General features: G+C 72.3%; 42 protein-coding genes, 2 tRNA genes and 1 riboswitch. Of the genes, 26 read left to right on the top strand and 18 right to left on the bottom strand.

Annotated elements, in window-relative coordinates:
- Positions 1-151: 151 nt before the first annotated feature.
- The 3 genes from AB0K09_RS03040 to AB0K09_RS03030 all read left to right on the top strand — a co-directional run bounded on the left by AB0K09_RS03040 (position 152) and on the right by AB0K09_RS03030 (position 2,075).
- Positions 152-607, top strand: coding sequence for a molybdenum cofactor biosynthesis protein MoaE (locus AB0K09_RS03040; RefSeq protein WP_366063479.1), 456 nt, complete (start codon positions 152-154; stop codon positions 605-607).
- A 136-nt stretch (positions 608-743) separates the two neighbouring features.
- Positions 744-917: a hypothetical protein gene (locus tag AB0K09_RS03035; RefSeq protein ID WP_366063478.1), complete on the top strand. Its 174-nt coding sequence runs from the start codon at positions 744-746 to the stop codon at positions 915-917.
- Between the two features lie 66 nt (positions 918-983).
- On the top strand, positions 984-2,075 hold the full coding sequence (locus AB0K09_RS03030) for a PDZ domain-containing protein (protein WP_366063477.1): 1,092 nt from the start codon (positions 984-986) through the stop codon (positions 2,073-2,075).
- 50 nt (positions 2,076-2,125) lie between these two features.
- Here AB0K09_RS03030 and AB0K09_RS03025 read toward each other — a convergent pair whose 3' ends face one another.
- Positions 2,126-2,704 carry a PPA1309 family protein gene (locus AB0K09_RS03025; protein ID WP_366063476.1) on the bottom strand — a complete coding sequence of 193 codons (579 nt, stop codon included), beginning with the start codon at positions 2,702-2,704 and terminating at the stop codon, positions 2,126-2,128.
- Between the two features lie 143 nt (positions 2,705-2,847).
- Between AB0K09_RS03025 and AB0K09_RS03020 the strand changes: the two genes are divergently transcribed.
- The 4 genes from AB0K09_RS03020 to AB0K09_RS03005 all read left to right on the top strand — a co-directional run bounded on the left by AB0K09_RS03020 (position 2,848) and on the right by AB0K09_RS03005 (position 8,250).
- Positions 2,848-5,733 (top strand): UPF0182 family protein, encoded by a 2,886-nt coding sequence (locus tag AB0K09_RS03020; protein ID WP_366063481.1) that lies wholly within the window; start codon positions 2,848-2,850, stop codon positions 5,731-5,733.
- A 47-nt stretch (positions 5,734-5,780) separates the two neighbouring features.
- Positions 5,781-5,854 (top strand) — tRNA-Met (locus AB0K09_RS03015).
- 218 nt (positions 5,855-6,072) lie between these two features.
- Complete coding sequence (locus tag AB0K09_RS03010; protein ID WP_366063475.1) at positions 6,073-8,085, top strand: tetratricopeptide repeat protein; 2,013 nt, start codon at positions 6,073-6,075, stop codon at positions 8,083-8,085.
- 91 nt (positions 8,086-8,176) lie between these two features.
- Positions 8,177-8,250 (top strand) — tRNA-Met (locus AB0K09_RS03005).
- Positions 8,251-8,366: 116 nt separating this feature from the next.
- Here AB0K09_RS03005 and AB0K09_RS03000 read toward each other — a convergent pair.
- Positions 8,367-8,783: a Fur family transcriptional regulator gene (locus AB0K09_RS03000; RefSeq protein WP_366063474.1), complete on the bottom strand. Its 417-nt coding sequence runs from the start codon at positions 8,781-8,783 to the stop codon at positions 8,367-8,369.
- A 142-nt stretch (positions 8,784-8,925) separates the two neighbouring features.
- On the opposite strand from AB0K09_RS03000, the gene AB0K09_RS02995 reads away from it, so the two are divergent.
- On the top strand, positions 8,926-10,413 hold the full coding sequence (locus AB0K09_RS02995; RefSeq protein ID WP_366063473.1) for a catalase: 1,488 nt from the start codon (positions 8,926-8,928) through the stop codon (positions 10,411-10,413).
- A gap of 90 nt (positions 10,414-10,503) precedes the next feature.
- Here the strand turns inward: AB0K09_RS02995 and AB0K09_RS02990 are convergent, their stop codons facing one another.
- Entirely contained in the window at positions 10,504-10,905 is a 402-nt protein-coding gene (locus AB0K09_RS02990; protein ID WP_366063472.1) for a CBS domain-containing protein, read from the bottom strand.
- Positions 10,906-11,073: 168 nt separating this feature from the next.
- Positions 11,074-11,883, bottom strand: coding sequence for a histidinol-phosphatase (gene hisN, locus AB0K09_RS02985; protein WP_366063471.1), 810 nt, complete (start codon positions 11,881-11,883; stop codon positions 11,074-11,076).
- 126 nt (positions 11,884-12,009) lie between these two features.
- On the opposite strand from hisN, the gene AB0K09_RS02980 reads away from it, so the two are divergent.
- Positions 12,010-12,663, top strand: a complete 654-nt coding sequence (locus AB0K09_RS02980) for a TetR/AcrR family transcriptional regulator (RefSeq protein WP_366063470.1) — start codon at positions 12,010-12,012, stop codon at positions 12,661-12,663.
- On the opposite strand, the gene AB0K09_RS02975 is transcribed toward AB0K09_RS02980, so the two are convergent.
- The 4 genes from AB0K09_RS02975 to AB0K09_RS02960 form a co-directional block, all read right to left on the bottom strand.
- On the bottom strand, positions 12,629-12,952 hold the full coding sequence (locus tag AB0K09_RS02975; RefSeq protein WP_366063469.1) for a multidrug efflux SMR transporter: 324 nt from the start codon (positions 12,950-12,952) through the stop codon (positions 12,629-12,631). The genes AB0K09_RS02980 and AB0K09_RS02975 overlap by 35 nt on opposite strands.
- Before the next feature lie 125 nt (positions 12,953-13,077).
- A complete protein-coding gene (gene rsgA, locus AB0K09_RS02970; protein WP_366063468.1) occupies positions 13,078-14,085 on the bottom strand; it encodes a ribosome small subunit-dependent GTPase A in 1,008 nt (335 codons plus the stop codon).
- 17 nt (positions 14,086-14,102) lie between these two features.
- Positions 14,103-15,446: a 3-phosphoshikimate 1-carboxyvinyltransferase gene (gene aroA / locus AB0K09_RS02965; RefSeq protein WP_366063467.1), complete on the bottom strand. Its 1,344-nt coding sequence runs from the start codon at positions 15,444-15,446 to the stop codon at positions 14,103-14,105.
- Between the two features lie 27 nt (positions 15,447-15,473).
- The gene (locus AB0K09_RS02960; protein WP_366063466.1) at positions 15,474-16,190 is read right to left on the bottom strand and encodes a M50 family metallopeptidase; all 717 of its coding nucleotides are present in this window, start codon (positions 16,188-16,190) and stop codon (positions 15,474-15,476) included.
- 42 nt (positions 16,191-16,232) lie between these two features.
- Here AB0K09_RS02960 and AB0K09_RS02955 point away from each other — a divergent pair, with 42 nt between their 5' ends.
- The 8 genes from AB0K09_RS02955 to def all read left to right on the top strand — a co-directional run bounded on the left by AB0K09_RS02955 (position 16,233) and on the right by def (position 23,990).
- Positions 16,233-17,072, top strand: a complete 840-nt coding sequence (locus AB0K09_RS02955; protein WP_366063465.1) for an SOS response-associated peptidase — start codon at positions 16,233-16,235, stop codon at positions 17,070-17,072.
- Positions 17,073-17,148: 76 nt separating this feature from the next.
- Positions 17,149-17,763: an alpha/beta family hydrolase gene (locus AB0K09_RS02950; protein ID WP_366063464.1), complete on the top strand. Its 615-nt coding sequence runs from the start codon at positions 17,149-17,151 to the stop codon at positions 17,761-17,763.
- Between the two features lie 285 nt (positions 17,764-18,048).
- Positions 18,049-18,735, top strand: coding sequence for a sigma-70 family RNA polymerase sigma factor (locus AB0K09_RS02945; RefSeq protein WP_366063463.1), 687 nt, complete (start codon positions 18,049-18,051; stop codon positions 18,733-18,735).
- Complete coding sequence (rsrA, locus tag AB0K09_RS02940) at positions 18,732-19,115, top strand: mycothiol system anti-sigma-R factor (RefSeq protein WP_366063462.1); 384 nt, start codon at positions 18,732-18,734, stop codon at positions 19,113-19,115. The genes AB0K09_RS02945 and rsrA overlap by 4 nt, the downstream gene beginning before the upstream one ends.
- 143 nt (positions 19,116-19,258) lie before the next feature.
- Positions 19,259-20,563, top strand: a complete 1,305-nt coding sequence (locus AB0K09_RS02935; RefSeq protein WP_366063461.1) for an HD-GYP domain-containing protein — start codon at positions 19,259-19,261, stop codon at positions 20,561-20,563.
- Positions 20,564-20,784: 221 nt separating this feature from the next.
- Complete coding sequence (locus AB0K09_RS02930) at positions 20,785-21,993, top strand: HD domain-containing protein (protein WP_366063480.1); 1,209 nt, start codon at positions 20,785-20,787, stop codon at positions 21,991-21,993.
- Between the two features lie 288 nt (positions 21,994-22,281).
- Positions 22,282-23,268, top strand: coding sequence for a hypothetical protein (locus tag AB0K09_RS02925; protein ID WP_366063460.1), 987 nt, complete (start codon positions 22,282-22,284; stop codon positions 23,266-23,268).
- A 71-nt stretch (positions 23,269-23,339) separates the two neighbouring features.
- Positions 23,340-23,990: a peptide deformylase gene (gene def, locus AB0K09_RS02920; RefSeq protein ID WP_366063459.1), complete on the top strand. Its 651-nt coding sequence runs from the start codon at positions 23,340-23,342 to the stop codon at positions 23,988-23,990.
- A 29-nt stretch (positions 23,991-24,019) separates the two neighbouring features.
- On the opposite strand, the gene AB0K09_RS02915 is transcribed toward def, so the two are convergent.
- From AB0K09_RS02915 to AB0K09_RS02895, 5 genes are all read right to left on the bottom strand, one after another.
- Complete coding sequence (locus AB0K09_RS02915; RefSeq protein WP_366063458.1) at positions 24,020-24,448, bottom strand: YciI family protein; 429 nt, start codon at positions 24,446-24,448, stop codon at positions 24,020-24,022.
- Between the two features lie 93 nt (positions 24,449-24,541).
- Positions 24,542-25,558 carry a ribonucleotide-diphosphate reductase subunit beta gene (locus tag AB0K09_RS02910; RefSeq protein ID WP_366063457.1) on the bottom strand — a complete coding sequence of 339 codons (1,017 nt, stop codon included), beginning with the start codon at positions 25,556-25,558 and terminating at the stop codon, positions 24,542-24,544.
- A complete protein-coding gene (locus AB0K09_RS02905) occupies positions 25,558-27,948 on the bottom strand; it encodes a ribonucleoside-diphosphate reductase subunit alpha (protein ID WP_366063455.1) in 2,391 nt (796 codons plus the stop codon). The genes AB0K09_RS02910 and AB0K09_RS02905 overlap by 1 nt, the downstream gene beginning before the upstream one ends.
- 153 nt (positions 27,949-28,101) lie before the next feature.
- Positions 28,102-28,237, bottom strand: a riboswitch (cobalamin riboswitch).
- Between the two features lie 169 nt (positions 28,238-28,406).
- Positions 28,407-30,038 (bottom strand): monocarboxylate uptake permease MctP, encoded by a 1,632-nt coding sequence (mctP, locus tag AB0K09_RS02900; RefSeq protein WP_366063454.1) that lies wholly within the window; start codon positions 30,036-30,038, stop codon positions 28,407-28,409.
- Positions 30,035-30,307, bottom strand: a complete 273-nt coding sequence (locus AB0K09_RS02895) for a DUF3311 domain-containing protein (RefSeq protein WP_366063453.1) — start codon at positions 30,305-30,307, stop codon at positions 30,035-30,037. The genes mctP and AB0K09_RS02895 overlap by 4 nt, the downstream gene beginning before the upstream one ends.
- A gap of 246 nt (positions 30,308-30,553) precedes the next feature.
- Between AB0K09_RS02895 and AB0K09_RS02890 the strand changes: the two genes are divergently transcribed.
- On the top strand, positions 30,554-32,977 hold the full coding sequence (locus AB0K09_RS02890) for an MMPL family transporter (protein ID WP_366063452.1): 2,424 nt from the start codon (positions 30,554-30,556) through the stop codon (positions 32,975-32,977).
- Positions 32,978-33,032: 55 nt separating this feature from the next.
- Positions 33,033-33,581 (top strand): GNAT family protein, encoded by a 549-nt coding sequence (locus AB0K09_RS02885; protein ID WP_366063451.1) that lies wholly within the window; start codon positions 33,033-33,035, stop codon positions 33,579-33,581.
- Positions 33,582-33,649: 68 nt separating this feature from the next.
- Here AB0K09_RS02885 and AB0K09_RS02880 read toward each other — a convergent pair whose 3' ends face one another.
- The 3 genes from AB0K09_RS02880 to AB0K09_RS02870 form a co-directional block, all read right to left on the bottom strand.
- Positions 33,650-35,134 (bottom strand): alpha/beta hydrolase, encoded by a 1,485-nt coding sequence (locus tag AB0K09_RS02880; RefSeq protein WP_366063450.1) that lies wholly within the window; start codon positions 35,132-35,134, stop codon positions 33,650-33,652.
- Between the two features lie 127 nt (positions 35,135-35,261).
- Positions 35,262-35,762: a hypothetical protein gene (locus AB0K09_RS02875; RefSeq protein WP_366063449.1), complete on the bottom strand. Its 501-nt coding sequence runs from the start codon at positions 35,760-35,762 to the stop codon at positions 35,262-35,264.
- A gap of 16 nt (positions 35,763-35,778) precedes the next feature.
- Complete coding sequence (locus tag AB0K09_RS02870; protein ID WP_366063448.1) at positions 35,779-36,054, bottom strand: hypothetical protein; 276 nt, start codon at positions 36,052-36,054, stop codon at positions 35,779-35,781.
- Between the two features lie 134 nt (positions 36,055-36,188).
- On the opposite strand from AB0K09_RS02870, the gene AB0K09_RS02865 reads away from it, so the two are divergent.
- The 3 genes from AB0K09_RS02865 (at position 36,189) to AB0K09_RS02855 (ending at position 39,036) form a co-directional block, all read left to right on the top strand.
- The gene (locus AB0K09_RS02865) at positions 36,189-37,460 is read left to right on the top strand and encodes an MFS transporter (RefSeq protein ID WP_366063447.1); all 1,272 of its coding nucleotides are present in this window, start codon (positions 36,189-36,191) and stop codon (positions 37,458-37,460) included.
- Positions 37,461-37,534: 74 nt separating this feature from the next.
- Positions 37,535-38,539: an AsnC family transcriptional regulator gene (locus AB0K09_RS02860; protein ID WP_366063446.1), complete on the top strand. Its 1,005-nt coding sequence runs from the start codon at positions 37,535-37,537 to the stop codon at positions 38,537-38,539.
- Positions 38,536-39,036, top strand: coding sequence for a hypothetical protein (locus AB0K09_RS02855; protein WP_366063445.1), 501 nt, complete (start codon positions 38,536-38,538; stop codon positions 39,034-39,036). Before AB0K09_RS02860 ends, AB0K09_RS02855 begins: the two co-directional genes overlap by 4 nt.
- Positions 39,037-39,056: 20 nt before the next feature.
- Here AB0K09_RS02855 and AB0K09_RS02850 read toward each other — a convergent pair whose 3' ends face one another.
- Together AB0K09_RS02850 and AB0K09_RS02845 are read right to left on the bottom strand one after the other, a co-directional pair.
- Positions 39,057-40,058: an SPASM domain-containing protein gene (locus tag AB0K09_RS02850; protein ID WP_366063444.1), complete on the bottom strand. Its 1,002-nt coding sequence runs from the start codon at positions 40,056-40,058 to the stop codon at positions 39,057-39,059.
- 115 nt (positions 40,059-40,173) lie between these two features.
- Positions 40,174-40,941, bottom strand: coding sequence for a GntR family transcriptional regulator (locus AB0K09_RS02845; RefSeq protein WP_366063443.1), 768 nt, complete (start codon positions 40,939-40,941; stop codon positions 40,174-40,176).
- A gap of 243 nt (positions 40,942-41,184) precedes the next feature.
- On the opposite strand from AB0K09_RS02845, the gene AB0K09_RS02840 reads away from it, so the two are divergent.
- From AB0K09_RS02840 to AB0K09_RS02825, 4 genes are all read left to right on the top strand, one after another.
- Positions 41,185-42,459 (top strand): extracellular solute-binding protein, encoded by a 1,275-nt coding sequence (locus AB0K09_RS02840; RefSeq protein ID WP_366063442.1) that lies wholly within the window; start codon positions 41,185-41,187, stop codon positions 42,457-42,459.
- 130 nt (positions 42,460-42,589) lie between these two features.
- Positions 42,590-43,570, top strand: a complete 981-nt coding sequence (locus tag AB0K09_RS02835) for a sugar ABC transporter permease (RefSeq protein WP_366063441.1) — start codon at positions 42,590-42,592, stop codon at positions 43,568-43,570.
- Positions 43,567-44,397 carry a carbohydrate ABC transporter permease gene (locus tag AB0K09_RS02830; protein ID WP_366063440.1) on the top strand — a complete coding sequence of 277 codons (831 nt, stop codon included), beginning with the start codon at positions 43,567-43,569 and terminating at the stop codon, positions 44,395-44,397. Before AB0K09_RS02835 ends, AB0K09_RS02830 begins: the two co-directional genes overlap by 4 nt.
- Before the next feature lie 9 nt (positions 44,398-44,406).
- On the top strand, positions 44,407-45,893 hold a 1,487-nt coding region (locus AB0K09_RS02825; RefSeq protein WP_366063439.1), incomplete at its 3' end, for a glycoside hydrolase family 3 N-terminal domain-containing protein.

The raw sequence follows: 45,893 nt of genomic DNA, 5'->3' as shown, positions 1-45,893 counted from the left end.
GCCTGAACCCGGCCGCCCGGCTGGTGCTGAACTCCGTCTTCCTCGACGAGTGCGTCAAGGCCGGCCTGGACTCGGCCATCGTGCACGCCAGCAAGTGCCGGGGCCGGACCGCCCATACCCATCGTCCGCCGGGTGCGGCACGATGGGTGCCATGGCCCGTACCCCGCATCCCGGTGAGCTCGCAGCCCCGGATCCCGTCCGTCTGCTCGCGATCCGCGACACCCCGCTCTCCGTCGACGAGGTCCTCGCGGCCGTCGGGGACGACGCCGCCGGCGGCACGGCCTTCTTCGTGGGCACCGTGCGCGATCACGACGGGGGCGAGGACGTCGCCCGGCTCGCCTACTCGGCGCACCCTTCCGCCGAGGCCGAGCTGCGCCGGGTCGCGGAGAAGGTCGCGGCGGACTTCCCGGTCCGGGCCATGGCGGCCGTCCACCGCGTGGGGGAGCTGGCCGTCGGCGACCTGGCCGTCGTGGTCGCGGTCGCCTGCCCGCACCGGGCGGAGGCCTTCGAGGCGTGCCGCCGCCTGATCGACGACCTCAAGCGGGAGGTGCCGATCTGGAAGCAGCAGAGATTCACCGACGGCCGGGACGAATGGGTCGGCGCATAGGGCCTGACGGGTCAATTCCGACCGCAGACGGTCCACTCCGGTTGCGTAACCGGCCCCCTGACGTAAGCGTTGAGACCGAAGACTACTAATCTGCTCATCAGTCAGTTGAGGATCGTGCAAGGGGTCGGAGGCCGGCATGGCGGCGCTCGCATGGTTGCTGATTCCCGTTGCCGCGGCCGTCGCGGCGGCCCTGTGGGGAAGCTGGGCGGCGCGTAACCGCAAGACCGGTGATGTCGCGGAACTGGCCGGTTACGCGCGTTTCCGTGAGGCGATGGAACGTTCCGAATCCGGTTCGGGTCCGGCTTCCTAGCGGGTTTCACCCCCGTACGGACCGCCCCGGGAGTGGACTGTCGGACCGGTCCCGTACTGTCGTTCCATGCCCCGCCGCACCGCGACGATGCTCGCCTCCCTCCTGATGCTGATCGCGCTGCTCTGCGCCGGCGTCCTGATCCCCGTGCCCTACGCGGAGATGTCGCCGGGCCCGACGGTCAACACCCTGGGAGAGCACGGCGGGGAGCCGGTCCTGCAGATCTCCGGGCACCAGACGTATCCGGCCGAGGGCCATCTGAACATGACGACGGTCCGGGTCACCGGCTCGCAGTACCGGATGAACCTGTTCGAGGCGGTCTACGGCTGGCTGGCGCACGACGACCTGGTGGTCCCGCACAGCACGCTCTACCCCGACGACAAGTCGCCGGACGAGCTGAACCAGGAGACGGCGGAGGAGTTCAGCCAGTCCCAGGAGAGCGCCAAGGTGGCGGCGCTCAAGCAGCTCGGCATACCGGTCGGCACCCGTGTCGTGGTGGCGTCCGTGGTCAAGGGCAGCCCCGCCGAGGGCCGGCTGCACGCCGGTGACGTGATCAAGGCGGTGGACGGCGCCGGGGTCACCCAGCCGGGCGATGTCGCCAAGCTGGTCACCAAGCACCAGCCGGGCCAGAAGGTCACCTTCCGGGTCGTTCCGGCCAAGGAGGCGGCCGCCGCCGAGAAGGAGAAGCGCCAGCCCAAGGTGGAGGACGAGGTCGCGCTGGTCACCGCCAAGGCCCCGGAGGACGCCCAGCGCGCCATCGTCGGCATCCAGGCGGGGACGGCCCACACCTTCCCCTTCACGATCAACATCAAGCTCGCCGACGTCGGCGGACCGAGCGCCGGGCTGATGTTCGCCCTCGGGATAGTCGACAAGCTGACCCCGGGCGATCTGACCGGCGGCAAGTTCGTGGCCGGCACGGGCACGATCGACGACAACGGCAAGGTCGGCCCGATCGGCGGCGTCGAGATGAAGACTGTCGGGGCCCGCTCGAAGGGCGCCCGCTTCTTCCTGACGCCCAAGGAGAACTGCGCGGCCGCCGCCAAGGACAGGCCCTCGGGCCTGACCCTCGTGAAGGTCGAGACGATAGCGGACGCGATGACGTCCCTCCAGAAGATCAGCAAGGGGGACACGGCCGGCCTGCCGCAGTGCGCGGCAGGCTGACCGGGGCCCCCTTCCCGAACCCGGAGCGCTCCGGGCCGTCAGGCGCGCGCTCAGTCCTCGAAGGTCGCCGCGAGGGCCTCGGCCAGGCCGGGGACCAGGTCCGGCCCGGTGAGCACCTCGGTCGGGGAGTCCTTCTCCCGCAGCCGGATGGCGGACTCGCGGGCGCCGTCGCGCAGCACGGCCACCGTCATCCGGACCTCCTGCCGCTCCGGGTGCCGGGCGACCCAGGCGGCCAGCTGCTTGTCGTTCATGCCGTGGGGCACGGAACCCTCGGCGGACGGCGGCAGCATCTGCCGCTCCACGGTCAGGGCGCAGCCCGTCACGGCGTCCGGCCAGGCGATCCGGCCGAGGAACTCGTCCAGGGGAGTGCCGGGCGGCAGCTCGTCCTGCTCGATGGGGGTGTACGAGGTGCTGCCCGAGGCTGCCTCGGCCAGCCCGAGCTGGTCGGCCAGGCCGGGCTCCTGGGCCCGCAGCTTGGCCGTGTCGACCAGGGCGAAGAGCCGGGCGGGCTGGTCCCAGCCCAGGCCGGAGGCGTATTCGTCGATCTCGAGGACGGCCCGGGTCAGCGGACCGGCGGCCATGGGGGTGCCGGATTCGGGGGGTGTGGGGGAGTCACTGTTGCTGGACATGGTCAATATCGTGCCCTGACAGGGGCCGAAATCGGGAACCGAGTAAAGCCTCGGTAAGTTGCCACACTGGGTCCTACTATCGCTGGGCCTGATCGACAGCTCCATCGACAGCGAACTTCGAGGTGCCTACCTTGGCTTTCCAGATGCCGGACCGCGGCGGAGGCCCGACAGGGCCACGGATCAGAGTCGGCCGACCGTCGCGGCGGATCCGGACCCTCCTCATGACCCTGGGCGTGCTGGCCGTCCTGGCCATGCTCTTCGTCATGTTCGCCGGGTTCTGGACGGACTGGCTCTGGTACCGCTCGGTCCACTACTCCTCGGTGTTCACCACCACCCTCGGCACCAAGATCGGCCTGTTCGCCGTCTTCGGCCTGCTGATGGCCCTGGCGGTGGGGGCCAACATCTGGCTCGCGCACCGGCTGCGGCCGCCGCTGAGCGCGATGTCGATGGAGCAGCAGAGCCTCGACCGCTACCGGATGAGCATCGCCCCCTACAAGAAGTGGGTGCTGCTGGCCGTGGCGGCCCTGGTCGGGCTGGTCGCGGGCGCCTCGGCGGCCGGCCAGTGGCGGACCTGGCTGCAGTGGGTCAACGGCGTGCCCTTCGGGCAGACCGACCCGCAGTTCCACAAGGACATCGCGTTCTACACGTTCGACCTGCCCTGGTACCGCTTCCTGCTGAGCTTCGGCTTCGCCGCGACCGTGCTGTCGCTGATCGCCGCCGCCCTGGTGCACTACCTCTACGGCGGGCTCCGGCTGACCAGCCCCGGCGAGCGGGCCACCGCCGCGGCCACCAGCCATCTGTCCGTGCTGCTGGGCCTCTTCGTGACGCTCAAGGCCGTCGCGTACTGGCTCGACCGGTACGGGCTGGCCGTGAAGTCGAGCGGGCTGAAGTCGACCGACGGCTGGACGGGGCTGCGCTACGTCGACGCCAACGCCTATCTGCCGGCCAAGACGATCCTCTTCATCATCGCGCTGATCTGCGCCGTGCTCTTCTTCGCCACGCTCTGGCGGCGCACCTGGCAGCTGCCGGTGATCGGCTTCGGCCTGATGGTGCTCTCGGCGGTGCTGATCGGCGGGCTGTACCCGGCGATCGTGCAGAAGTTCCAGGTCCAGCCGAACGAGCAGGCCAAGGAGGCGCCGTACATCAAGAAGAACATCACGGCCACCCGCCAGGCCTACGGGATCGACGGCACCGACGTGAAGGACTACCCCGGCACCAGCGACCTCAACGGCAAGAACAAGGACACCCTGCGGTCCGCCGCCAACTCCACGGCCAGCCTGCGGATGCTGGACCCGAACATCGTCTCCCCCGCCTTCCAGCAGGAGCAGCAGGTCCGGGGCTTCTACCAGTTCCCGTCCATGCTGGACGTCGACCGCTACAAGGTGGACGGCAAGGAGCAGGACACGGTCATCGGTCTGCGCGAGCTCAACATCAAGGGCATCCCCGAGCACAACTGGATCAACGACCACTTCAAGTACACCCACGGCTACGGCGCGATCACCGCGCGGGGCACCTCCACCGACACGGCCGGCGCCCCGGACTTCACCGAGAAGAAGCTGCCGACCGAGGGTGTCCTCGGCTCGTACGAGCAGCGGGTGTACTACGGCGAGAAGACCACCCAGTACTCGATCGTCGGCGGCCCGCAGAAGGAGCTGGACCACCCCAGCGACCAGGGCGAGGAGAGCTACCGCTACCAGGGCAAGAGCGGTGTGAGCCTCTCCAACCCGGTCAACCGCGCGGCCTACGCCGTGGCCTTCGGGGAGCCGCAGATCCTCTACTCCGGCGCCATCGGCGAGGGCTCGCGGATCCTGTACAACCGCACGCCCAAGGAGCGCGTCGAGGCGGTCGCCCCCTGGCTGACCATCGACGGCGACGCCTACCCGGCGGTGGTGGACCATCGCATCCAGTGGATCGTGGACGCCTACACCACCACCAACGGCTATCCGTACGCCTCCCGCACCACGCTCGGTGACACCACCGCCGACTCGTTGACGACCGGTCAGCGGGCGGTGGTCGCGCAGCAGAACCAGGTCAACTACATCCGCAACTCCGTCAAGGCCACCGTGGACGCCTACGACGGCACGGTCACGCTGTACCAGTGGGACACCAAGGACCCGGTGCTCAAGACCTGGATGAAGGCCTTCCCGGGCACGGTGAAGCCGAAGAGCGCGATCGGCTCGGACCTGATGGACCATCTGCGCTACCCGCAGGACCTGTTCAAGGTCCAGCGCGAGCTGCTCACCCGCTACCACGTCACCGACCCCGGCACGTTCTACACCGGCAGCGAGCGCTGGCAGGTCCCCGACGACCCGACCAACAAGAAGGGTGACGCGGTCCCGCCGTACTACCTGAGCATGAAGATGCCGGACCAGCAGAAGCAGACCTTCTCGCTGACCACGACCTTCACGCCCAAGAACCGGCCCAACCTCGGCGCCTTCATGGCCGTCGACGCCGACGCCAAGAGCTCCGGCTACGGCAGCATCAGAATCCTGAAGCTGCCCTCGGAGACCACGGTCTGGGGCCCCGAGCAGGCGCAGAGCAAGTTCAACGGCCACACGCCCGTCGCCGACCAGATCAACATCTGGAAGAAGGGCGACTCCGAGGTCGACTACGGCAACCTGCTGACCGTGCCGCTGGAGGGCGGGCTGCTGTACGTGGAGCCGGTCTACATGCGCGGTACGGGCTCGAACTACCCGCTCCTGAAGAAGGTCCTCGTCAACTACGGCGAGAAGATCGCCTTCAGGGACACCCTCGACGAGGCGCTCGACGAGGTGTTCGGCGACCGGCCCCCCGGCACCGGCACCCAGCCGCCCACCCAGGGCACCACGAAGCCGCCCACCGAGAACCCGACGGTCAAGCAGGCCGTGAAGGACGCCCAGGACGCCTTCGACGCCGGGCAGAAGGCGCTCGACAAGAAGCCGCAGGACTGGGCGGCCTACGGCAAGGCCCAGCAGGACCTGAAGGACGCCCTCGACCGGCTGGCCAAGGCCCAGGCCGCGGCCGAGGGAGGCGGCAAGCCCGGCAGCTGACGGGGGCCATCGCCCCGCGTCGCCGTGGTACGGTTGTTCCACAACGACGCGGGGTGGAGCAGCTCGGTAGCTCGCTGGGCTCATAACCCAGAGGTCGCAGGTTCAAATCCTGTCCCCGCTACTGAAAGACGGAAGGCCCGGATCCTCCAGGATCCGGGCCTTCGTCATGCCCGGCACACCCAGGACGCCCGACCCGCCCTGTCTGTGCGGGTTATGTGCGGGGCTTTTGATTAGAGTTTGGGGCACCGTTGTGTCGGGAAGTCGGGAAGTCGACAAAACGCTGAAGTGACCTCACTGGCTGCGGTATTCCAGGTGTACGCAGGTTGCGGGAGTGCGACGATGGGACTTATGGGGGACAGGGCGAGGCTGTTGGAGACCCGTCGGCTTGTGCAAGCTCCCGGTGCCGGGAGCGATCAGGAGGACCGCGACCCGTCGTCCTCGGACCCGGACGGTCCGCAGAGAGGGAGCATCCCCGCGCAGGCGGTAGCCTCCCCGTCGCAGACGTCCCCGTCGCGGGAGTCCTTCGCCACCTATGCCGGCGAGGCGGCCGACCTCGAGCTGGAGACCGCCCGCCGCCGCGCGACCGAGTGCGGCGACCCCGCCTCCCTGAGCATGCTCGGCGCGCTCCTGCTGCGTCGGGGCGATCTCGACGGCGCCGAGCGTCATCTGCGCGCCGCCACCGCCGAGGGCGACCGCTCCGCCGCCAACAACCTCGGCGTCCTGCTGCACCAGCGCGGCTACCCGGACGAGGCCGCCGGATGGTGGCGGGTCGCCGCCGTCGCCGGCTCGGCGGCCGCCGCCCACGCGCTCGGCCGCTACCACCGCGAGCGCGGCGACGAGCCCGCCGCCGAGTACTGGCTGCGCCAGTCCGCCGAATCCGGCCACGCGCTGGGCGCCTACGCCCTCGCGGATCTGCTCGAACACCGCAGCGACGTCGGCGCGGAGCGCTGGTTCCGCGCCGCCGCCGAGCGCGGCCACCGCGAGGCGGCGTACCGCCTCGCCCGGATACTCGACGGTCGCTCGCCGCGCCGCGCCCCCGCCGACGAGCCGGGGGCGAGCCTCGTCCCCTCCACCGGCACCCGGCGCGTGAGCGTCGGCGGCGGCGACACCTCGGTGCGGGAACTGCGCGCCGCGGCCGCCGCCGTACGCCCCGACACCTCCGCGGAGGCCGAGCAGTGGTACCGGCAGGCCGCCGCCCGCGGCCACCGGCGTGCCGCCCTGCACCTGGGCACCCTGCTGGAGGGCCGCGGCGAGACCCAGGAGGCCGCGCGCTGGTACCTGACGTCCGCCAAGGACGGCGAACCGCGCGCCGCCTGCGCCCTGGGCTTCCTGCTGCGCGACGCCGGCGACCTCGAGAGCGCCGCCGTCTGGTGGCGCCGCGCCGCCCAGGAGGGCGACGGCAACGCCGCCAACGCCCTCGGCGCCCTGCACGCCGACCGGGGCGAGCCCCAGCAGGCCGAGCGCTGGTACCGCACGGCGCTCGACGCGGGCGACGTCAACGGCGCGTACAACCTCGCGCTGCTCTGCGCCGAGCAGGGCCGCACCACCCAGGCCGAGCAGTGGTACCGCCGCGCCGCCTACGCCGGGCACCGTGAGGCCGCCAACGCCCTCGCCGTCCTGCTGCTCCAGGGCGGCGACCCGTCCGGGGCGGAACCGTGGTTCTCCAAGGCCGCCGAGGCCGGCAGCGTCGACGCCGCGTTCAACCTGGGCATCCTCCACGCCGGGCGGGACGACGAGCAGACCGCCGTCCAGTGGTACGAGCGCGCTGCCGCCGCCGGACACACCGAGGCGGCCCTCCAGGTCGCCATGATCGTGCTGCGGGACGGCGGCGCCGACGACGTCGAGGAGGCCGAGCGGTATCTGCGCATCGCCGTGCGCGGTGACGGCCCGGAGGCCGCCTTCCGGCTGGGCGCGCTCCTCGACCGGGCCGCCGACGGGGACGACACCGCGCGGCGCGACGAATGCGAGCAGTGGTACGAGCGTGCCGCGCTGAAGGGGCACCGCCGGGCCCAGGTACGGCTCGGCATGCTGCGCGCGGAGCGCGGCGACGTCGTCGAGGCCGCCCACTGGTACCGCGAGGCCGCCGAGGCGGGCAGCCGCAACGGCGCGTTCAATCTGGGCCTGCTGCTGGCCCGCGAGGGCAGCGAGCCGGAGGCCGCGATGTGGTGGGCGCGCGCCGCCGAGGCGGGGCACGGCCGCGCCGCGCTGCGGCTCGCCCTGCTGGCCGCCCGGCACGGCGATCTCGCCGAGGCCGAGACCTGGTGCGCCCACGCGGTCGAGCTGGGCCCGCCCGAGGTCGCCGAGCGCGCCGCGCGGCTGCGGGAGGCGCTGCGCCAGGAGCTCTCGGCATGACGGCTGGGGCTGCTGTGGCTGATGTGACGCGCGTAGCCGATCGGCGACGTTTGCGCTGGCCGTGCCGAGCGGGTTAAGGTGGTCTCACCGACGCGGGGTGGAGCAGCTCGGTAGCTCGCTGGGCTCATAACCCAGAGGTCGCAGGTTCAAATCCTGTCCCCGCTACTGAAACGAAGGCCCGGATCCTTGGATCCGGGCCTTCGTCGTGCTCCCGGCGTCTCACGCCCCGGCCGTCGTGCTCCTGGACGTCTCACGCCCCGGCCGTCGTGCTCCCGGACGTCTCACGCCCCGGCGCAGTTCGGGCACAGGCCGCGGTACGTCACCTCGACCGCCGAGAGCTCGAAGCCGAAGCGCTCCTCCGTCGGCAGGCCGCCCAGCAGGTCCCCGGTGGGGTGGACGTCGCGGATGGTCCCGCACCGCGAGCAGACCAGGTGCTGGTGCGCGTGGTGGGCGTTCGGGTCGTAGCGCTTGGCGCGGCCGTCCGTGCTCACCTCGAGGACCTCGCCCAGCGAGACCAGCTCGCCGAGCGTGTTGTACACCGTCGCCCGGGAGATCTCCGGCAGCAGCTCCGCCGCCTTGGCGTGCACTTCGTCGGCGGTGTAGTGCACGTGGTCCCCGTCGAGCACCTCGGCGACGACGCGTCGCTGTGCGGTCAGCCGCCAGCCGCGTCCCCGGAGTCGTTCCAGCAGGTCACTCATGCCATTCACCCATCAGTCAGATAGCAACAGCGTAGCAGCGGGCTCTGTCCACCCATGGAATCGGTATTTGTGTCAGGTCGGTATTGACTTAGACAAAGTCCAATGTAGGATCGGGCCCAGCTGAAGCCAAGGGACAGTCGAGATGACGGAGGCGTACGTGTCGGTTCAGGGCCAGACCGAAACCAGCGGACCGCTGACCACGGAGTCCGGTGCTCCGGTCGCGGACAACCAGAACAGCGAGACCGCGGGCCTCGGCGGCCCCGTCCTGATCCAGGACCAGCTGCTGCTCGAGAAGCTCGCCCACTTCAACCGGGAGCGCATCCCGGAGCGCGTCGTGCACGCCCGCGGCGCCGGCGCGTACGGCACCTTCACGGTGACCCGGGACGTGACCCAGTGGACCCGGGCGAAGTTCCTGTCCGAGGTCGGCAAGCAGACCGAGACGTTTCTGCGCTTCTCGACGGTCGCCGGCAACCTCGGTGCCGCGGACGCCGTGCGCGACCCGCGCGGTTTCGCGCTGAAGTTCTACACCGAAGAGGGCAACTACGACCTCGTCGGCAACAACACCCCGATCTTCTTCATCAAGGACGCCATCAAGTTCCCCGACTTCATCCACACCCAGAAGCGTGACCCGTACACGGGCTCGACGGAGGCGGACAACGTCTGGGACTTCTGGGGCCTGTCGCCGGAGTCCACGCACCAGGTGACCTGGCTCTTCGGTGACCGGGGCATCCCCGCCTCGTACCGCCACATGGACGGCTTCGGTTCGCACACCTACCAGTGGAACAACGAGGCCGGCGAGGTCTTCTGGGTCAAGTACCACTTCAAGACCGACCAGGGCATCAAGAACCTCACCCAGGACGAGGCGAACAAGCTGGCCGGCGAGGACCCGGACAGCCACCAGCGCGATCTGCGCGAGGCCATCGAGCGCGGCGAGTTCCCGACCTGGACCGTGCAGGTGCAGATCATGCCAGCGGCCGACGCGGCGACGTACCGCTTCAACCCGTTCGACCTGACCAAGGTCTGGCCGCACGCGGACTACCCGCCGATCGAGATCGGCAAGCTGGAGCTCAACCGCAACCCGGAGAACGTCTTCGCCGAGGTCGAGCAGGCCGCCTTCTCGCCGGCGCACTTCGTGCCGGGCATCGGCCCGTCCCCGGACAAGATGCTCCAGGGCCGGCTCTTCGCCTACAGCGACGCCCACCGCTACCGCGTCGGCATCAACGCCGACCACCTGCCGGTCAACCGGCCGCGCGCCACCGTGGCCCGCACCTACGGCCGTGACGGCTACGCCTACGACGGCCGGCACGGCAGGGCCAAGAACTACGAGCCCAACAGCTTCGGAGGTCCGGCCGAGACCGGCCGGCCGCTGTGGCAGTCCAGCCCGGTGACCGGGCAGACCGGCAACACCGAGGCCCCCTCGCACGCCGAGGACAACGACTTCGTCCAGGCGGGCAACCTCTACCGGCTGATGTCGGAGGAGGAGAAGGGCCGTCTGATCGGCAACCTCGCCGGCTTCATCGCCAAGGTGTCCCGCGACGACATCGTCGAGCGCGCGATCGACAACTTCCGCCAGGCGGACCCCGACTACGGCAAGCGGCTGGAGGCCGCGGTCCAGGCCCTGCGCGGCTAGACCGATCGCTTGCCGTACCCACCGGAGGGGCCGGACGCCACTGGGCTCCGGCCCCTCCGGCCCGTTCTCCCGCTCCCGGGGCGTGCCGTCTCAGACGGCGAGCGCGCCCTCCCGGCCGCGGGCGGGCGCCCAGCAGCGCAGGATGTCGCGGACCGAGACGACGCCCACGGGCTCGTTGCGGTCCAGCACGATCAGATGCCGGAAGCCGCCGTGCGCCATGGCCGCGGCGGCTTCCTCCAGGGTCCACTCCGGAGCCGCGAAGACGACGTCCGTGGTCGTGTGGCTGTGGGCCTTCTCGTGGTCGGGGTCCTGCCCGGCGCCGAGCGAGTTGAGGATGTCCCGCTCGGTGAGGATGCCGGGTCCGCTGGTGTCGGGGTCGAGGACGACTGCCGCGCCTATCCTGCGCGCGGACATCATCCGCGCTGCCTGCCGGAGGGTGTGTGCGGGGCCGATGGTGAGGACCAGGGTGCTCATGGCGTCGCGGACGAGCATGGCCGGTGAGCCACCTCCTTCGTCAACTCCGGGCGCGTCGGCTCCGGACGCTCGCACAGCCGCTCAGAGAAGCTGTTCACAAGTTCACAAGCGCCGGGTTGTCATCGTCACACGCCGCCGCGAGGACCGGCAAGGGGTGGACGGCCGCCCGTCCCGCCGGGTCACCCGTTACCGTGGCCGCAGATGGTTCAGCAGTTCGTCGTGGAGCAGCCCGTTCGACGCGGCGGCGTTCCCGCTGTGCGGGCCCGGGCGTCCGTCCAGGCCGGTGAAGGAGCCGCCCGCCTCCTGCACGATGACCGCGTTCGCCGCCATGTCCCACAGCGACAGCTCAGGCTCGGCGCACATGTCCACCGAGCCCTCGGCCACCATCATGTACGGCCAGAAGTCGCCATAGCCGCGGGTGCGCCAGCAGGCCCGAGTCAGACCGAGGAAGCCCGGCAGCATGCCGCGCTCCTCCCAGCCGGTCAGCGAGGAGTACGCGAACGACGCGTCCTCGACGCGCTCCACCCGGGACACACTCAGCCGCGTCGCCGACGTCAGGCTGCGGCCGGTGTACGCCCCGGAGTCCTTCGCCGCCCACCACCGGCGGCCCAGCGCGGGGGCCGACACGACGCCCACCACCGGCTGGTAGCCGGCCGCGCCCCGGTCCTCGACGTGCACCATCAGCGAGATCAGGGTGGCCCACACCGGCACCCCGCGGACGTAGTTCTTGGTGCCGTCGATCGGGTCGATCACCCAGCGGCGCGGACCCATGCCCTCGCTGCCGAACTCCTCGCCCAGCACCGCGTCCCGGGGCCGGGCGCGCTGGAGATGACCGCGGATCAGCTCCTCGGCGGCCTTGTCCGCCTCGCTCACCGGCGTCATGTCCGGCTTCGTCTCGACCTTGAGGTCGAGGGCCTTGAACCGGTCCATGGTCGCCGCGTCGGCGGCGTCCGCCAGGACGTGGGCCAGGCGCAGATCATCGTGGTAGTCCGACATGTCTTGCACATTACCCCTGGCCATGGCCGCGCCACGCGCAGCCCGGCCGGGCTCTTGACACCGTCTGGCGGCACGTCAATTCTGTGGCCCCAACCGTCGTGCGGCCGTATGGCCGAGGAGGCGACGATGCCCGCGGCACGTGAGCTCTTGCTGGACGCGGCCTTCACAGCGCTCGGCGCCCGTCCCTGGCACGGGGTACGGATGGTCGACGTGGCGGCCGCCGCCGGGGTCTCCCGGCAGACCCTCTACAACGAATTCGGCAGCAAGGACGGCCTGGCCCGCGCCCTGGTGCGGCGCGAGGCCGACGCCTTCCTCGCCGGCGTGCGGCGTTGCCTGGCCGACACCACGGCCCAGGGCGGCGCCGACGCCGGTGACTGCTGCGCGGCCGCCGCCATATGGACCCTGCGTGCCGCGCGCGCCAATCCACTCGTCCGGGCGGCGCTCACCGGCTGCCGCGGCGAGCGACTGCCCGCGGCCGCGACCCCCGTCGTGCCCGCCCAGCGCGGCCCCGGCGGGGTGCTGTCGGTGCGGGGGACGCCCACGCCCGGGGCGCTGGCCGAGCGGATCCGCGACAGCACGATCGGCGCCATCGGGGACACCGTCCGGCAGGCGGCGCCGGACGGCCCGTACGACACCCTGCGGGCCTGCGAGGCGGCCGTGCGGCTCACGCTGTCCTACGTCGTCGTCCCGGCCGCTTCGGACGAGGCGGCGGCCGAGGAGATCGCCCGGCTCGTCCGTGTCCTGCTCAGCTCTCCAGACCCGACAGCTGGAGTCCGATGACCCCCACAATGACCAACGTGATCGAGACAATCTTCAGGACGGACACCAGGTCGCCCAGGAAGACCATGCCGTAGATGGCCGTCCCCGAGGCGCCGATGCCGGTCCACACGGCATAGGCGGGGCCGACGTCGAGCTTGCGCAGGGACAGCGTCAGCAGACCGAAGCTGCCGAGCGCGAAGCACGCGAACGCGATCGTCGGCCAGAGCCGGGTGAAACCGTGCGAGAGCTTGAGACAGACGGCGAAACCGGTTTCCAGCATTCCGGCGACCACGACCAGCAGCCACGCCATCAGTTATGCCTCCCGTGTCCGTGACCGCTCCGGTACGGGCCGGTGCGCGGTTCCGGTCCCGTTGTCCGTCCGGCCCGGTGTCCTTCATGCCCTTGCCGTCGGCGGTCAATCGCAAACGTAGGCGATCAGTCGCCTTCGTGCCGCTCCCTCGTGGCCAGCAGCCGGCGCAGCGAGTACAGCCGCTGCGGGTCGGCGTGACCCTGTGCGACCCACTCGTCGAGGGCGCAGTCGGGCTCGTCGTGGCTGCACGCGCGCGGGCAGCCCTCGGTGCCCGGTTCGAGGTCGGGGAAGGCGTGGATCACCCGGGAGGGGTCGACGTGGGCGAGCCCGAAGGACCGCACGCCCGGGGTGTCGATGACCCAGCCCGCGCCGTCCGGAAGGGGCAGGGCCAGCGCCGATGTGGTGGTGTGGCGGCCGCGGCCGGTGACCGCGTTGACCCGGCCGGTGGCCCGCTGCCGGTCGGGGACGAGGGCGTTGACCAAGGTCGTCTTGCCGACGCCGGAGTGCCCGACGAACGCCGTGACGCGGCCCGCCAGCCGGTCGCGGACGCGCTGGGCGGCGTCACCCTCCGCGAGCTCGTCACGGCTGGTGACCACGTAGCGCACGCCGAAGGCCCCGTAGGAGTCCATCAGTTTTTCCGCCGGAGCCAGGTCCGACTTTGTCAGAACGAGCAGCGGCTCCAGGCCCGCGTCGTAGGCCGCGACCAGACAGCGGTCGATCAGCCGGGGCCGCGGTTCGGGGTCGGCGAGGGCGGTGACGATCGCCAGCTGGTCGGCGTTGGCGACCACCACGCGCTCGTACGGGTCGTCGTCGTCGGCCGTGCGGCGCAGCACCGAGCTGCGCTCCTCGACGCGGACGATCCGGGCCAGGGTGTCCTTCGCGCCGCTGAGGTCGCCCACCACCGCGACCCGGTCGCCGACGACGACGCCCTTGCGGCCCAGCTCCCGCGCCTTCATGGCCGTGATCGTGCGGTCCCCGACCAGAACGGTCAGCCGGCCGCGGTCGACGGTGACGACGAAGCCCTCGGCCGCGTCCTCGTGCTTGGGGCGGATGCTCGTGCGGGGGCGGTTGCCCTTGCGGTTGGGGCGGACGCGGACGTCGTCCTCGTCGGTGTGCTTGCCGTAGCGGCGCATGGGTCTTTCCCGGTCTCTCAGGCTCTCGGCACCGTCGCCCCGGCGGCGGAGCCGAGCATGCCGGTCCACAGCTCGGGGAAGTCCGGGAGTGTCTTGGCGGTGGTGGCGACGTTCTCCACCCGGACGCCGTCGACGGCGAGGCCGATGACGGCGGCCGCGGTGGCCAGCCGGTGGTCCTCGTAGGTGCGGAAGACACCGCCGTGCAGCGGACGCGGGCGGATGACCAGCCCGTCCTCGGTCTCGGAGACGTCGCCGCCGAGTTCGTTGATCTCCTTGGCCAGGGCGGCCAGCCGGTCGGTCTCGTGCAGCCGCAGGTGCGCGATGCCGCGCAGCACGGACGTCGAGTCGGCCAGGGCGGCGACGGCCGCGATGACGGGGGTGAGCTCGCCGACCTCGTGCAGGTCGGCGTCGATGCCGGTGATCCTGCCGGTGCCGGTGAAGGTCAGCCCGGCCTCGGTGAGCTCGCAGGAGCCGCCCATGGCGGTGAAGATGTCGCGCAGCGCGTCACCCGGCTGGGTCGTGTGCGCCGGCCAGTCCGGGATGGTGACCCGGCCGCCGGTGACCAGGGCGGCCGCCAGGAACGGCGCCGCGTTCGACAGGTCGGGCTCGACGACCAGGTCGCGGCCGAGCAGGGCGCTGGGGGAGACCCGCCAGACGTTCGGCTCGCCGCCGGCCTCCGGCGTGTCGACCTGGGCGCCGGCCGCGCGCAGCATGTCGACGGTCATCCGGATGTGCGGCAGGGACGGCAGGGCGGCACCGACGTGGCGGACCTCGACGCCCTGGTTGAAGCGCGGACCGGAGAGCAGCAGGGCGCTGACGAACTGCGAGGACGAGGAGGCGTCGATCTCCACCGGGCCGCCGTCGAGCGCGCCGGCGCCGTGGACGGTCATCGGCAGGGCGCCGCGGTCGTTGTCCTCGATGCGGGCGCCGAGCGCGCGCAGCGCGTCGATCACGCCGTGCAGCGGCCGCTCGTAACTGCGCGGGTCGCCGTCGAAGCGGACGGGACCGTCGGCCAGGGCGGCCACGGGCGGCAGGAAGCGCATGACGGTGCCGGCGTTGCCGACGTCGACGGTGGCCGGGCCGTGCGGATGGGCGGGGATCACGCGCCAGGCCTCACCGGTCCCGTCCGGGCCCACCCCTTCCTCGATGCCGACGCCCATCGAACGCAGGGCCTCCGCCATCAGCAGGGTGTCGCGGGAGCGCAGCGGGCGGCGCAGCCAGCCCGGCTCGGAGGCCAGGGCGGCGAGCACGAGGCCGCGGTTGGTGACCGACTTCGACCCTGGCACGGTGACGGTCGCGTCGACGGCTCGGGTGGCGAGCGGGGCGGGCCAGAGGTCGGGATGCGCGGGGCTCTCGGTCATGTCCCTAACCTTACTGGCGCGTGCGCCCTACAGACCGAGCAGCCAGCGGCCGCCGCCGGTCAGGGCGGTGAGCGAGACGACGTGGAAGAGCGCCAGCCACACCACGGCGGGCAGGCTCGTCAGCCGCGCCAGCTGGTCCGCGTCCGAGTCCGGGGCCCCGCCGTGCCGCCGCTTGCGTTGCAGTTCGAACGGCGGCCGTATCCCGCCGAGCAGCAGGAACCACACCACTCCGTAGGCGAACGCCGCCTGTACCTCCGGGCCCGTCAGCCAGGAGACCAGCCCGAACGCGGCACCGGCCAGCACCACGGTCAGCGCCCCGTAGGCGTTGCGGATCATCACCAGCATCGCGGCGAGCAGCGCCGTCGCGCCCCACAGCAGCGCGGTGATGTGCCCGGCGGCCAGCAGCCAGGCGCCGGCGAGGCCGAGCAGGGAGGGCGCGGTGTAGCCGGCGGCGGCCGTGAGGACCATGCCGAGGCCGCTGGGGCGGCCGCGCGAGACGGTCAGCCCCGAGGTGTCCGAGTGCAGCCGGATGCCGTCCAGACGACGCCCGCTGAGCAGCGCCACGAGCGCGTGCCCGCCCTCGTGCGCGATGGTGATCGCGTTGCGGGTGAGGCGCCAGGCCCGGTAGGGCACCACCGCCGCGAGCGCCACGGCCCCGGCCACGACGACCAGCCACACGGCGGGATGGGGCTGGGTGCCCAGGACGCGCTCCCACAGGGCGGTGGCCGTCGTACTGCTGTCCATGTGGTGACCTGCTCCTTGCGTCTTCGTGGCAGTGTGGCACTCATGTGCGGTCGATATGCGGCGAGCCGGAGGCCGGAGGACCTCGTCGGGCTCTTCGAGGTGGAGAAGTGGGAACCGGAGGAGACGCTGGCTCCGGACTGGAACGTGGCGCCGACGAAGAGCGTCCACGCGGTGCTCGAACGTCCTCTGAAAGACGCCGCCGACCGGCGTCCGGTTCGCCAGCTGCGCACCCTGCGCTGGGGGCTGGTCCCCTCCTGGGCGAAGTCGCCGGAGGGCGCGGCGAAGATGATCAACGCGCGGGCGGAGACGGTGCACGAGAAGCCGTCCTACCGGCGTGCCTTCGAGTCGCGCCGCTGTCTGCTCCCGGCGGACGGCTACTACGAGTGGGTCACCGGTGAGCGGGAGCGCGAGCTGGAGGAGCGCGGCCTGCGCAAGCGCACGCGCAAGCAGCCGTACTTCGTCACCCCCGCCGACGGCTCGGTGATGGCGCTGGCGGGGCTGTACGAGTTCTGGCGCGACCCGAAGCTGCCGCCGGACCATCCGGCGGCCTGGTGGGTGACGTGCACGGTGCTCACGACGGCGGCCGAGACCGAGCCGTTCGCCGGGGCGGGGGCCGGCGGCGCGGGCGCGGGCGACGAGCCCGGGCCGCGCTCGCTGGCGGAGATCCACCCCCGGATGCCGCTGGTGCTGCCCCCGGACCGCTGGTCGGTCTGGCTGGACCCGTCCCGCACGGACCCGGAGGAGCTGCGCTCCCTGCTCACCCCGCCGGCACCCGGGTCCCTACGGGCCTACCCGGTCTCCACGGCGGTCAGCGACGTGCGCCGGAACGGGCCCGAGCTGCTGACCGAGCTGGCGGCGCCGGAGGAGTCGACGCTGTTCTGAGCCGGCCGGACGGCACGATGGTCCCGTGACCACGCAATCAGCACGGACAGCACGGACAGCGGCATCCGTCCGGACGGTGCCGACGTCCGCCGGGGACGGCCGTATCCACTGGTACCCGGCGCGCGGCACGGCGCGCCTCGTGCTCGCCCTTGGGCACGGCGCGGGCGGCGGTGTGGAGGCGCGCGACCTCCAGGCCCTCGCGGCCGCGCTGCCCGCGCACGGCGTCACCGTCGCCCTGGTCGAGCAGCCCTGGCGGGTGGCCGGCCGGAAGGTCGCCCCGGCGCCGAAGACGCTCGACGCGGCGTGGCGGGAGCTGTGGCCCGCGCTGGCCGCGGCGGGCCCGCCCGTCGTCGCGGGCGGTCGCAGCGCGGGCGCGCGCGTCGCCTGCCGCACGGCCGGCGAGCTGGGCGCGGCCGGCGTCCTCGCCCTCAGCTTCCCGCTGCACCCGCCGGGCAAGCCCGAGAAGTCCCGGGCGGACGAGCTGACCGCCACCGGACTGCCCACCCTCACGGTCCAGGGCGCCCGTGACCCGTTCGGCCGCCCCGAGGAGTTCCCGCCCGGCCACGAGCCGGTCGCCGTGCCGTACGGCGACCACGGCTTCGCCGTGCCGAAGAAGGCGGACATCGGCCAGGACGACGCCCTGGGCCTGCTCACCGAGGCCGTCGCCGCCTGGCTCGCCGGACTGTTCTGAACGCGCACTTGACATATTCGCGAGGACGGGAATGAGACAGCGGGGTCCGCTGTTGTGTCCTGCGTAGATTCCCGGCAGTACGTACGCATCGGCACAGACGAAGGAATGGGAGCTCCCCGCATGGGTTCGATCGCATGCCCGTCCCGCCCGCAGACGGCCGACCTCGGATGGGCGGTCCTCGGCGTGGCCCAGCCGGCCGTGGCTGGAGCGGCGGGTGAAGCGGATCGTCGTCTATTCTCCGATTCGAGCGGGTCCGTTTCGGGCTACGCCAGGGTGCTGGAGGAGGTGGGTCCGGTCGCTGGGACCGACGCGGGGGCCGATGACAGCCGCGAGGGCCGGAGCACGGAGAGCACGTCCGAGCGCAACGCCCGCTTCGAGCGGGACGCCCTGACCTTCCTGGATCAGATGTACTCGGCCGCCCTGCGGATGACGCGCAATCCCGCGGACGCGGAGGACCTCGTGCAGGAGACGTACGCCAAGGCGTACGCGTCCTTCCACCAGTTCCGCGAGGGCACCAACCTCAAGGCGTGGCTGTACCGCATCCTGACCAACACGTTCATCAACTCGTACCGCAAGAAGCAGCGCGAGCCGCTGCGCAGCGCGTCCGAGGAGATCGAGGACTGGCAGCTGGCCCGCGCCGAGTCCCACATGTCGACCGGGCTGCGCTCCGCCGAGTCCCAGGCGCTCGACCACCTTCCCGACTCCGATGTCAAGGAGGCCCTCCAGGCCATCCCCGAGGAGTTCCGCATAGCGGTCTACCTCGCGGATGTCGAGGGCTTTGCGTACAAGGAGATCGCGGACATCATGGGTACCCCCATCGGCACGGTGATGTCCCGGCTGCACCGCGGCCGTCGTCAGCTGCGCGGACTGCTCGAGGACTACGCCCGCGAGCGCGGTCTGGTCCCCGCCGGGGCCGGCTCCGCGCCGAACGGTTCCGACGGGACGCACAATCGGAAAGGCTCGGACTCATGAGCTGCGGAGAGCCGCACGAGACGGACTGCTCTGAAGTCCTCGACCACCTCTACGAGTTCCTCGACCACGAGATGCCCGCCGGCGATTGCGCCAAGTTCGAGACGCACATCGACGAATGCTCGCCGTGCCTGGAGAAGTACGGGCTGGAGCAGGCGGTGAAGAAACTCGTCAAGCGCTGCTGCGGCCACGACGACGTCCCCGCCGACCTGCGGTCCAAGGTCATGGGCCGCATCCAGCTCATCCGGGCTGGGCAGGCGGTCCCCGATCTGGACGTGGTCGCCGAGGCCCGTGCCGCCGAGGCCGAGGCCGCCGGCCGGGCCGCGGGCAAGCAGGCCGGCACGGCGGGCGGCACGGCCGCCTCCACCGGTCTGCAGGACTGACGCGCCCCGGGACGCGCCGAAACCGCCCGGCCGGGGAACATCACCCGAACGGACGGTGCAATACCGGGATCCGCGTTCAGTGCCCGTCCGTCGCCCTATTCTCCCCTTCCTGACAGCAGGCGACGGGACGGGGAGGAGGCGCCATGGGGGCGGTGCCGGCGGCGGGGCTCGCGTACATCGCGTGTGCCGTACTGGCTGCCGCCGGATGTATCGCCCCGGCCCTGGGCGCGGACGTGCCCTGGACCGCCGTCGCCCTGCTGGCCTGCGTCTGCGCCGCCTGCGAACGGCTGCCCCGCCGCCCCCTCACCCTCCCCGTGCTGCTCGCGGGCGCCCTTCTGCTGCCGCCGGGCGCGGCAGGGCTGATCGCCGTGCCGGGCGCGCTGCTCGGCCGGGTCGGGCGCCGGCCCGTGGTGCTGCGCCGCGTGTGGCACGCCGCCCAGTTCGCGCTGGCCACGGCCTGCGCCTCCTACGTCTTCTCCTGGGCCGCCGCCCCGGCCGGCGGGCTGCCGTACGCCCTGCTCCCCGCGCTGGCCGCCGCATTCGCCCTGGCGCTCGCCGTCGCCGTGCTGGACGGTGGCGTGCTCGTCGCCGCGGAGGGCCGCCCGGCGCGCACCGCCTGGCACGGGCCGCTGCCGGGTGTGCTGGTGCCGCCGCTGATCCACGGGCCGACCGGGCTGATGATCGCCCTCCTGTGGCGCAGCCCGTACGGGCCGGCCGCGGCGCTGCTCGTCCTGCTGCCGCTGTCCGTCTCCGCCCTGGTCCTCGACCGCTGCCGGCGCGAGCGCGCCGCCCACCGAGCCACCATCCGGGCGCTCGTCCAGGCCGTCGACCTCAAGGACCGCTACACCCGCGGGCACGGCGAGCGCGTCGGCCGGGCCTCCGTGCTCATCGCCCGCGAGCTGGGCATGGCCGGCGAGCGGCTCGAAGCGGTCCGGTTCGCCGGGATCCTGCACGACATCGGCAAGCTCGGCGTCCCCACCCGCCTGCTGCGCAAGAACGGCCCGCTGACCACCGAGGAGCGCCGGATCATCGAACTCCACCCCGAGTACGGGCACGAGATGGTGCGCGGCATCGGCTTCCTGGACGAGGCGCGCGCCGCGATCCTCCACCACCACGAGCGGCTGGACGGCACCGGCTATCCCTACGGACTGAAGGGCCATCAGATCCCCGAGTTCGCCCGGGTCGTCGCGGTCGCCGACGCCTTCGACGCCATGACCTCCACCCGCAGCTACCGCCGTGCCCGGCCCGTCCCCGCGGCGCTCGCCGAACTCCACCGCTGCGCCGGCTCCCACTTCGACCCCCGCATGGTCGACGCCCTCACCCGCGCCCTCGACCGCCACGGCTGGCACCCGGCCGTCACCGCCGACACCACGGAGCCTTCGGTTCCGGTCAGCCGAAACGTCCCTCTTGATCACTGTTCCGTCACGACGCGGGGCACGGCCGAATGACCCCCCACGCCCGCGCGGATCGCGCCGAAGCCGAAGCCGAAGCCGAAGCCGAAGCCGAAGCAGAAACAGAACCCGAAGCCGAACCCGAGGCCCAGGCCGGCCCGGCGACGGGAGCCGGGGCGGACGCCCGGGCCGTGCCCCCGCGCCCCTCCTACCCGCCGGACGTCCCGGCCCCTCCCGCCGCCCGGCGTGCCGCTCCCGGGAGCGGGCTCGTGCGCGGGGTGCACGGGATCGCCGCGCTGGCGGCCGTGGCCGCGCTCGCCTGGACCGCGTGGCGCGGGGTCGCCGACCCCGGCGTCGCCCTGGCGTACGGGGTGCTGATCGCGCTGGGCGAGGCCGTGCGGCGCGGCCCCCGGCGTAGCGGGCCGGGGGTGCGGGAGGCGGCCCCGCTCGGTGCCGCCGGGACGCTCGCCTACGCGCTGCTCGGCGAGGTCGGCGGGGAGCCCACCTCGCACGGTGCCCCGCAGGTCGTGGCCGTCGTCCTGGGAGCCACGCTCGCCGGGGCCGTCGGCCGGCCGCCCGCGCTCGACCGGCTCGCGCGCCGCGTGCTGAACGCCGCCTTCGCGGCCGTCTGCTTCCAGCCGCTGCACCACGCCGGGGTCCTCGCCCGCTGGCCCGGTCACGGCCCGTACTACGTGCTCCTGCTGCTGGTCCTGCTCGCCCTCACCGCCCTGTGCGACGCCGTGCTCGCCGCCGCGCTCACCCGGGCCCGCACCGGGGGCCCGTACGGGCCGGTCCTGCGGGACGAACTGCGGTCCCTGCCCGGCATCGGCACGGCCGTCGGGGCGACCGGCGTCGTCATGGCCCTGGCCGTCGCGGCGGCCGGGCTGTGGGCGCTGCCCGCGCTCTCCCTGCCCCTGCTCGTCACGCAACTGTCCGTGCACCGCTACGAGGCCGTCCGCGCCACCCGCCGGCAGACCATCGCCTCGCTCGCCCGCGCCACGGAGATCGCCGGCTACACCCCGGCCGGCCACGCCCGCCGCGTGGCGGGCCTGAGCCGGGCCGTGGGCAGGGAACTCGGCCTGTCCGGGGCGGACCTCACCGTCGTGGAGCACGCCGCGCTGATGCACGACATCGGCCAGCTCTCGCTCCTCGACCCGGTGCCCGCCGGGGCGACCGAGCCCCTGCCGCCCGAGGAGCGGCGCCGGATCGCCCTGCTCGGCGGGGCCGTCGTGCGCCGCACCGGCGTGCAGGCCGAGGTCGCCGTGGTGGTCGAACGGCAGGCGGATCCCTACCGCGACCAGCCGCTCACCGCGCGTATCGTCCGTACCGCCAACGCCTACGACGACCTCACCGCCGACCCGGCGTGCGGCCCGCTGCGCGCGCTGGAGCGCCTGCGCCTGTCGACCGCGCACGACCACGAGCCCCGGGTGGTGGAGGCGCTCGCGAGGGTGCTCGCCCGCGGCGGCCCCGCACCACCGGACCTCTGAGACTCGGGGGCGATCCCGAGTACCACCATGAACCCACGGGTAATGAGCGGGCGTCCGAAGGGGCATGGTTGGATGCGAAGAAGACGAAGAGAATGACGTGAACGCGGAATCGGGGGGTGTCGTGCGCACCGTCGTCGGCAAGGAGGTCTGGTGGGCACCGTTCCCCGGAGCGCGTGAGCCGTGGCGGTCCGCCGTCGGGACGGACGGCGCCCGGCACGTGGTCCATCCGGGGTGGTCGCCCGCGGCGAGACGCGCGACAGCCCACGCAGAAACCGGCAGGCGGGAATCGTGAAGATCTTCGGCAAGGTGCGGCACCGGCCTTCCGCCTCATGGCGGCAGGCCACCGACCGTGCCTTCACTCTCATCGGCGACGGCCGGTACGAGGACGCGGGCGCGCTGCTGACGCGCGCGGCCGACATGGAGCCGTGGCTCTCCGAGTCGTGGTTCAACCTCGCGCTCCTGCACAAGTTCCGGCACGACTGGGAGCAGGCCCGCGCGGCCGGCCTGCGCGCCGTCGCGCTGCTGGACCGCGAGACCGGCGCCCCGGACTGGTGGAACGTGGGCATCGCCGCCACCGCCCTCCAGGACTGGCCGCTGGCCCGCCGCGCCTGGCAGGCGTACGGGCTGCGGGTGCCCGGCGAGGGCGGCCCGGTCGGCGAGCCGGTCGGGATGGAGCTGGGCAGCGCGGCGGTGCGGCTCTCCCCGGAGGGCGAGGCCGAGGTCGTCTGGGGCCGCCGGCTCGACCCCGCGCGGATGGAGGTGCTGTCCATCCCGCTGCCGTCGTCCGGCCGCCGCTGGGGCGAGGTCGTGCTGCACGACGGCGTCCCGCACGGCGAGCGCGTCACGGCCGCCGGGCCCTCCTACCCGGTCTTCGACGAGATCGAGCTGTGGGCCCCTTCGCCCGTGCCGACCTGGGTGGTGCTGCTGGAGGCCGCGACGGAGGCCGACCGGGACGCCCTGGAGCGGCTCGCGGCCGACGCCGGCTTCGCCGCCGAGGACTGGTCGTCCTCGGTGCGCCTGCTGTGCCGCACCTGCTCCGAGAGCCGGATGCCCAGCGACGAGGGCGACGGCGAGCACCTCGACCCGCACGACCACAGCGAACCCGGCCACCCCGGCCCGCTGGGCCACCGCACGGCCGGCTCCGGCTCGCTGTGGGTGCCCGAGCGCGAGTGCGGCATCGCCGCGCCCGCCGGGCTGGTGCGCGGCCTGCTGGACGGCTGGGTCGCCGACAGCCCCGACACCCGGGAATGGCGGGATCTCGAAGAGGTCTGCTGAGAGCGGGCAGCCATCCCCCCGTACCCTGTACAGATAACGTTTTCGGGTTGTGAGAGAGGCATACGGCGGACATGGCGCAGCAAGACACTGAGCAGTCGGTGACCGAGGAGACCGGGAAGGCCGCCTCCGAGTTCATCGTGGACACCGAGGACTGCGAGGAGCGCGAGCGCGCCCACCGCGAGCGCGGCACGTCCCGTCCGATCACCGTCGTCGGCAACCCCGTCCTGCACAAGGAGTGCCAGGACGTGACCGAGTTCGACGACGAGCTCGCGAAGCTCATCGACGACATGTTCGCCAGCCAGCGCACCGCCGAGGGCGTGGGCCTGGCCGCCAACCAGATCGGCGTGGACCTCAAGGTCTTCGTCTACGACTGCCCCGACGACGAGGGCGTCCGCCACGTCGGCCACGTCTGCAACCCGGTCCTCGACGAGCTGCCGGCCGAGCGCCGCGTCCTCGACGACTCCAACGAGGGCTGCCTCTCGGTCCCGACCGCCTACGCCCCGCTGGCCCGCCCCGACTACGCGGTCGTCCGCGGCCAGGACCTGCACGGCAACCCGATCGCCGTCGAGGGCACGGGCTACTTCGCGCGCTGCCTCCAGCACGAGACGGACCATCTGTACGGCCGCCTCTACATCGACCGCCTCTCCAAGCGCGAGCGCAAGGACGCGCTGAAGCAGATGGCCGAGGGCATCCCGCGCTACCCGGTCGTCCCCAACGAGTGACCCGCCCCCGGGGGCTCGACGCCCCCGGGCTACTGCTGCGCCCTGTTGCGCAGTTCCTCGCGCAGGGCCTCCTCGCGGGCCGCGTCCTCGGGGGAGAGGACGTCGGCCGGGAAGTCGGAGGGCTCGAAGATCTGCCGGACCTCGACCGTCCCCTCCCGGAAGGGGATGCGCCGGGCCCACTCCAGGGCCTCGTCCATGGAGCCGGCCTGAATGATCCAGTAGCCGGCGATCAGCTCCCGGGTGTTGCCGAAGGGCCCTTCCGTGACGACGGGAGGGCCCCCGGAGTACGTCACGCGCGCACCCCGGGAGCTGGGGAACAGCCCGTCGCCGGCGAGCATCGCGCCCGCCCGGACCAGCTCGTCGTTGTACCGGCTCATCTCGGCGATCATCTCCTTGGCCGGCAGCTCGCCGGCCTCGGACTCCTCGCTCGCCTTGACGATCATCATAAAACGCGGCATCGCGTGTCTCCGTTCGTCCGGGTCCACTGGGTTCCCGGACGGGAGACACGCGATGCCGCGTTCGCGGGGATTCAACCCGCGGGGACTACAGGATCAGAACTCCTCGTCGAAGCCGACCGTGCCCTCGACCGCCACCTGGTACGCGGACGCGCGGCGCTCGAAGAAGTTGGTCAGCTCCTGGACGTTCTGGAGCTCCATGAAGGAGAACGGGTTCTCCGAGCCGAAGACCGGCTTGAAGCCCAGGCGCGTCAGGCGCTGGTCGGCGACGCACTGGAGGTACTCGCGCATCGACTCGGTGTTCATGCCCGGCAGACCCTCGCCGCACAGGTCGCGGCCGAACTGGAGCTCGGCCTCGACGGCCTCCTTCAGCATGTCGGTGACCTGCTGCTGGAGCTCGTCGTCGAAGATGTCGGGCTCCTCCTGGCGGACGGTGTCCACGACCTCGAACGCGAAGTTCATGTGCATGGTCTCGTCGCGGAAGACCCAGTTGGTGCCGGTCGCCAGGCCGTGCAGCAGGCCGCGGCTGCGGAACCAGTACACATAGGCGAAGGCGCCGTAGAAGAAGAGGCCCTCGATGCACGCGGCGAAGCAGATGAGGTTGAGCAGGAAGCGACGGCGGTCGGCCTTCGTCTCCAGGCGCTCGATCTTCTCGACCGAGTCCATCCACTTGAAGCAGAACTGCGCCTTGTCGCGGATGGAGGGGATGTTCTCCACGGCCGCGAAGGCCGCCGCGCGCTCCTCCGGGTCGGGCAGGTAGGTGTCGAGCAGCGTCAGATAGAACTGGACGTGCACGGCCTCCTCGAAGAGCTGCCGCGAGAGGTACAGGCGCGCTTCGGGGGAGTTGATGTGCTTGTACAGGGTCAGCACGAGGTTGTTGGCCACGATCGAGTCGCCGGTCGCGAAGAACGCGACCAGGCGCCCGATCATGTGCTGCTCACCCGGGGACAGCTTCGCCAGGTCGGCGACGTCCGAGTGGAGGTCGACCTCCTCGACGGTCCAGGTGTTCTTGATCGCGTCGCGGTAGCGGTCGTAGAAGTCCGGGTACCGCATGGGGCGCAGCGTCAGCTCGAAGCCCGGGTCGAGCAGGTTCTTCTGTTCAGCGGCGGACATTACTGGCAGGCCTCGCAGGACTCGGGGTTCTCAAGGGAGCAGGCGATGGCGTCCGCGTCGGGCGCGGCCTGCTGCACGGGGATGGTGGCGGCGGTGGAGCCGGAGGCCGCGCGGGCGATCCGGGTGGCCGGGCGCGAGCGCAGGTAGTACGTCGTCTTGATGCCCTGCTTCCAGGCGTACGCGTACATCGAGCTGAGCTTGCCGATGGTGGGCGAGGCCATGAAGAGGTTCAGCGACTGGCTCTGGTCCAGGTACGGCGTACGGGCCGCGGCCATGTCGATCAGCGCGCGCTGCGGGATCTCCCAGGCGGTGCGGTAGAGGTCGCGCACCTCCTGCGGGATCCAGCGCATGTCCTGGATCGAGCCGTTGGCGTCGGTCATGGCGTCGCGGGTGGTGCGGTCCCAGACGCCGAGCTTCTTCAGGTCCTCCACCAGGTAGGTGTTGACCTGGAGGAACTCACCGGAGAGCGTCTCGCGCTTGAAGAGGTTGGAGACCTGCGGCTCGATGCACTCGTACACGCCGGCGATCGAGGCGATGGTCGCGGTGGGCGCGATGGCGAGCAGCAGCGAGTTGCGCATGCCGACCGACGCGATGCGGCCGCGCAGGGCCTCCCAGCGGTCCGCCCAGGCCGGGACGGCGTTCGGGTAGTGGTCCGGGTGCAGCACGCCGCGCGCGGTGCGGGTCGCGGACCAGGCCGGGTGCGGGCCGTGCCGCTCGGCGAGGTCGGCGGACGCCTCGTAGGCCGCGAGCATGATGCGCTCGGAGATCTTGGTGGACAGCTCCTTCGCCTCGGCGGAGTCGAAGGGCAGGCGCAGCCGGAAGAAGACGTCCTGCAGACCCATCAGGCCCAGGCCCACCGGGCGCCAGCGGCTGTTGGAGTTGCCGGCCTGCTCGGTCGGGTAGAAGTTGATGTCCACGACGCGGTCGAGGAAGGTGACGGCCGTGCGGACCGTGCGGTCGAGCTTCTCCCAGTCCATCTCGCCGTCGGTGCCGAGGTGGGCCGCGAGGTTGACCGAGCCGAGGTTGCAGACCGCGGTCTCGCCGTCGTCGGTGACCTCCAGGATCTCCGTGCAGAGGTTGGAGGAGTGGACGACCTTGCCCTTCTCGGCCGTCTGGTTGGCGGTGCGGTTGGCGGCGTCCTTGAACGTCATCCAGCCGTTGCCGGTCTGCGCGAGGGTGCGCATCATGCGGGCGTAGAGCACGCGGGCCGGGATCTGCTTGACGGCCTTGCCCTCGGCCTCGTAGCGGCGGTAGGCGGCGTCGAACTCGTCGCCGTACAGGTCGACCAGGTCCGGCGTGTCGGCGGGGGAGAACAGCGACCAGTCGGCATCGGCCTCGACGCGGCGCATGAACTCGTCCGGGATCCAGTGGGCGATGTTCAGGTTGTGGGTGCGGCGGGCCTCCTCACCGGTGTTGTCGCGGAGCTCCAGGAACTCCTCGATGTCGGCGTGCCAGGTCTCCAGGTAGACGCAGGCGGCGCCCTTGCGGCGGCCGCCCTGGTTCACCGCGGCGACGGAGGCGTCGAGGGTGCGCAGGAACGGCACGATGCCGTTGGAGTGACCGTTGGTCCCCCGGATGAGGGAGCCGCGCGAACGGATGCGCGAGTAGGAGAGGCCGATGCCGCCCGCGTGCTTGGAGAGCCGCGCGACCTGGTGGTAGCGCTCGTAGATCGAGTCCAGCTCGTCCAGCGGCGAGTCCAGCAGATAGCAGGAGGACATCTGCGGGTGGCGGGTGCCGGAGTTGAAGAGAGTGGGGGAGGAGGGCAGGTAGGAGAGCGTGCTGGTGAGCCGGTAGAGCTCGGCGACGTCCTCCAGGGCCCGCTCCGAGTGGTCCTCGGCCAGACCGCAGGCGACGCGCAGCAGGAAGTGCTGCGGGGTCTCGACGACCTGCCGGGTGATGGGGTGGCGCAGCAGGTAGCGGCTGTGCAGGGTGCGCAGGCCGAAGTAGCCGAAGCGGTCGTCGGCGCCGTCGGCGAGGGCGGCGTCGACCAGGGCGTCCAGGCGCTCGGCGTGCTGGCGCACGAAGGCGGCGGTGTCGTCCGCGATCAGGCCCTCGCGGTGGCCGACGGCGACCGAGGCGGAGAAGGAGGTCGCGCCCTGTCCGGCGGCCTCCTCCGCGATGGCGCGGGTGAGCAGCCGGGCGGCGAGCTTGGAGTACTCGGGCTCCTCGGCGATCAGACCGGCCGCGGCCTCCGTGGCGAGGGAGCGCAGCTCGGCCTCGTCCGAGCCGGGGTGACGGCCCCGCAGCGCGGCGGCGGCGACCTTGCCCGGGTCGGTGGCGGGCAGATCTGCGGTGAGATCGGTCAGGGTGCGCAGCAGCGCGGTCCCGGGACCGCCGGCGTCCGTGGTGGTGACGGAACCTGAAACCGGATCTGCGGGCGCGATGGTCACGTGTGGCTCTCCCTCGCTCGGCTGGGGGCCTGGGCGGGAGGTGCTCGACGGATCGCTCGCCGGCATGCCACGTGCACGAGGGCATGCCGCACAGCGCCCATCGGCCCAACCGCGAGGCCCGGACGTCTTCCAACACCCGTGCCGAGCGGGCTCGGTCGTGGGTGTGCTGCCGGCAGGTCCTCGGACTGGTGGTGCGTATATGGGCACACATACACCGTTGCGGGACAGTTCCGGATTTCCACCGGATTCCCCTGCGGCGACAGCGAGGACGAGCATACATCTAGTGCCGGGCTCCGTACGCGCCCCCACATGTTGTGTCGCCCCGTCATGAGGTGGTCGCGGAATGTGCTAACGGGCAAGCGGAGGAGGCATGCGAGAGGGGGCCGCCACGCCCCGTCGTGCGGGTCGTGACGGCCCCCTGGAGGGCCGGGGCGAGGGGGCCCGGCGGGCCCCCGCTCCTAGTGCCCGCCGGGCGCTCCAGCCGTCGCCGGGGGCAGCTCCGCGCTCACCCCGGGATCGCCGGCATCGGCCGTGTAGTCCGAGGCGCGCGTCTGGTCCACCCCGTCCGGCGCCTTGACCGCGCGCAGCACGAACGTCGCCACGATGACGACGATCACATTGAGGACGAAGGCCGTCAGCCCGATGTACCCCTTCTCCCCGATGAGCGGGATCAGGTTGGTGTTCCCGAAATGCGGCTGGGTCGCGCTCGGCGTCTCGTACGCCTTCCACGTCCCGTACGCCATGCCCGCCGCCCAGCCGGCGAGCAGCGCCCAGCGGTGGGCCCAGCGGGTGAAGAGGCCGCCGACGAGCGCCGGCACCGTCTGGAGGATCCAGATGCCGCCGAGCAGCTGGAAGTTGATCGCCACCGTCTTGTCCATCGTGAGGACGAAGGCGAGCGCGCCCACCTTGACCAGCAGCGAGGCGAGCTTGGAGACCTTCGCCTCGTGCTCCGGCGACGCGTCCGGCCGGATGAACTCCTTGTAGATGTTGCGCGTGAAGAGATTTGCGGCGGCTATCGACATGATGGCCGCCGGCACGAGCGCCCCGATGCCGATCGCGGCGAACGCCACGCCCGTGAACCAGTCCGGGAACATGTTCTCGAAGAGCTGCGGGATCGCCAGCTGGCCGTTCTTGACCTTGATCCCGGCGGCGATGGCCATGAAGCCGAGCATCGCCAGCAGGCCCAGCATCAGCGAGTACAGCGGCAGGATCGTGGTGTTGCGGCGGATGACGTTGCGGCTGCGGCTGGAGAGCACGGCCGTGACCGAGTGTGGATAGAGGAACAGCGCCATCGCCGAGCCGAGCGCGAGCGTCGCGTACGACCACTGCGCCTGCCCCCCGGTGATCAGCGAACCGCTCGGCTTCCCGGTCTTGGGGTTTGTGGTCGCGAACGCCTCGCCCGCCTTCGCGAAGATATGGTCGAAGCCGCCCAGGCGGATCGGGATGTAGACGATCGCCACGCCGATGACGATGTAGATCAACGCGTCCTTGACGAAGGCGATCAGCGCCGGCGCGCGCAGCCCGGAGGAGTAGGTGTAGGCCGCGAGCACACCGAAGGCGATCAGCAGCGGCAGGTCCTTGACGAACCAGTTGGTGTTCTCGCCGCCGCCCACGCCCATGACGTCCAGAACGGCCTGTATTCCGACGAGTTGGAGGGCGATGTACGGCATCGTCGCGAGGATCCCGGTGAGCGCGAGCGCCAGCGAGAGCCCCCGGGACCCGAAGCGGCCGCGCACGAAGTCCGAGGACGTCACGTATCCGTGCTTGTGCGCCACCGACCACAGGCGCGGCAGGAAGGTGAAGACGAGCGGGTAGCACAGGATCGTGTACGGCACCGCGAAGAAGCCCGCGGCCCCGCCCGCGTAGATCGCCGCGGGGACGGCGACGAAGGTGTACGCCGTGTAGAGGTCGCCGCCGAGCAGGAACCAGGTGATCCAGGTGCCGAAGGAGCGGCCGCCGAGCCCCCACTCGTCGAGGTTGTCGGCGTTCTCGGCACGCCGCCAGCGCGAGGCCAGGAAGCCCATGACCGTCACGACCAGGAAGAAGATGATGAAGACGGCGAGTGCCACGCCGTTCACGCCGTCCTTCACCGCTGCTCACCGCCCCGGCGGGCGCGGGTCGTCCGCTCGTGCCGGCGCACGATGGCGTAGGCGACGACCGTGAGGGCCGTGGAGAGCACCACCCACAGCATCTGGTACCAGTAGAAGAACGGGATGCCGATGAGGGCCGGGGTGAGCCGGGAGTAGGAGTCGACCCACAGCATCGCCCCGAAGGGCAGGGCCAGGCATATGCCCGCGACGATCAGTGGCACGGTGACGACGACGCGTTCGCGGCCGCCGTTCCCAGGTGGTTCGGACATGCAATGACTCCGTCCCCTGCGCGATCCCAGTGTGTGATCTTGCGTAATGCGCAGGAAATCTAGGGGAGGCCGCCTCCGGGCGTCACCCCCCGTCCGGATATCGGTATGACAACGTCCCGCCGTCTCGACATGCCCGCCGCGCCCGAATAGCGCGAAATGTAGGCATTTAAAGTCATGAGCTGATTATTCTGCTGAACACGCGCTGCGAACGCGTGCTGTGGGGCGGCGTCACCGAACGACCGCGCCGTGTGCCGTGTCCACCTCGCCCAGCCCCAACCCGCGAAGGACGCCCACGAGATGCCCTTCCTCCAGCACCGCCGTTCCCTCGTGGCGCGAGCCGCCCACGGCACCCCCCGGCGCGCGCTCGGCACCCTCCTCCTGCTGTGCGTCGTGGCCCTGCTGGCCGCCGTGGCCGGACAGGGGACCGGCACCCGGCTCGCCCCGGGCGGCTGGACCCCGCAGCGGGCGGAGTCCACCCGGGCCGACGCCTTCCTCGCCGCCCGCTTCGGCGCCGGGCAACCCCACCTCCTGCTGGTCGCCACCGCGCCCGGCTCGGTCGACGCGCCCGACGCCGAGCGCGCGGGCCGCGCCCTGACCCGGCGCCTCACCGCCGACCCGCGCACCGCCTGGGTGCACGGCTACTGGCCGCAGCACACCCACGAACTCCGCAGCCGTGACCGGCACAGCGCCGTCATCGCCGTACGGTTCGCCGGGAACGAGCGCGCCCGCCTCGACGCCAGCAAGGCCGTCGCCGACCGCGAGGCCGGACGGCGGGGACCGCTGACCGTGCGGGTCTCCGGCGAGGCGGCGCTGTTCGCCGAGATGGAACGCCTGAGCACCGAAGGCGCCCTCGTCGCCGAACTCGTCGTCGCGCCGCTCGTCCTCCTCGTCCTGCTGTGGATCTTCGGCAGCCTCGTGGCCGCTCTCCTGCCCGTCGTCGTCGGCGGCTTCGCCGTCGTCACCACGACCGCCCTGCTGCGCCTGCTCACCGAGGTCATGACCGTCTCGGTGTTCGTCCTGAACATCGCCACCGCGCTCGGCTTCGGACTCGCCGTCGACTACTGCCTGCTCATGGTCAGCCGCTACCGCGAGGAACTCGCCGACGGGGCCACGCCCGTCCTCGCCGCCGAGCGCGCGCTGCGCACCGCCGGCCGTGCCGTCGCCTTCTCCGCGACAACGGTCGCCGCCGCGCTCGGCGCCCTGATGGTCTTCCCCCTCCCGCTGACCCGCTCCCTCGCCCTCGGCGGAGCCGCCGTCGCCGTCTGCTCGGCCGCCGGGGCACTGCTCGTCCTGCCCGCACTCCTGGTCCTGCTCGGCCCGCGCGTCAACCGCTTCGACCTCTTCGCCCGCTGGCGCCGCGGCGCCGGCCGCCCGCTCGCGGAGGGCCGCTGGTACCGGCTGGCACTGTGGGTGACCCGCCGCCCCGCGGCCGTGGCCCTCGGCACCCTGCTCCTCCTCGGCCTGCTCGCCGCCCCCGGGGCCGCCGTGCGGTTCGGCATGTACGACGACCGCATCCTCCCCGCGTCCTCACCGGTCGCCCAGGCGGCACGGCGCCTGCGCACCGACTTCGCGGGAGAGACCGGCAACGCGGCGAGCGTCGTCCTGCCCGATCTGCACGTCGCACTGCCGACCGACGACCCGGGCGCCGCCGGGACGAACACCGGCACCCCCGACTCCGGCGACGACGCCGACACCGACACCGAACCGCCCCCCGCCCGCGGGGCCCGCGCGCCGAGCCTGCGCTCCGCCTCCGACGCGGCCGCCCTGCACGCCTACGCCCGCCGCCTGTCCCGCCTCCCGGACGTACGCCGCGTCCGGACCGCCACCGGCGTCTACCGCGACGGCACGCTCATCGCGCCCCCCGGCCGCTGGGCCGCCGCCTACACCGGCCCCTCCGGCAGCTGGCTGAGCGTCACCCCCGTGGGCGACTCCCCCCTCTCCCCGGCCGGCCGCCGCCTGACCGAGCGCCTGCGGCAGGTCCGCGCGCCCGTACCCGCCCTGGTCGGCGGCCCGGGGGCCCGGCTGACCGACACCGAGGACGCGCTGCGGGACCCGCTGCCGCTGGCCGTCCTGCTGACCGTCGCCGCCACGCTCGTCCTGCTCTTCCTCTACACGCGCAGCCTGCTCGTCCCCCTCAAGGCCGTCCTGCTCAACGCGCTGAGCCTCGCCGCCACCTTCGGGATCGTCGTCGCCGTCTTCCAGCAGGGCCGCCTCGACGCCCTGTTCGGCCCGGTGAACAGCACCGGCACCACCGACGTGATCATCCCCGCCGTGATGTTCTGCACCGCTTTCGGCCTGTCCATGGACTACGAGGTCTTCCTCCTCTCCCGCATCCTGGAGGAACACCGCCACGGCGCCCCCACCGACCTCGCGGTCGCCACCGGCCTCCAGCGCACCGGCCGTCTCTTCACGACCGCCGCCGTCGTCTTCGCCGTCGTGATGGCCTCGCTCGCCGCCTGCGACCTGGTCATGCTGCGGCTCATCGGCTTCGGCCTGGCCGTCGCCGTCCTCCTCGACTGCACCCTGGTCCGCGCCCTGCTGGTCCCCGCGATCATGTCCCTGGTCGGCCGGGCCAACTGGTGGCCGGCCTCCCGCCACCGCCCCGACGGCCGCGTCCCCGCCCCCGGCGAGGGCGAGCACCGGGACGCGGCCGGCCAACTGGTGGGCTGACGGACCGGCCGGATATCCGCATGACGCGCCTCCGGGGGACCGACACAATGCGACCATGCCCGATCAAGAACCCACCGGCTTCCGCCACAAGCCCACCCTCACCGGGGAGCTCGTCCGGCTCCGCCCCGTCACCGCCGAGGACGTCCCCGCGCTCCTGCCCATGCTGCGTGACCCGGAGGTGGCACGTCTGACGGGCAGCCATGCCGAACTCGACGAGGCCGCGATACGGACCTGGTACGCGACCCGCGGCGAGCAGGACGGCCGGCTGGACCTCGCCGTGGTCGAGCGGGCCACGGGGGAGGTCGTCGGGGAGGTGGTCCTCAACGACTGGGACCCCGGCAACGAGAGCTGCGGCTTCCGGATCTGCCTGGTGCCCGGCGTCCACGGCCGGGGACTCGGCACCGAGGCGACCCGGCTGATCGTCGACCACGGCCTCCGGCGGCTGGGGCTGCACCGCATCTCCCTGGAGGTCTACGCCTTCAACCCGCGCGCCCGCCGCGCCTACGAAAAGGCCGGCTTCGTCGCCGAGGGCGTGCTCCGAGAGGCGCTGCTGTGGGAGGGGGAGCGGGTGGACGCGGTGGTGATGTCGGTCCTGGCGCGGTGACGGTCCGGTGGCTTCGGGACCCGGCCGGCCGGTGCCGGCCCCGCGCCGTGTCCCGAAGCCACCGCACGCTAGTGAGCCACTCCGCTCGTGTCGATCGTGAACTTGCCGCTCGCCTTCCCGTTGAACGTCCCCTTGGTGATCCACTCGATCAGCGCCGCCTTGAGCGTGGCGTGCGGGCCGTCCCAGGGGGTGTCGGGCTCCTGGCCGTAGGCCGCCGTGTGGGCCGGGGGTTTGCAGCGGGTGCCCGAGCAGCCCTCCGTCAGGAGTTGGTGGCTCGCGCATCTGACCTGGACCAGCACTTTGTTGGACATGGACGACGGAAGCGCGCCGTAGATGTCGGTCGAGTTCGACGCCGGCAGCACCTTGTCGTCGAGTCCGTGAACGACGAGGGTCGGCGCGGTCAGCTGTCCGGCGACGGCGGCGTTCCAGCCGTAGCCGGAGAAGGTGGGCGAACGCTGGACGCCCGCCGGGTGGGAGGCGTCCGTCCCGCCCCAGTCGCGGCCGAGGACGTCCTCCTTCATGCTCTGCTTCCAGGTCTGGTCCGGGCTGCCCGGGACGACGTGGCCGGTGCAGTCCTTCTCGCTGGACGGCGGCATCGCCCAGCCGCTGTCGATGCCCTTGCGTTCGCCGACGGTCAGGGGGAAGGAGACGAATCCCCCGGGCGGCTGGCTGTCCTCCGTCGGGCCGCCGAAGATGGACGACAGGAAGACGACGCGGTTCACCTTCGCGATCACGGCGCCGGTGTTGGGGACGTGCGTGTTGCCCGGGTACAGGGCCCGCGCCACGCGCTGCCCGCCCAGCGAGTAGCCGAGGAGCGTGACCTTGCCGTCCGTCGGCCTGGCGCGGTCGACGGCGTCCTCGACGACCTGGCCGATGTCCCGGGCCCAGACGTCGGTGGTGCCGAAGCGGACGTTGCTGGAGTGCGCGTGCCGCTGCCCGCGAAGCGGGTTGGTGGCCAGGACCGTCCCCTGCTGGTCGAGGGGGAAGACCGGGTTGTGGGTGCGGTCGCACCCCTCGCCGAAGGGGCAGGAGCCGTCCGAGGCGTAGGCCCGCAGGCTGGCGTTGTCCGGATCGTCCAGGCCGTGGTCGAAGCGCGTGGAGCGGCCGTAGCCGAGCATGCTCGGCGCGAAGGTGTCGATGCCCGCCCGCGCCAGTCCTGCCTGCACGCTGAGCGCGTTGCCGCCCTGGCTGTTGCCCTGCAGATCGAAGGCGACCGACCCGGGGAGCGTCCGGCCGTGCACGAGCACGGCGGCCCGCACGGGCGTCTGCTCGCACTTGCCGTGCTGGTACTCCGGCCGGACGCGGTGGACCTGGAGCTTCGCCGGACGGCCGTCGAACTGGTGGTCAGGCATCAGCCCGGCCGGCACCTTGAAGTGCAGCCAGTAGTCGTCGGTGGCGATGCCGGTCGGCGTCTGGTCGCAGGGTCCGTCGGCGGACCGGAAGTCGAGGATCGCCAGCAGCCCGCCGATGCCGAGCACGCACGAGAGCAGCAGGATCCCCAGGACGCGCCCGCGACGCGCCGGGCGCTGAGGTGTGTTCGGGGTGCTGTTCACGGGATCTCCTGACCGGGCCGCCTCAGCCCTGCAAGCAGCTTCCCGGGCACCCGGGGCCCCCGCTACGCGGACGCGGCCGAAAGGACGACACTGCGGCGCGGCCCGCCCGGCCCGCCTGCCGGGCCCGTCACCCCCGCCGCGCCCCCGGCGTGACGTCCGGCATCCGGCCGATCGCCCGCAGGATCTCCTCGCGGTTCTTCGCGCGCTTGACCCAGGCCGGCAGCCGGCCGACCACCGTCATCTTCCGCCCGTGCTCGTACCAGGGCGCCCGCTCGCGCAGGGACGCCTGGACGAACCGGCGGACGAGCTCCAGGTGCTCGGGGTTGTAGGCCCACAGCCACCCGTGCCGGGTCTCGGTCTGCAGCCACAGCGGGGCCCCGAAGTACGGCTCGCGGACGGCGCCGCCGCCCGCACGGTGCAGCGGGACGACGTTGCCCGCCCAGCGGCGGGCCGTTCCGCAGCCGCCGCAGGTCAGCCGGCGCGGTACGAACAGGCTCGGGCCCTGATCACCCGGACTCCGCACGACCCGCGCCGGCCCCGCGCAGGCCGGGCAGCGGACGAGGATCAGGCCGAGGAAGTCGTACTTCGTCTTCTGCGGATCGCGGAAGCGGAGCGGTGGCGAGGACATGGCGGGACCTGCCGTCTCAGGCGGAGACCGCCCGGAACGGCTCCGCGTAGGCGAAGGTGCCCCGCAGCTCCGGCCGGTGGGCGGTCAGGGTGCGGACCACGTGCCCGACGACCTGCCCCTGCTCACCGGCCGCCACGAGCGACAGCGCCGGCAGCCAGGCGTCGCGGGTGCCGCGCAGTGCGTCGAGGAGGGTGACCTCGACGGGCAGCGACGCGCCCGCCCGGGCGAGGGCGGCCGCGGTGACCGCGCGCACGGCCGGTACGTCGGCGGGGGTTTCCCGGCGGATCAGCATCGTTCCAGTCTGGGCGGCGGACCGGTGCCCTCGCAAAGGGATATTCCGCCCGGCGGCCATTGACAACAGAAGTGTGTGAATGGCCGCTCAGCAGGTGTTGGACCCCCGGCCCGCCCTCCGGCGAGGCTTGGCGCATGCCTTCTTCCACCGCCTCCCGCACCCCGCTCCTCGCCGTCTCCGGCGCCACCCTCGTGGCCGCGGACCAGTCCGGCGTGGCGCGGTGCGGGCCGCGCGAGCCGTCCGGTCCGTACGGGCGGCTGCTCGCCGTGCCCGGCGCCCGGGCGTTCGTCGTATGGGGGCTGCTCGCGCGGTTGCCCATGGGCATGTTCGGGGTCGGCGCCGTACTGATGATCTCCGCCGCGCGTGGGTCGTACGCGCTCGCCGGTGCCGTCACCGCGACCGGGCTCGCCGCGACGGCCGTCGTCGCGCCGTGGACGGCACGGCTCGTGGACCGGTACGGGCAGGCCCGCGTCGCCGTGCCCGCCGCCGCCGTCGCCGCGCTGGCATCGCTGGCGCTGGTGGCGTGCGTGCGCTACGGCGCGCCGACGTGGACGCTGTTCGCGGCGTATGCGGCGACCGCGACCACGCCCAACAACGGCGGGATGGCGCGGGCCCGCTGGGCGTACCTCCTCCGCGACGACCCGGCCGCGCGGCACACCGCCAATTCCTTCGAACAGGCCGCCGACGAGGCGTGCTTCATGCTGGGGCCGGTGCTCGCCGCCTTCCTGTGCACGTCGCTCTTCCCGGAGGCGGGCACGCTCGCCGGCGCCGCGATGTTCCTGACGGGCACGGTGCTGTTCGCCGCCCAGCGGCGCACCGAGCCGCCGCCGGCGCCCCGTGTGGCCGCCGGGCGCGGGAGCGGCAGGCCGGTCGTGCTGCTGGGCGTCTTCGTCTGCACGGGCGCGCTGTTCGGCTCGCTGGAGGTGGTGACCATCGGCTTCGCCGACGCGCTCGGCCACCGCCCGGCGGCCGGGGCCGTGCTGGGACTCCAGGCGGCCGGATCGTGCGCCGCCGGTCTGCTGTACGGGCTGCTCCGCCCGGCCGGAGAGGCGGGCGCCCGCTTCCGGCGCGCTCTGGCGGGGATGGCCGGCATGGCCTTCCTGCCGCTGCTCGCGGCCGCCACCGGCAGCCTCCTGGTCCTGGCCGGTGCCCTGTTGCTCGCGGGCATGGCGACCGCGCCGACCATGGTCACCGGCATGGGGCTGGTGCAGAGCACGGCGCCGGCCGGCCGGCTGAACGAGAGCATGACGCTGGCCGTGACGGCGCTGCTCGCCGGCATCGCGGCCGGCTCGGCGGCGGGCGGCTGGAGCGTGGAGCACCTGGGCGCCGCCACCGGCTACGCCGTGCCCGTCACGGCCGCCGTGCTCGCGCTGATCACCGCGACGGCCGGCCGGGCCGGGGCGTAGGCGACGATTCTTGCGGGGGGCCGCACGGGGTACCCGTTCCGGAGACGTCCGGCCGGTGGGGAGGGTGGTGCTGCATGCTCGACGAGCTGGATCGCGGTCTGGTCCACGCCCTGCAGATCGACGGGCGCGCCCCGTTCAGCAGGATCGCCGGGGTGCTCGGCGTGTCGACGCAGACGATCGCGCGGCGCTACCGGCGGCTGCGGGCCGAGGCGGGGCTGCGGGTGGTCGGGGTGGCCGACCCCGGGGCCGCCGGGCTGACGCAGTGGCTGGTGCGGCTGACGGCCACGCCGGGCACCGCGCAGGCGCTGGCGCATTCGCTGGCGCGGCGCGACGACACGTCGTGGGTCAAGATGACCTCCGGCGGGACGGAGATCTTCGCCGTCGTGCACGCGCCGCACGGTGCGGCGGGGTCGCGTTCGCTGCTGCTGCACGACATTCCGCGCAGGGCCGGGATCACGGCGGTGTCCGCGCACTGCCTGCTGCACATGTACCTCGGGGGCCCGACGTCGTGGCGGGGCAGGGCGGACGCGCTCAGCGCGGAACAGCGGGAACGGCTCGTGCCGCTCGGCGTGGCGGTGAGCGCGCAGCCGGGGCAGGAGCAGCGCCGTGCCGGGGACCAGGAGCTGCTGGAGGTGCTGCGGCGGGACGGGCGGGCCGGTTACGCCGAACTGGCCGCCGTCAGCGGCCTGTCGGAGGCGACCGCCGCCCGCCGGCTGGCCGATCTGCGGGCGCGGGGCGCGGTGTTCTTCGACGTCGAGGCCGACACCGCCGGCTTCGGGGTGACGACGCAGGCGCTGCTGTGGATGTCCGTCGCGCCGGCGCACCTCGACCGCGTGGCGACCGCGCTCGCCGGGCACCGCGAGCTCGCCGTGGTGGCGGCGACCACCGGGCGCACCAACCTCCTCGCGCACGCGCTGTGCACGGACCCGGCGGACCTGCACCGCTACCTCACCCTGCGGCTCGGCGCCCTCGACGCGATCCTCGCGCTGGAGAGCGCGCCGGTGCTCAGCACCCTCAAGGCGGTGGGTCCGGCGGCCCCGGCGAGGGGTCGTACGGCGTCGCGTACCGTGGCGGAATGACCCACGCCCTCGACGCCGTCGAAGCCGCCGCCATCGCTCTGCAGGAGCGTTCCTGGATCCCCACGGCCGAGGAAATCGCCCTCGGCCGCGACTTCTTCGCCCGGCGCGAGGCCGTGGAGCCGCGGCTGCTGCCGGGCATGCCCGCCTGCCGGAATCCGCAGGGCTGGGCGACGCAGCACGTGCTGTGGCTGGAGGACGTCGGCAGGCTCGCCGAGCACGTCGCCGAGGCGTGGCGCGGCTACCTGCCGCACAGTCACATGCTTGCGCTCCTCGACGCCTACGCGGCCCAGGCCCGGCCCGCGCTGCCGCTCGCGGCCCGGCTGGCGCGGGAGTGGGAGACGGAACGGCCGGAGCCGTGTTCGCAGCAGGAGGCGGTCTGGTGGGAGGACTGGCACCTGCCGGCGGACCAGCGGCAGCAGCTGGATGCGCTGACGGAACGTCTGATCATCATCGGGTCGGTGCTGGTCACGGCCGTGAACGCGGGCGGGGCGGGGTAGGGGCGCCCCGGGGCCGTACGTCAGACGAACTCCGCGTGCAGCACGGCCGCCCTGTCCGTCGCGGCCGGCGGTACGCGCCCGTCGCGCACCCGCTCCAGCAGCTCGTTCTGCGGCCGGTACGCGCAGGAGCCGCACACGTCCGTGCGCAGGGGATCCGCCGCCTGCCACGCGGCGCGCGGCTCGCCGTCGAGGACGGCGGCGTAGCCGTGTTCGACGACATTGCCCAGGCGGTACGCGGCATGGCCGTGGACCTGCGGGCAGGGGTAGAGATGGCCGTCCGGGTCGACGGTGGTGACGAAGCGGCTGTAGTGGCAGTGCGCGAAGCCGCCGGCCTCCCCGTCCTCCCCGGCCTCCTCCTGCTCCGGCTCCGCCGGGAACGAGACGGCGAAGTCGCCGTCCGCCAGGGCCGCCGCCTCCGACAGCGCCTCGGTCACCGCGTGCATCAGCGACTGGAGGGCGGCGATGGACCGCAGGCCCAGCGTCCCGGGGAATTCCGGTTCGAAGCGTATGTAGTGCGCCCCCGCGTCGCGGGCCGCGCGCGCCGCCGGAACGATCCCGCGGTGATCGCCGGCCGTGACGGGACAGTGGAAGCCGATGCGGAAGTCCGGGTCGATCGCCGACTGCCGCAGCCGGCCGGGCTCCGGCAGGGAAGGGGAGCAGGCGCCGGGCGGGCCGCCGAGGCGGATCCGGACCCGGGTGTGTGTGGAGGCGACGCACTCCGCCACGGCGGGGTGGTCCAGGCGGGAGCCGTCGGTGTCCAGGCCGATGCGCAGGCCCTCCTCGTGCGCGGCGTCGCAGACGGCGGGGTAACCGGGATGCGCCGTGCACGCGCTGTCGCCGTCCACGGGGCCGCCGCCGAAGGTCACCGCGCGGCCGCCGTGCGACGCGAACTCCCGTATCAGCGCGATCGCGTCGCCGGTCGCCCCGATGCCGAGCCGCAGGTGGACGGGCCGGAAGTCCCGGCCGTCCGCGAGACGGCGCAGCAGCTCACCGTGGGCCAGGAGTTTCCGCGAGGGGTGCATGGTCCTCCTCTCGCAACGTACGTACATGAACGTATGGCCAGAGGTTCGGCTGCCGCGACACTATGAGCCGCCGTCATGGGCGTCAATAGGACTAGACCTGGGCTCCCCCAACGCCCTACTGCTCCGTGGGGCGCTCCAGCCGTGCCACGAACTTGTAGCGGTCGCCCCGGTAGACGGACCTGACCCACTCCACCGGGCGGCCTTCCGCGTCCAGCGAGTGCCGGGACAGCATCAGCATCGGCAGGCCCACGTCCGTCCCCAGCAGCCCGGCCTCGCGCGGGGTGGCCAGGGAGGTCTCGATGGTCTCCTCCGCCTCCGCGAGATGGATGCCGTAGACCTCGGCCAGCGCCGTGTACAGGGAGGTGTACTTGACGAGGTTCCGGCGCAGGGCCGGGAAGCGCTTGGCCGACAGATGGGTCGTCTCGATCGCCATCGGCTCGCCGCTGGCGAGCCGCAGCCGCTCGATGCGCAGCACCCTGCCGCCCGCCGTGATGTCCAGCAGCCCGGCCAGGCGGTCGTCGGCGGTGACATAGCCGATGTCCAGCAGCTGGGAGGTCGGCTCCAGGCCCTGGGCGCGCATGTCCTCGGTGTAGGAGGTCAGTTGCAGCGCCTGCGAGACCTTGGGCTTGGCGACGAACGTCCCCTTGCCCTGGATGCGCTCCAGCCGGCCCTCGACGACCAGCTCTTGCAACGCCTGGCGCACCGTGGTGCGCGAGGTGTCGAACTCGGCCGCCAGGGTGCGCTCCGGCGGCACCGGGGTGCCGGGGGGCATGGTTTCGGTCATGTCCAGCAAATGGCGTTTGAGCCGGTAATACTTGGGAACGCGCGCCGTTCGCACGCCTGTCCCGGCGCCGCCGCTCTCCGTGCCGTCCTCGGTCGCCATGGCGTGCCTTCCCGACTCCGATCCTGCTGCCGTCACCGGCGCTCCTCCGTCCATCGCCGTCACATGGTGGCACGGGCCGAGCCCGAGGGGCCCGGAGATACCCGGGCGGACCTCGAGGTGTCGGTCCGGTAACGGAGCCGACAGCGACTCTTATACACCCTTGACACCCCAAAAGGTCTAGGCCAAGCTGCGGGCACTGGTCTAAACCATTAAAGACCACATCCGGTCCTTGAGGAGAGTGCTGTGAAGCGAGGGCTCATAGCGGCGACGGGTGTCGCGGCCATGTTGGTGAGTGTTGCTGCCTGTGGGTCCGGTGGGTCCGATGACGGCGGCGACGACGCCGGCGGTTCCCAGGGCAAGAAGCTGACCGTGTGGTTCATGGATGGCTCGAATCCGCCGGGCTGGACGAAGGCCGTCCAGGCCGAGTTCGAACAGAAGACCGGCGCGAAGCTCGACATCCAGGTCCAGAAGTGGGACGGCATCCAGCAGAAGCTGACCACGGCCCTCTCGGAGTCCAACCCGCCGGACGTCTTCGAGATCGGCAACACCCAGACCCCCTCCTACGCGGAGACCGGCGGCCTCGCCGACCTCAAGGACCTGAAGAAGGAGATCGGCGCCGACTGGACCGACTCCCTCAACAAGCCGGCCGTCTTCGAGGGCACGCAGTACGCCGCGCCCTGGTACGCCGCCAACCGCGTGGTCATCTACAACAAGCGGATCTGGGCCGACGCGGGCATCAAGGACGTGCCGAAGACCCGCGCCGACTTCTTCAAGGACCTCCAGGCCATCAAGGACAAGGGCGAGGCCGAGCCGCTCTACCTGCCCGGCCAGAACTGGTACTTCTTCGACGGCCTGACCATCGGCACCGGCGCGGACCTGGTGAAGAAGGACGGCGGCAAGTGGGTCTCCAACCTCGGTGACCCCAAGGTCGCCAAGGCCATGGACGTCTACAAGCAGTACCAGGCGTTCAGCCAGGCCCCCAAGGACAAGGACGAGGCCACCCCGCAGCAGGCCGACGTCTTCGCCAAGGGCAAGACCGGCGCCTTCATCGGCATGGGCTGGGAGGCCGCCACCGCGATCAAGGCGAACCCGCAGATCGAGAAGGAGATCGGCTACTTCACCGTGCCCGGTGAGACCGCCGACAAGCCCGAGGGCGTCTTCCTCGGCGGCTCCAACCTCGCGATCGCCGAGGGCAGCAAGAAGAAGGACCTCGCCAAGGAGTTCCTGAAGATCGCGCTGTCCGACAAGAACGAGGGCGCGCTGTCCAAGGAGGTCGGCTCCATCCCCAACAAGGAGTCGCTGCTGGCCAACCTCAAGGGCAACGCCGCCGCCGAGGCCGCGGCCCCCGCCGCGAAGACCGGCGGCACCACCCCGCTGATCCCCGAGTGGGCCGCGGTCGAGAACGCCCCGAACCCGATCAAGGCGTACATGACGGCCGTGCTGAACGGTAAGTCCCCGGAGGACGCCGCCAAGCAGGTCGAGGCCGAGATGAACAAGCGCCTCGGACAGAAGCAGTAACCACTCCGGTTCCGCGATCCGTACGGGCCGCCGCCACGGCGGCCCGTACGGCGCTGTGGGCACCACCCGCACCACCCGCACCACCGTTTCAGCAGCACCATCGTTTCAGCAGGGGAGAAGGCGGACGACGATGTCAGCGCAGACCCACCGGGCGACGGCCGCCGAGCCGGCGCCCCGGATACGCGAGGGCGGCGCACCGCCACCCCGCCCCGCCCGCCCGGGAGCCGCGCGCGGCGTCCCGTACCTGCTGATCCTTCCCGCCGCCGCGGCCACCGTCCTGGTGCTCGGCTGGGTCCTGCTGAAGAACGGCCTGCTGTCCTTCCAGAACCTCAACAAGCGGCAGCTGATCCGCCACGTCACCGAGTGGGCCGGCGCCGGCAACTACACGGACGCCCTGGGCGGTTCCGACTTCTGGCACGTCACCGGACGGTCGGTGGTGTTCACCGCCGTCAACGTCGCCCTGATCATGGTGGTCGGCTGTCTGGTCGGACTGCTGCTCGCCCGGCTCGGCACCAAGCTGCGGCTGCTGCTCTCCCTCGGCCTCGTGCTCGCCTGGGCCATGCCCGTCGTCGCCGCGACCACCGTCTTCCAGTGGCTCTTCGACCAGCGCTTCGGCGTGGTCAACTACCTGCTGGACCAGCTCGGCTGGCACGCGATGCGCGACTTCAACTGGACCAGCGGACAGCTGTCCACGTTCTTCGTCATCACCGTGCTGCTCGTCTGGCAGTCGGTGCCCTTCGTCGCGATCAACCTCTACGCGGCGACCACCACGATCCCCAAGGAGCTCTACGAGGCCGCCTCGCTCGACGGCGCGGGCACCTGGAAGAAGTTCACCTCCGTGACCTTCCCCTTCCTCAAGCCCTTCTTCCTCGCCACGACCTTCCTGGAGATCATCTGGATCTTCAAGGCCTTCCCCCAGGTCTTCGTGATCAACGAGGGCGGCCCCGACCGGCTCACCGAGACCCTGCCCGTCTACGCCTTCGTCGAGGGCATGGGCAACCAGCACTTCGGCATGGGCGCCGCGATCTCCATCCTCACGATCGTGATCCTGCTGGCCCTGACGGCGTACTACCTGCGTCTCGTACTCAAGCAAGAGGAGGACGACCTGTGAGGTCCTCGTTCGCCGGACGCGTCTGGCCGGGGGCGGCGGCGGTCGTCCTCTTCGCCGTCTTCGCCTTCCCCGTCTACTGGATGTTCGCCACGGCCTTCAAGGCCAACAAGGACATCGTCTCCGACACCCCCGTCTGGTTCCCCGCGAGCCCGACCTTCGAGCACTTCGAGCGGGCGGTGCACGCGGACGGCTTCTGGACCCTGGTCGGCAACTCCTTCACCGTCACCCTGGTCGCGGTCGCCCTGTCCCTGGTCATCGCGCTGTTCGCGTCCTTCGCGATCGCCCGTATGCGCTTCAAGGGCCGCAAGAGCTTCGTCCTCGTCATGATGATGGCCCAGATGGCCCCCTGGGAGGTCATGGTCATCGCCTACTACCTGATCGTGCGCGACGCGGAGATGCTGAACAGCCTGCTGCCGCTGATCGTGATCTACACCGTCATGGTGCTGCCCTTCACCGTCCTGACGCTGCGCGGCTACGTCGCCGCCGTGCCCAGGGAGCTGGAGGAGTCCGCCATGGTCGACGGCTGCACCCGCGCCCAGGCGTTCCGCCGCGTGATCTTCCCGCTGCTGGCGCCGGGCCTGATGGCGACCTCGCTCTTCGGATTCATCACCGTCTGGAACGAGTTCCCGATGGTCCTGATCCTCAACAAGGAGCCCGCCTCCCAGACCCTGCCGCTGTGGATCACGAGCTTCCGCACCACCTTCGGCGACGACTGGGGCGCCACCATGGCGGCCTCCTCGCTCTTCGCCGTCCCGATCCTCATCCTCTTCGTCATCCTCCAGCGCAAGGCCGTAGGCGGCCTTACCTCCGGCGCGGTGAAGGGTTAGCACTGACCGATGGACACGCTCACCCGGGACGCCCTCACCGTCCTCCAGCCCGGCTTCACCGGCACCGACGCGCCCGACTGGCTGCTGCGCCGCCTCGGCGAGGGACTCGCCGCCGTCGGCCTGTTCGGGCGCAACATCCACTCGCCGGAGCAACTCGCCGCCCTCACCGCACGGCTGCGCGCCGAGCGGCCCGACGTACTGGTCGCCATCGACGAGGAGGGCGGCGACGTCACCCGGCTCGAAGTGCGCACCGGCTCCTCCTTCCCCGGCAACCTCGCCCTCGGCGTCGTCGACGACACCGCGCTGACCCGCGCCGTCGCCCGCGAGCTCGGGCGCCGGCTCGCCGCGTGCGGCGTCAACCTCAACTGGGCGCCCTCCGCCGACGTCAACTCCGACCCGCACAACCCCGTCATCGGGGTCCGCTCCTTCGGCGCGGACCCCGGGCTGGTGGCCCGCCACACCGCCGCCTATGTCGAGGGCCTGCAGTCCGCCGGCGTCGCCGCCTGCACCAAGCACTTCCCCGGCCACGGCGACACCGCCGTCGACTCCCACCACGACCTGCCCCGCATCGACGCGGACCTCGCCACGCTGCGGGCCCGGGAGCTCGTCCCCTTCCGCGCGGCGGTCGCCGCCGGGACGCGCGCCGTGATGAGCGCCCACATCCTGCTGCCCGCGCTCGACCCCGACCTGCCGGCCACCCTCAGCCCCACCGCGCTGCACGGGCTGCTGCGCGCCCCCGGGGCCGAGGGCGGCCTCGGCTTCGACGGGCTGATCGTCACCGACGGCATGGAGATGAAGGCGATCTCCGCGCGGTACGGGATCGAACGCGGCAGCGTCATGGCCCTGGCCGCCGGCGCCGACGCGATCTGCGTCGGCGGGGGACTGGCCGACGAGGACACCGTGCTGCGGCTGCGCGACGCGCTCGTCGCCGCCGTGCGCGCCGGCGAGCTGCCGGAGGGGCGGCTCGCCGACGCCGCCGCACGGGTGCGGGCCCTGGCCCGCTGGACCTCGGGCGCGGGTGCCCCGGAGGGGAGCGCGCCCGCGCCCGGGGTAGGACTGGAAGCGGCCCGGCGCGCCCTGCGGATCACCGGTTCCGGCCCGCTGACCGGGCCCGCGTATGTGGCCGCGTTCATGCCCGGGGCGAACATCGCGGTCGGCGACGAGACGCCGTGGGGCGTCGGCGCGGAGCTCGCCCGGCTGCTGCCGGGGACCGGCGCGGGGACCTACGGTCCCGGCGCGGCGGCGAACGGGGCCGCGGAAGTGGACGCGGAAGTGGACGCGGACGCGGTGCTGCGGGCGGCGGGGGAGCGGCGGATCGTCGCGGTCGTCCGCGACGCGCACCGGCACGCCTGGATGGCGGCGGCCCTCGACGTGCTGCTCGCGGCGCGGCCGGACACGATCGTGGTGGAGATGGGGCTGAACGCGGCGCCTCCGCGCGGGGCCCTGCACGTGGCCACGCACGGCGCGGCCCGCGTCTGCGGCCGGGCCGCGGCGGA

It is taken from the genome of Streptomyces sp. NPDC049577, from assembly GCF_040675635.1.
Lineage (GTDB): Bacteria > Actinomycetota > Actinomycetes > Streptomycetales > Streptomycetaceae > Streptomyces.
This window is presented reverse-complemented; position numbering and strand designations above follow the sequence as displayed.

Bases quoted from the DNA above. Each gene is read 5' to 3' on its own strand.
- AB0K09_RS03040 (WP_366063479.1), top strand. From the start codon at position 152: ATGGCCCGTACCCCGCATCCCGGTGAGCTCGCAGCCCCGGATCCCGTC.
- AB0K09_RS03035 (WP_366063478.1), top strand. From the start codon at position 744: ATGGCGGCGCTCGCATGGTTGCTGATTCCCGTTGCCGCGGCCGTCGCG.
- AB0K09_RS03030 (WP_366063477.1), top strand. From the start codon at position 984: ATGCCCCGCCGCACCGCGACGATGCTCGCCTCCCTCCTGATGCTGATC.
- AB0K09_RS03025 (WP_366063476.1), bottom strand. From the start codon at position 2,704: ATGTCCAGCAACAGTGACTCCCCCACACCCCCCGAATCCGGCACCCCC.
- AB0K09_RS03020 (WP_366063481.1), top strand. From the start codon at position 2,848: ATGCCGGACCGCGGCGGAGGCCCGACAGGGCCACGGATCAGAGTCGGC.
- AB0K09_RS03010 (WP_366063475.1), top strand. From the start codon at position 6,073: ATGGGACTTATGGGGGACAGGGCGAGGCTGTTGGAGACCCGTCGGCTT.
- AB0K09_RS03000 (WP_366063474.1), bottom strand. From the start codon at position 8,783: ATGAGTGACCTGCTGGAACGACTCCGGGGACGCGGCTGGCGGCTGACC.
- AB0K09_RS02995 (WP_366063473.1), top strand. From the start codon at position 8,926: ATGACGGAGGCGTACGTGTCGGTTCAGGGCCAGACCGAAACCAGCGGA.
- AB0K09_RS02990 (WP_366063472.1), bottom strand. From the start codon at position 10,905: ATGCTCGTCCGCGACGCCATGAGCACCCTGGTCCTCACCATCGGCCCC.
- hisN (WP_366063471.1), bottom strand. From the start codon at position 11,883: ATGTCGGACTACCACGATGATCTGCGCCTGGCCCACGTCCTGGCGGAC.
- AB0K09_RS02980 (WP_366063470.1), top strand. From the start codon at position 12,010: ATGCCCGCGGCACGTGAGCTCTTGCTGGACGCGGCCTTCACAGCGCTC.
- AB0K09_RS02975 (WP_366063469.1), bottom strand. From the start codon at position 12,952: ATGGCGTGGCTGCTGGTCGTGGTCGCCGGAATGCTGGAAACCGGTTTC.
- rsgA (WP_366063468.1), bottom strand. From the start codon at position 14,085: ATGCGCCGCTACGGCAAGCACACCGACGAGGACGACGTCCGCGTCCGC.
- aroA (WP_366063467.1), bottom strand. From the start codon at position 15,446: ATGACCGAGAGCCCCGCGCATCCCGACCTCTGGCCCGCCCCGCTCGCC.
- AB0K09_RS02960 (WP_366063466.1), bottom strand. From the start codon at position 16,190: ATGGACAGCAGTACGACGGCCACCGCCCTGTGGGAGCGCGTCCTGGGC.
- AB0K09_RS02955 (WP_366063465.1), top strand. From the start codon at position 16,233: ATGTGCGGTCGATATGCGGCGAGCCGGAGGCCGGAGGACCTCGTCGGG.
- rsrA (WP_366063462.1), top strand. From the start codon at position 18,732: ATGAGCTGCGGAGAGCCGCACGAGACGGACTGCTCTGAAGTCCTCGAC.
- AB0K09_RS02935 (WP_366063461.1), top strand. From the start codon at position 19,259: ATGGGGGCGGTGCCGGCGGCGGGGCTCGCGTACATCGCGTGTGCCGTA.
- def (WP_366063459.1), top strand. From the start codon at position 23,340: ATGGCGCAGCAAGACACTGAGCAGTCGGTGACCGAGGAGACCGGGAAG.
- AB0K09_RS02915 (WP_366063458.1), bottom strand. From the start codon at position 24,448: ATGCCGCGTTTTATGATGATCGTCAAGGCGAGCGAGGAGTCCGAGGCC.
- AB0K09_RS02910 (WP_366063457.1), bottom strand. From the start codon at position 25,558: ATGTCCGCCGCTGAACAGAAGAACCTGCTCGACCCGGGCTTCGAGCTG.
- AB0K09_RS02895 (WP_366063453.1), bottom strand. From the start codon at position 30,307: ATGTCCGAACCACCTGGGAACGGCGGCCGCGAACGCGTCGTCGTCACC.
- AB0K09_RS02885 (WP_366063451.1), top strand. From the start codon at position 33,033: ATGCCCGATCAAGAACCCACCGGCTTCCGCCACAAGCCCACCCTCACC.
- AB0K09_RS02875 (WP_366063449.1), bottom strand. From the start codon at position 35,762: ATGTCCTCGCCACCGCTCCGCTTCCGCGATCCGCAGAAGACGAAGTAC.
- AB0K09_RS02870 (WP_366063448.1), bottom strand. From the start codon at position 36,054: ATGCTGATCCGCCGGGAAACCCCCGCCGACGTACCGGCCGTGCGCGCG.
- AB0K09_RS02865 (WP_366063447.1), top strand. From the start codon at position 36,189: ATGCCTTCTTCCACCGCCTCCCGCACCCCGCTCCTCGCCGTCTCCGGC.
- AB0K09_RS02860 (WP_366063446.1), top strand. From the start codon at position 37,535: ATGCTCGACGAGCTGGATCGCGGTCTGGTCCACGCCCTGCAGATCGAC.
- AB0K09_RS02855 (WP_366063445.1), top strand. From the start codon at position 38,536: ATGACCCACGCCCTCGACGCCGTCGAAGCCGCCGCCATCGCTCTGCAG.
- AB0K09_RS02850 (WP_366063444.1), bottom strand. From the start codon at position 40,058: ATGCACCCCTCGCGGAAACTCCTGGCCCACGGTGAGCTGCTGCGCCGT.
- AB0K09_RS02845 (WP_366063443.1), bottom strand. From the start codon at position 40,941: ATGGCGACCGAGGACGGCACGGAGAGCGGCGGCGCCGGGACAGGCGTG.
- AB0K09_RS02835 (WP_366063441.1), top strand. From the start codon at position 42,590: ATGTCAGCGCAGACCCACCGGGCGACGGCCGCCGAGCCGGCGCCCCGG.